Source organism: Oryzibacter oryziterrae, from assembly GCF_021864535.1.
Taxonomy (GTDB): domain Bacteria; phylum Pseudomonadota; class Alphaproteobacteria; order Rhizobiales; family Pleomorphomonadaceae; genus Pleomorphomonas; species Pleomorphomonas oryziterrae.
In genome coordinates, this window is sequence record NZ_JAKJIC010000029.1 from 1 (window position 1) to 42293 (window position 42293).

At 62.9% G+C, this 42293-nt stretch carries 41 protein-coding genes, 3 pseudogenes and 1 CRISPR repeat array; of the genes and pseudogenes, 18 read left to right on the forward strand and 26 right to left on the reverse strand.

What is annotated here, in order from left to right; all coding sequences use genetic code 11:
• Nucleotides 1-75 precede the first annotated feature (75 nt).
• From L2I41_RS19975 to L2I41_RS19995, 5 genes are all read left to right on the forward strand, one after another.
• The gene (locus L2I41_RS19975; protein WP_237155375.1) at nt 76-1014 is read left to right on the forward strand and encodes an ABC transporter substrate-binding protein; all 939 of its coding nucleotides are present in this window, start codon (nt 76-78) and stop codon (nt 1012-1014) included.
• A gap of 77 nt (nt 1015-1091) precedes the next feature.
• Nucleotides 1092-2024, forward strand: coding sequence for an ABC transporter substrate-binding protein (locus L2I41_RS19980; RefSeq protein ID WP_237155376.1), 933 nt, complete (start codon nt 1092-1094; stop codon nt 2022-2024).
• A gap of 138 nt (nt 2025-2162) precedes the next feature.
• Nucleotides 2163-3182, forward strand: coding sequence for an LLM class flavin-dependent oxidoreductase (locus L2I41_RS19985; protein ID WP_237155377.1), 1020 nt, complete (start codon nt 2163-2165; stop codon nt 3180-3182).
• 39 nt (nt 3183-3221) lie between these two features.
• A complete protein-coding gene (locus L2I41_RS19990; protein WP_255720361.1) occupies nt 3222-4064 on the forward strand; it encodes an NADPH-dependent oxidoreductase in 843 nt (280 codons plus the stop codon).
• 7 nt (nt 4065-4071) lie between these two features.
• Nucleotides 4072-4419: a DUF3088 domain-containing protein gene (locus tag L2I41_RS19995; protein ID WP_237155379.1), complete on the forward strand. Its 348-nt coding sequence runs from the start codon at nt 4072-4074 to the stop codon at nt 4417-4419.
• 37 nt (nt 4420-4456) lie between these two features.
• Here the strand turns inward: L2I41_RS19995 and L2I41_RS20000 are convergent, their stop codons facing one another.
• Genes L2I41_RS20000 through L2I41_RS20015 form a run of 4 tightly spaced genes read right to left on the reverse strand, consistent with a single transcriptional unit; the run spans nt 4457 to nt 7638 of the window.
• The gene (locus L2I41_RS20000; RefSeq protein ID WP_237155381.1) at nt 4457-5812 is read right to left on the reverse strand and encodes an ABC transporter ATP-binding protein; all 1356 of its coding nucleotides are present in this window, start codon (nt 5810-5812) and stop codon (nt 4457-4459) included.
• The gene (locus L2I41_RS20005) at nt 5785-6543 is read right to left on the reverse strand and encodes an energy-coupling factor transporter transmembrane component T (RefSeq protein ID WP_237155382.1); all 759 of its coding nucleotides are present in this window, start codon (nt 6541-6543) and stop codon (nt 5785-5787) included. The genes L2I41_RS20000 and L2I41_RS20005 overlap by 28 nt, the downstream gene beginning before the upstream one ends.
• 9 nt (nt 6544-6552) lie before the next feature.
• Nucleotides 6553-7149, reverse strand: coding sequence for an ECF transporter S component (locus tag L2I41_RS20010; protein WP_237155383.1), 597 nt, complete (start codon nt 7147-7149; stop codon nt 6553-6555).
• Nucleotides 7150-7188: 39 nt separating this feature from the next.
• Entirely contained in the window at nt 7189-7638 is a 450-nt protein-coding gene (locus tag L2I41_RS20015) for a PPC domain-containing DNA-binding protein (RefSeq protein WP_237155384.1), read from the reverse strand.
• A gap of 416 nt (nt 7639-8054) precedes the next feature.
• On the opposite strand from L2I41_RS20015, the gene L2I41_RS20020 reads away from it, so the two are divergent.
• From L2I41_RS20020 to L2I41_RS20045, 6 genes are all read left to right on the forward strand, one after another.
• A complete protein-coding gene (locus L2I41_RS20020; protein WP_237155385.1) occupies nt 8055-9167 on the forward strand; it encodes an ABC transporter ATP-binding protein in 1113 nt (370 codons plus the stop codon).
• Between the two features lie 33 nt (nt 9168-9200).
• Nucleotides 9201-10313: a polyamine ABC transporter substrate-binding protein gene (locus tag L2I41_RS20025; protein ID WP_237155386.1), complete on the forward strand. Its 1113-nt coding sequence runs from the start codon at nt 9201-9203 to the stop codon at nt 10311-10313.
• A gap of 74 nt (nt 10314-10387) precedes the next feature.
• Complete coding sequence (locus tag L2I41_RS20030) at nt 10388-11245, forward strand: ABC transporter permease (RefSeq protein WP_237155387.1); 858 nt, start codon at nt 10388-10390, stop codon at nt 11243-11245.
• Nucleotides 11242-12099 (forward strand): ABC transporter permease, encoded by an 858-nt coding sequence (locus L2I41_RS20035; RefSeq protein WP_237155388.1) that lies wholly within the window; start codon nt 11242-11244, stop codon nt 12097-12099. Before L2I41_RS20030 ends, L2I41_RS20035 begins: the two co-directional genes overlap by 4 nt.
• 1 nt (nt 12100) lies before the next feature.
• On the forward strand, nt 12101-13207 hold the full coding sequence (locus tag L2I41_RS20040) for a pyridoxal-phosphate-dependent aminotransferase family protein (protein ID WP_237155389.1): 1107 nt from the start codon (nt 12101-12103) through the stop codon (nt 13205-13207).
• A 23-nt stretch (nt 13208-13230) separates the two neighbouring features.
• On the forward strand, nt 13231-14412 hold the full coding sequence (locus tag L2I41_RS20045; RefSeq protein WP_237155390.1) for a M24 family metallopeptidase: 1182 nt from the start codon (nt 13231-13233) through the stop codon (nt 14410-14412).
• A gap of 289 nt (nt 14413-14701) precedes the next feature.
• On the opposite strand, the gene L2I41_RS20055 is transcribed toward L2I41_RS20045, so the two are convergent.
• The 10 genes from L2I41_RS20055 to L2I41_RS20100 form a co-directional block, all read right to left on the reverse strand.
• Nucleotides 14702-14914, reverse strand: coding sequence for a HypC/HybG/HupF family hydrogenase formation chaperone (locus L2I41_RS20055; protein ID WP_237155391.1), 213 nt, complete (start codon nt 14912-14914; stop codon nt 14702-14704).
• Between the two features lie 46 nt (nt 14915-14960).
• Nucleotides 14961-16859: a nickel-dependent hydrogenase large subunit gene (locus L2I41_RS20060; protein ID WP_237155392.1), complete on the reverse strand. Its 1899-nt coding sequence runs from the start codon at nt 16857-16859 to the stop codon at nt 14961-14963.
• 68 nt (nt 16860-16927) lie between these two features.
• Entirely contained in the window at nt 16928-17968 is a 1041-nt protein-coding gene (locus tag L2I41_RS20065) for a hydrogenase small subunit (protein ID WP_237155393.1), read from the reverse strand.
• Nucleotides 17969-17983: 15 nt separating this feature from the next.
• Entirely contained in the window at nt 17984-18382 is a 399-nt protein-coding gene (locus tag L2I41_RS20070) for a hydrogenase expression/formation C-terminal domain-containing protein (RefSeq protein ID WP_237155394.1), read from the reverse strand.
• Entirely contained in the window at nt 18375-18899 is a 525-nt protein-coding gene (locus tag L2I41_RS20075; RefSeq protein WP_237155396.1) for a hydrogenase maturation protease, read from the reverse strand. The genes L2I41_RS20070 and L2I41_RS20075 overlap by 8 nt, the downstream gene beginning before the upstream one ends.
• Before the next feature lie 736 nt (nt 18900-19635).
• The gene (locus tag L2I41_RS20080; RefSeq protein ID WP_237155397.1) at nt 19636-20832 is read right to left on the reverse strand and encodes an ABC transporter permease; all 1197 of its coding nucleotides are present in this window, start codon (nt 20830-20832) and stop codon (nt 19636-19638) included.
• Nucleotides 20833-20837: 5 nt separating this feature from the next.
• Complete coding sequence (locus tag L2I41_RS20085) at nt 20838-21980, reverse strand: ABC transporter permease (RefSeq protein ID WP_237155398.1); 1143 nt, start codon at nt 21978-21980, stop codon at nt 20838-20840.
• Complete coding sequence (locus tag L2I41_RS20090) at nt 21980-22681, reverse strand: ABC transporter ATP-binding protein (RefSeq protein WP_237155399.1); 702 nt, start codon at nt 22679-22681, stop codon at nt 21980-21982. Before L2I41_RS20090 ends, L2I41_RS20085 begins: the two co-directional genes overlap by 1 nt.
• Nucleotides 22678-23796: an efflux RND transporter periplasmic adaptor subunit gene (locus tag L2I41_RS20095; protein ID WP_237155400.1), complete on the reverse strand. Its 1119-nt coding sequence runs from the start codon at nt 23794-23796 to the stop codon at nt 22678-22680. The genes L2I41_RS20090 and L2I41_RS20095 overlap by 4 nt, the downstream gene beginning before the upstream one ends.
• A gap of 46 nt (nt 23797-23842) precedes the next feature.
• Nucleotides 23843-24889 carry a helix-turn-helix domain-containing protein gene (locus tag L2I41_RS20100; protein WP_237155401.1) on the reverse strand — a complete coding sequence of 349 codons (1047 nt, stop codon included), beginning with the start codon at nt 24887-24889 and terminating at the stop codon, nt 23843-23845.
• 292 nt (nt 24890-25181) lie between these two features.
• Between L2I41_RS20100 and L2I41_RS20105 the strand changes: the two genes are divergently transcribed.
• From L2I41_RS20105 to L2I41_RS20125, 5 genes are read left to right on the forward strand one after another with little or no spacing between them, the layout of a single operon-like run.
• A complete protein-coding gene (locus tag L2I41_RS20105; RefSeq protein ID WP_237155402.1) occupies nt 25182-25469 on the forward strand; it encodes a hypothetical protein in 288 nt (95 codons plus the stop codon).
• Nucleotides 25470-25472: 3 nt separating this feature from the next.
• On the forward strand, nt 25473-26450 hold the full coding sequence (locus L2I41_RS20110) for a sugar ABC transporter substrate-binding protein (protein ID WP_237155403.1): 978 nt from the start codon (nt 25473-25475) through the stop codon (nt 26448-26450).
• A complete protein-coding gene (locus L2I41_RS20115; RefSeq protein ID WP_237155404.1) occupies nt 26451-27980 on the forward strand; it encodes a sugar ABC transporter ATP-binding protein in 1530 nt (509 codons plus the stop codon).
• Nucleotides 27967-28941: an ABC transporter permease gene (locus L2I41_RS20120; RefSeq protein WP_237155405.1), complete on the forward strand. Its 975-nt coding sequence runs from the start codon at nt 27967-27969 to the stop codon at nt 28939-28941. The genes L2I41_RS20115 and L2I41_RS20120 overlap by 14 nt, the downstream gene beginning before the upstream one ends.
• Entirely contained in the window at nt 28938-29861 is a 924-nt protein-coding gene (locus L2I41_RS20125; protein ID WP_237155406.1) for an ABC transporter permease, read from the forward strand. Before L2I41_RS20120 ends, L2I41_RS20125 begins: the two co-directional genes overlap by 4 nt.
• Before the next feature lie 56 nt (nt 29862-29917).
• On the opposite strand, the pseudogene L2I41_RS21655 reads toward L2I41_RS20125, so the two are convergent.
• A pseudogene (locus L2I41_RS21655) lies at nt 29918-30079 on the reverse strand (thiamine pyrophosphate-dependent enzyme); the annotation flags it as partial.
• Here L2I41_RS21655 and L2I41_RS20130 point away from each other — a divergent pair.
• The gene (locus L2I41_RS20130) at nt 30075-30380 is read left to right on the forward strand and encodes an SDR family oxidoreductase (protein WP_255720363.1); all 306 of its coding nucleotides are present in this window, start codon (nt 30075-30077) and stop codon (nt 30378-30380) included. The pseudogene L2I41_RS21655 and the gene L2I41_RS20130 overlap by 5 nt on opposite strands.
• A 31-nt stretch (nt 30381-30411) precedes the next feature.
• Here L2I41_RS20130 and L2I41_RS20135 read toward each other — a convergent pair whose 3' ends face one another.
• From L2I41_RS20135 to L2I41_RS21660, 9 genes are all read right to left on the reverse strand, one after another.
• The gene (locus L2I41_RS20135) at nt 30412-31452 is read right to left on the reverse strand and encodes an ABC transporter permease (RefSeq protein ID WP_237155409.1); all 1041 of its coding nucleotides are present in this window, start codon (nt 31450-31452) and stop codon (nt 30412-30414) included.
• Nucleotides 31449-32948: a sugar ABC transporter ATP-binding protein gene (locus L2I41_RS20140; RefSeq protein WP_237155411.1), complete on the reverse strand. Its 1500-nt coding sequence runs from the start codon at nt 32946-32948 to the stop codon at nt 31449-31451. Before L2I41_RS20140 ends, L2I41_RS20135 begins: the two co-directional genes overlap by 4 nt.
• An 87-nt stretch (nt 32949-33035) precedes the next feature.
• Nucleotides 33036-34085 carry a substrate-binding domain-containing protein gene (locus L2I41_RS20145; RefSeq protein ID WP_237155413.1) on the reverse strand — a complete coding sequence of 350 codons (1050 nt, stop codon included), beginning with the start codon at nt 34083-34085 and terminating at the stop codon, nt 33036-33038.
• A 294-nt stretch (nt 34086-34379) separates the two neighbouring features.
• Nucleotides 34380-34613 carry an ATP-binding cassette domain-containing protein gene (locus tag L2I41_RS20150; protein WP_237155415.1) on the reverse strand — a complete coding sequence of 78 codons (234 nt, stop codon included), beginning with the start codon at nt 34611-34613 and terminating at the stop codon, nt 34380-34382.
• A 90-nt stretch (nt 34614-34703) separates the two neighbouring features.
• Nucleotides 34704-35534: an ABC transporter permease subunit gene (locus tag L2I41_RS20155; protein ID WP_237155416.1), complete on the reverse strand. Its 831-nt coding sequence runs from the start codon at nt 35532-35534 to the stop codon at nt 34704-34706.
• Nucleotides 35531-36322 carry a taurine ABC transporter ATP-binding protein gene (locus tag L2I41_RS20160; RefSeq protein WP_237155417.1) on the reverse strand — a complete coding sequence of 264 codons (792 nt, stop codon included), beginning with the start codon at nt 36320-36322 and terminating at the stop codon, nt 35531-35533. Before L2I41_RS20160 ends, L2I41_RS20155 begins: the two co-directional genes overlap by 4 nt.
• 73 nt (nt 36323-36395) lie before the next feature.
• The gene (tauA, locus tag L2I41_RS20165; protein ID WP_237155418.1) at nt 36396-37400 is read right to left on the reverse strand and encodes a taurine ABC transporter substrate-binding protein; all 1005 of its coding nucleotides are present in this window, start codon (nt 37398-37400) and stop codon (nt 36396-36398) included.
• A 613-nt stretch (nt 37401-38013) separates the two neighbouring features.
• A complete protein-coding gene (locus L2I41_RS20170; RefSeq protein WP_237155420.1) occupies nt 38014-38970 on the reverse strand; it encodes a hypothetical protein in 957 nt (318 codons plus the stop codon).
• Nucleotides 38971-39435: 465 nt separating this feature from the next.
• Nucleotides 39436-39720: an Imm27 family immunity protein gene (locus L2I41_RS21660; RefSeq protein WP_390634540.1), complete on the reverse strand. Its 285-nt coding sequence runs from the start codon at nt 39718-39720 to the stop codon at nt 39436-39438.
• Between the two features lie 64 nt (nt 39721-39784).
• Between L2I41_RS21660 and L2I41_RS20175 the strand changes: the two are divergent.
• Nucleotides 39785-40567: pseudogene (locus L2I41_RS20175) on the forward strand (IS5 family transposase).
• Here the strand turns inward: L2I41_RS20175 and L2I41_RS20180 are convergent.
• Nucleotides 40564-40764, reverse strand: coding sequence for a methyl-accepting chemotaxis protein (locus L2I41_RS20180; RefSeq protein ID WP_313791155.1), 201 nt, complete (start codon nt 40762-40764; stop codon nt 40564-40566). The pseudogene L2I41_RS20175 and the gene L2I41_RS20180 sit on opposite strands and share 4 nt — an antisense overlap.
• A 3-nt stretch (nt 40765-40767) precedes the next feature.
• Nucleotides 40768-42125: a CRISPR direct-repeat array (repeat unit 32 nt; unit sequence GTTTCGATCCACGCCCCTGCGTGAGGGGCGAC).
• Between the two features lie 46 nt (nt 42126-42171).
• Nucleotides 42172-42291: pseudogene (locus L2I41_RS21685) on the reverse strand (orotate phosphoribosyltransferase); the annotation flags it as partial.
• Nucleotides 42292-42293 lie beyond the last annotated feature (2 nt).

Consider the following 42293-nt stretch of genomic DNA (forward strand, 5'->3'; position numbering starts at 1 on the left):
CGGCAGAGCTTCAGCTCTGACCAGGGCATTGCACTCATAAACACAACTTAAAGATGCAAAATCAAGGATGAAAGCATGACAAAGTTGAGCACAATTCTGAAGAGCCTGGCAAAAATCGCTGCGGTATCGTCCATTCTTGCTCCAGTTGCGGCCTTTGCCCTGACGCCGGACCTTTCCCCGGAGCAGAAGGACCGGGTTCGCGCTGACAAGGTTCCCGAAGCCGTCGCAGCGATCCCGAAGGACTACAAGTTCGTGCAGGACGGCGTCCTGACCGTCGCGACCGTGCCCTGGCAGTTGCCCCTGGTCGACTATGCCTCGGACACCAAGACGCCGATCGGCAATGAGACCGACATCGCGCAGATCATCGCCGACAGCCTCGGCCTCAAGCTCGACCTGCACCCGATTGCTTGGCCCGACTGGCCGCTCGGCCTCACCTCCGGCAAGTTCGACGCCGTGATCTCCAACGTGACCGTCACCGAAGAGCGCAAGGAGAAGTTCGACTTCTCCACCTATCGGCAGGATGTGCTCGGCTTCTACGTCAAGAAGGACAGCCCGATCAAGTCGATCACCGAGCCCAAGGATGTCGCCGGCCTCAAGGTCATCGTCGGTTCCGGCACCAATCAGGAACAGATCCTGCTCAACTGGGTCAAGCAGAACAAGGATGCCGGCCTCGCCGACACCGAGATCCAGTATTACGACGATCAGGCCGTCCGCCATCTCGCCATCGAGTCCGGCCGGGCCGATGCCGATCTGGAGCCGAACTCCGCCGAGGCCTTCCTGGCTGAACAGAATGGCAAGACCAGACTCGTCGGCCTCGTCAACGGTGGTTGGCCGCTGACCGCCGAGATCGCCGTTGCCACCAAGAAGGGCAGCGGCCTCGCCGACGCGATCACCGCCGCGCTCAACGCGCAGATCAAGAATGGCAACTACGGCAAGGTTTTGGCCCGTTGGGGCCTGACGTCCGAGGGGATCGAAAGCTCGCGCACCAATCCTCCGGGGCTGCCCAAGTCCTGATTTCGATGAGGTGGGAGCGGCTCTCCGCCGCTCCTGCCGCTTGCGTTCACAACATGCTAGCCCAAGGAAAATCGGCCATGCGCTCCCGTCGTTCGTTCTCGTTGCTGATCGCCAGTTCGATACTGGGCACAGTCTTGCTATCACCCGCTCTCGCCGACGATTTCGATTTTGCGCCTGAGCAGGCCGCACGGCCTCACGTCAGTGTCGACCAGAAGGCCATCGATGCCATCTCCAAGGACTTCAAGTTCGCCCAGGACGGGGTGTTCACCGTCGCCGTCGCCCCGTTTGCCCCGCCGATCGCAACCTACGCAACGGATGCAGCCACCGTTGTCGGTGCCGATCCCGACATTGCCAGCCTGATTGCCGAAAGCCTTGGTCGCAAGCTCGTCTTGCAGCCGGTCGCCTGGCCGGACTGGCCGCTGGGACTGACCTCGGGCAAGTATGACGCTGTCATTTCCAATGTCGGCGTCACCGAAGCGCGCAAGGAAAAGTTCGACTTCTCCACCTACCGACTCGGCCTGCATGGCTTCTACGTGCGCAACGACAGCCAGATCGCGGCGATCAAGGAGCCTAAGGACGCCGCGGGATTGAAGATCATCACGGGTTCCGGCACCAATCAGGAAAAGATCCTGCTGGAGTGGAACAAGCGCAATACGGCCGCGGGCCTCGCGCCCATCGAGCTGAAGTATTACGATGATCAGGCGGCCAACGTCCTTGCCTTGCTGTCCGGTCGAGCCGATGCGATCTTCAATCCCAACGGTCCGCTCGCCTATGAGGCAGCCAAACACGGTCAGATCCATTCCGTTGGCACCGTCAATGCCGGCTGGCCCCTGAAATCCGATGTCGGCATCACCACCCGCAAGGGCAGCGGCCTTGCTCCCGCGTTGACCATTGCTCTCAACGATCTGATTGCCAGCGGCAAATATGCCGAGGTTCTGAAGCGCTGGAACCTCACCGAAGAAGCCTTGCCGCAGGCCGAAACCAACCCGCCCGGCCTGCCGAAGCTCTGATACCAAGCGGCATTGAAAATGACTCTTGGTATTCCGTTTTCGACTTTCTCATGCCTTTGATGCAGATGAGAAATTCGAAATCTCTTCAATGAGCCGATGCGTCAGCATCTTGGCGAGTTGGTATGAGAGGCCGTCATCATGACGATTGACCACATTGCCTTCTTGACACCCGGCAACTATCCGGCGACCACTCCGCGCGAAGGATTGGAAAAGGCGCTCCGCCTGATCGAAGCCGGCGAGCGGATCGGGTTCGACAGCGCCTGGGTTCGTTCGCGCCATCTCGAACGCGGCATTTCCTCGGCCGCCACCCTCCTGGCGGCGGCCAGCCAACGGACCAAGCGTATCGGCCTCGGCACCGCCGTGATCCAGCTTGGCTATGAAAACCCCTTCCGCCTGGCCGAGGATCTTGCCACCGTCGACGTCCTGTCCGATGGCCGGCTTCTGCCCGGTGTCAGTGCGGGACCACCGCTGCACGGCCATTTCCTTGGCGACCTGTTCTATGACGCCGATCCGAGCACCATCGATTTCAGCTACACGCGCGTGCTAAAGCTGCGTGAGAACATCCGTAGCAATCTCCTTGGCAATGCAGATGATTTCGTCTTCTCACCTGCCGGAAATCAGCGTCCGAGATTGCACCCGGTTGCCCCTGGACTTGACCAGCGCCTGTGGTATGGCGGCGGCTCCCTGCGCTCTGCCGAATGGGCCGGCAAGAATGGCTTCCACATCCTGATCGGCAATCTCAATCAGGGCGAGACGACGGACGTCTTCTTCGAGGCCCAGCGCAGCCACTTCGACCTGTTCCAGGCCAGTTGGACCGCAGCCTACCCAGCCCGCGTAGCGCTCGGACGCGTCCTGCTGCCGACCGACAGCGCCAGTCGGACATCGCGTGAAAAATACGCAGCCTTCGCGGCAGCGCGTCACGAACGGACGCTTTCGCCGCAGGGCGATCGGCGAACCTTGTTCACGCCGGATCTCGTCGGCACCTCAGACCAGATCCTCGAAGCGCTTCGCCGCGATCCTATCCTGCCTCTTGTCAGCGAGTTCCGCCTGGAATTGCCCTATGACTTCGAGGAGGAAGACTATGTCCAGGTCCTCACCGACTTCGCCGGCAAGATCGCGCCGGAACTGGGCTGGCGGAACACAGCCCTTGCAGCATGATGCCCACGCTCAGCAGTCACATCCGGACAAGATCATTGCATGACTAGACAGACAGACTCACATCGCGCCGCTGTTCAGGCGGCCTTTTCAGCGCGCTACCGTTCAGACGCCGCACCGGCAGCCAATCAATGGTCCGGCGTTCTCGATCTTCAGTTCGCCCATCGAACCATTCGCGACTTTACCGACCAGCCCTTGGCTGCCGGCACACTCGAACTGCTGGTCGGGGCGGCCCAATCAGCCGCGAGTTCCTCCAATCTCCAGCTGTGGAGTGTCGTCGCAGTCGAAGATCCCGCCCGGCGGGCCAGATTTGCCGAGCTTGCCGGCAACCAGCAGCACATCGCCGTGGCACCGTTGCTGCTGATCTTTCTGGCCGACCTTTCGCGTGCGGAGCGGGTCGCCGAGCGTCTCGAACGCCCGCGCGAAGGTCTGTCCTATCTCGATACGTTCCTGGTCGGGGCCCTTGACGCGGCGCTCGCAGCCCAGAACGCCGTGCTGGCCGCGGAATCGCTCGGCCTTGGAACCGTGTATATCGGAGCGTTGCGCAATCGCATTGTCGAGGTTGCCGCCGAACTTGGTCTGCCTCGCCACGTGGCGCCGGTCTTTGGACTGGTGATTGGTCATCCCGACCCTGCCAATACGGCCGGCGTCAAGCCTCGCTTGCCGCAAAGCATCGTGCTGCACCGGGAAACCTATGGCCCCGAGTCTGAAGCGGCCGAAGTCGCCGCCTATGACGTGCGGTTTCATGGATTCCAGGCTGATCAAAACCTGCCGCGTCAGAACTGGAGCGAAGTGCTCGCCGCTCGCATAGGTTCAGCCAATGCCCTGAACGGCCGTCAATATCTAGGTGCCGCCCTCGCCGACTTCGGCTTTACCAACAAATAGGACTGTCATGAGCCGCGACCTTCTCATTCTCATCGCCCCCGGATTTCCGGATGCAAAGCTGTCCTCGGACCGGCTTTACTATTGCCCCCATTGCAACGTCATCGAAGGCCTGCTTGCCACCTTCCCCGAGCTGCGGGACAAAGTGGACGTGCTCCGCGTCCCCTTCCCTCGCCCGCGTCCCACCGTGATCGAGCGGATCGGTGAGGACAATCAAGGCCTCCCCGTTCTCATCTTCGGCGATGCGGCGACAGCTCCCGACGACGCCAAGGCGTATGGCGAGACCCGTTTCATCAACGATCCAAAGCGGATCCCCCAGCTTCTGGCCGAGCGTCACGGCATTCCCTTTTCGCACTAGGCCCGATCCTGAAGGTCGGCTTCCCTCCGCCGCACCGTCAGGACAAACTGAGCGTGCGCGTGGCGTAGAGGGCGGTAAAGTCCGGGTCGTGACAAATGAAGATCACGGCAGCGCCACGGCCTTGCTCCTGTCTGATCAGGGTCGCCAGTCGCGCCTTGTTCGCACGGTCCAGGCCGCGTTGGGCTTCGTCGAGCAGCAGGAGCGAGGGCGCACGGACCAGGGCCGAGGCCACAGCAACAAAGCGCCTGCTGGCCGCATCCAGGTCGAGAGGATGCCGTTGCGCCACCTCGACAAGCCCAACTCGCTCCAGAACCGCGTCGACTCGCAGATTGCGCTGCTGCGCGGATAGTCCGAGCTGTTCCACGCCGAAGGCCACTTCCTGTCGCACCGTCGGGGCAAACAGCTGGTTCTCGGGTTCCTGGAACACGGTCCCGACCTCAACGGCAATCTGGTCGATGCGCCGCCCGCGCGTGTCGTTGCCGGCGAGGATCACGCGCCCCGACTTCGGAACGAGAATGCCGTTGATCAGTCGGAACAAGGTGCTCTTGCCGGCCCCGTTGCGTCCGGTCAGGGCCACGGCCTCACCGGGAAAGAAGCGGGCGTCGAAGCCATCGAACAACGGCGTGCTTCCGGGATAGGCGAAGGAAAGCCCCTGAACGGCCAGGATGGCCTTGTCACCCGTGGCGTCGCCCGGGCCGGAGATCGCCGGCAGCAGTGGCTGCGACGGCTCAAAAGGCTGCAAAACACCACCCGACAGCGAAAGCATCCGGCAGCCGAGCCTAAGGGCCAGATCTGGCTCGACATCCAGAAGCAGGACCGCCGTATCCCGCGGCAACGCCTCGATGGCGCGCGCCAGTAGGCCGCGCGCCGCGACATCCAGGTTGCCAGCCGGCTCGTCGAGCACCAGCACTTGCGGGCGAAGCGCCAGAGCCGCGGCGATGGACAGCCGCTGTTGCTCGCCACCGGACAGGGTGAAGGGATCGCGATCAGCAAGGGCCGACAGGCCGAGCCGATCAGTGAGATCGGCCACCCGCTCAGTCATCTCGGCGCGAGGAAGCAACAAGTTCTCCGGCCCGAAGGCGATCTCCTCCTTAACGCTGAAGGCACGGCCGGACAGCTGGTGCATGGGCACCTGACCGACATATTGCACCGTCCCGGGGCGGACCGATGGGGAGAGGACAGCAGGATCATCGCCGCCGATCGTGACGGTTCCGCTACGATGCGCTCCTTGCCCATGCCAACCGGCAATCACTTGCCCGAGACTGGATTTGCCCGAACCATTGGACCCGATGATCGCCACGCGCTCGCCCGGTGCGAGGGTCAACCTGACGCCCCGCAGGACCTCGACCGCTCCCCAGCGGAGGGTCAGATCTTCGACTGCAACCAGATCCATGAAACAACACCAAGCTGAACAAACGAGAGGGATACCAACGCCAGGCGCACCCAATGCTGCCAGGCTGCGTCGGGCACCGGCAGCAGGGTTGTCCGCCGGGGAAAGGCCCTGAAACCGCGCTGGGCGAGAACGTGACTGCGCTGGTCCGCCTCGATGAGCGCCGTCGTGATCAGGGGCGAAATCAGCAGGAAGACGCCCCGCAGTCGCTTCAATGGAGAGCCCCCGAGCCGCCAGCCTCGCGTTTGCTGCGCATGACGGATTGCTTGAACGCGAGCCTTGAAACTTTCGAGGATCAGCAACGGGCTGGCAATCAGATAGGCCAAGGCCGGCGGCCATCCGGCCGCGTCGAGCGCGCGCAGCAGGCTTGCCGGCGGTGTGGACAGGAGCGTCGCCAGCGACAGAACCACCACCGACGTCACCCGCCCCGACAGGGACAGGCCGCGTTCAAAGCCGATCCGGCTGAAGTTCAGCGGGCCATAGAGCGGTTCGGCGTCCGGATGGCGCAGGAAGATGGTCTGCACCAGCAGAACCGCGGCGGAGAAGGGCAGCGTCACCTCAAGAACACGGCGCAGGAGGCGGGGGCCAAGCTGCGGACTGATACCCCAGACAACCGCCAGAACCAGACCGGCAAATCCCCAGCTGGCGAGGGGTGGCAAAAGCAACACGAAACTCGCCGCCCAGACAAGGGCGGCGAGCTTGGTTCGCGGATTGAGTTCAAGCGTCACGCTCATGCGGAAAGGTCAGCCGCGCGTATACTTGAGATGCGAGAAGCCGTGGGTCAGTCGTTCAGGCAAGCGCTTGACGATCAGCCAGACGATAACCGCGGTGATTACCTTGTCGGCCACGTTGGAGCCGAACACGGTGAGGGCCACCGAACTGAACAGGGTCTGCCCGAGCTGCGAGAAGTAGGCGACCGCAAAGTCGGAGCCTGCCCCGGTCACACCGCCGAAGAGATAGACCTGGATCGGCACCGCCACGACCGTCAGGACGGCGGCGATGATCACGCCGGAAATCACCACCTGCCAGATCTGGCGGAACAGCCCGAAACGCGCCAGCAGACCCGTCGCCACGCCGATCACCAGCGCCACCGGCGCGAAGGCTGCGGCGACCGGATTGGTGATGAGACCCCAGATCAGGTTGGTCAGCAATCCGGCGGCACCGCCGGCGATCGGTCCGGCCAGCAAGCCGACAAGGATCGTGCCGAAAGAGTCGAGAAAGACCGGCAGGTGCAAGGCATCGTTGATCTGGCCGCCGACGATGTTGATGACGATCGCAACCGCGATCAGCGTCAGGACACGGGTGTTGAACTGTTCACGTACGGCTACGGCTTCGGTCATGGCTTTCTCCTGTGTTTGCAAAGATTTGAGGCTGACAAGTCAGTCCGCCCGGCGCGGTTCGACCACCAGTTCGTCATAGCCCGACAGGCTGCAGGGCTTGCGCGTGAAGGTGTAGTCTTCGAGTTCCACCAGCACGATCTCGGCCGTGGTGTAGACCGCCGAGCCGAGCCCGAAATGCGCCCCCACGGTGACGCCATGGCGATCGGACAGCGAGATGTGAAGATGCTCGCCCTGTTCGTCGATGGTGCCTACCAGCGATACGATCTCGAAATGCCCCTGCCGGGTTTCCCAAACACCCGTGTTGGCCAGGCGCAACGGCGCCGTGTTCAAGCTGCCAACGGCCGTGACAATGGACACGGCCTTCAGGCCACGGGCGGCAACAAAACTCCGTAACCCGGCCAGAAGGTCTTCACCCGGTTTGCAACGAACTGCGTAGAAACGACCGCGGCTGGGCGGAAGGGCATCAGAACTGGTCACTGGCTGCTCCATGGCTGAGGAGCCGAATGATAGTCAGGACACATATAAAATATAGAATTTATATACAATTTAGTTTGATGCTCGCAGAAAAGTCATACTGTTGCGACTGTCTGGCCATTCAGAGGCGCTTCGCCACGGACGAAGCCTTCCGCTTACCCGCATCTGCTTACAAGGCTGGCGGACCGGCCTTGGGCATAGATCAGGCGTGCAATGGATTATTTTTCCTGTTGTGGCGCTCGGACGAAATAAAAGTATCTTCCTAAAGATCGCACCGGATGCGATCGTCGCATCTGTTTTTGAAGTTGACGCCAAGAGCAAAATGACAGCCTGGATGCTCCTTCAAAATTGTCAGAGACTTACACACCCTCTCCTTAGGTGAATAAGTTACTTTGTGCAGCATTCAAGGCAACTTCAACGTGCCAACATCTTTGAAACAACAGAAGACAGAACCCGCCATCTCGCTTCGCGGGATATCGAAATCCTACGACGGGCGTGCCGTTCTCCACGATCTCTGGCTTGACGTCGAGCCTGGCGAGTTTCTGGCCATCGTCGGCCCGAGCGGTAGTGGCAAGACAACCGTCATGCGCCTGATCGGTGGCTTCGAAGCACCAGAGCGCGGGCGCGTCTTCATCGCTGGCGAGGATGTCACCGCCCTGCCGGCCGAGCGGCGCAAGGTCAATACCGTCTTCCAGTCCTACGCGTTGTTTCCGCATCTGAGCGTGCTGGAGAATGTCGCCTATGGGCCACGCATGCAGGGCGCGTCGCGCCGTCAGCGGCAGGACAAGGCCCGGCAATTTCTGGACCTGGTCCGATTGCCCGATGCCGCCTTGCGGCGTCCGCAGGAACTGTCGGGCGGCATGCAGCAGCGTGTGGCACTCGCCCGCGCGCTGGCCAACGACCCTACTGTGCTGCTGCTCGACGAGCCACTCGGGGCGCTGGACCGCAAGCTGCGCGATGAGATGCAACGCGAGTTGCGCCGGGTGCAGGCCGAACTTGGCGCCACCTTCATCTATGTCACCCACGATCAGGACGAAGCCTTCGGCATGGCCGATCGGCTGGCGGTGATGCGGGCCGGCCGCCTTGAGCAGGTCGGAACGCCGGGCGAGGTCTACGACGCCCCCGCCAATGCCTGGGTCGCGCTGTTTCTGGGCAGCGCCAATACCTTTCGGGCCCGCCTGGAGCGGCGCGCCACTCCCAACCTGCTTGCCGCTGACTTCGGGCCGATCACGGCTGGCTATGTGGCGGATGAACTCGGGGCCGGCGATCTGGCCCTGGTTGCCGTGCGCCCCGAAGCCACCACCTTCGAGCCTGTCGACCCGCAGGCTGCCCCAGCACCAAACCGGATCGCGGCACGCCTCGTCGATGTCGTCACCATCGGCCCGTCGATCCGGCAGCGCGCCGTCACCTCCGGCGGCCAAGCCTTTGAATCCGTCACGCACCGCGACGGCGAGGCCTCCTTCGTGCCGGCGCTCGGTGATGCCGTGCACGTACGTTTCTCGCCGCAGGCCGTTCGAGCCTACCGGGACGAACCCACTCACTGAACTTGCATCGCTTAATCTGAAAGGACCTTGTCGATGACTGATAAAGCCGACTTCACCGCCTCCCGGCTCAACCGCCGGTCGGTTCTTGGTCTTCTGGGCGCGGCGCCGGCCGCTGCGGCACTGGCCGGCACCTTTGGGAACTCCACGCCCGCGAAGGCTGCAACAACCGGTCAGCTCAACATCTATAGTTGGCCGGACTATTTCTCCGCCGACACCCTGGCAGCCTATGCCAAGAAGACCGGCGTGACGCCGGTTATCACCACCTATGATTCCAACGAGACGCTGTTTGCCAAGCTGAACAGCCCGGCTGGGGCCGGCTTCGACATCGTCATCCCCTCGTCGAGCTGGATCGCGCAGTTGGCGGGCAAAGGCCTTCTGGCCGAACTCGATCATTCGCGCCTCAACCTCGCCTCTCTCGATCAAGACCTGCTCGACCGCGACTATGATCCCGGCAACAAATACTCGATCCCGAAGGATTGGGGTCTGCTCGGCGTGGTCTACGATCCCGAAGCAGTGGGCGGCGAAATCAAGACCTGGGAGGATTTCTTCAAGGCCGGCGAGCTGCCCAATGTGTCGGGCAAGGTGCGACTGTCGGATTCCGGCTGGGAGACCATCGGTCCTGCGCTCTGGCTTGAGGGCAAGAACTGGAACACCGCAACGTCCGATGAGATCAAGGCCGCCGCCGAACGGGTCAAGGCCTTTGCCAAGCACGTGAAGTCCTTCTCCAGCCTCGATCCGAACACCGTCGCCAACGGTTCGATCGTGCTAGCCGAGACCAACCAGGGCACCGCCCGGGCCGCCATCGGCCTCAATCCCAAGCTCAAGTGGGCCGTGCCAGGGCCCTTCAGCGAGTTGTGGGTGGACAATTACGCTATCGCCAAGAATGCGGCGAATGTCGATCAGGCCTATGACTTCCTGTCCTTCGTCCTGCAGCCCGACATCCAGCTTCTCGAAACCAAATACATCGGTTTCCCGGCTGCCGTCGCCGGTCTGCGCGAGAAGGTTGGCGTGGATACGCCCAACGCCGACCTGATCTTCGGCGGCAAGGATCTGGACTTCAAGAAGCTGACCTCCTTCGTCGTCAATCCGGACACGATCGACGCCTATCTTCAGGCCCAGAATGAAATCCAGGCGGCGGCTGGCTGACGGTGAGCGACAGACTGCAGGACCTGACAAGCACAAACACGGCCTCCGGCGACAACCTGTCTGCCGGAGGCCGAGTGCCGTCCATTGTGACTCACCGTCTGACCGACCATGTGTTGGCGGCCGTTCCGACCATTTGGCTGGCGCTGTTCTTCCTCGCGCCGCTCGGTGTCACTGTCGCCTTTTCCTTCGGGCGTTCCACCTTTGGCGGCGTGGTGTTCGACCTCACTCTGGACAATTACCGCAACGCGCTTTCCGGATTCTATGGCGCCACCTTCGTGCGCACGCTGCTGTTTGCCGCCAGTGCGTCGGCCCTGTGCATCGCGGTGGCCTATCCGGTGGCCTATTTTCTCGCCCGGCGAACCCGGCGGCGGCGAGGGCTGGCGGCAGGACTCATCCTCGTGCCCTATTTCTCCAGCTTCCTGATCCGCGTCATGGCCCTTCACATGCTGCTGTCGCGCGATGGTCTTGTGGAGCATGTGCTCAACACGCTGTGGCTCCACAGTGGCCCCCTCGACATCCTCGACAGCCAGACCGCCGTGTTCATCGGCATCGTCTATGCCTATCTGCCCATCACCATCGTACCGCTCTATGTGGTGCTCGATCGCATCCCGCAGCCGCTTCTGGAAGCGAGCCGCGACCTCGGCGCCTCCCGCTTCAAGACCTTCGTCTTCGTCACCCTGCCGCTCAGCCGTCCCGGTATCGCCACCTCGGTGCTGCTGACCGCCGTGCCCATGCTGGGGGAGATGGTGATCCCCAGGTTGCTCGGCGGCAGCAAAGGCGTTCTGCTCGGGCAAGTGCTGTCCGCACAATATCTGCAGTCGCAGAACTATCCGCTGGGCTCCGCCATGGCGGTGCTGATCCTGATCACCATCGCCCTGATCGTGACTGCCCTGGCGCGTGTGACCAAGGGATTTTCGGAGGTCGGCCCATGAGCGCCGCTGCTGCCTTCCACCGCAGTCTCGGCAAGCGCCTCGTTGACGCCGGTCTGAGCCTGTGGTTCGTCGCCGCCCTCGTCTTTCTCTACGCGCCGATCTTCGCGGCTATCGTCTACGCCTTCAACTTAGGTGTGGTGAACAAGCAGACGGCGGTGATCACGGGCTGGACGCTGCAATGGTTTCCGGCGGCCTGGAACGATCTGTCGCTGCGCCGCGCCGTTCAGGCGAGCCTCGTCGTCTCCTTCTGGTCGGCCCTAATCTCCGTGGCAATCGGTTCGGCGCTTGGCTATGCCATGGTCCGCCATCCCCAGCGGGCCGTGCGCCGCTTCCTGTCGGCTCTCACCTATACCCTGCTGATCGTGCCAGAAACCGTGATCGGCGTGTCGCTGCTGATGACCTATGCGGTCAGTGGCGTTCCGCTCGGCATGGCCAGCCTGATCGCCGGCATCACCCCCATGGCCATCGCGGTGGTGGCGCTGATCGTGCGGGCGCGGGTTCTGACGCTGGATCGCCGCATCGAGGAGGCCGCGGCAGATCTTGGCAGCACGAGGCTGAAGACGATCCGCTTCATCATCCTGCCGCAGATCCTGCCGGCCGTGATGGCCGGCGCCGTGATGGCCTATACCTTCTCCTTCGACAATCTGGTGGTGTCGGCCTTCCTCACGACCCCTCAGGTCAACACGCTTCCAGTCTTTCTGTATGGCAGCCTGCAATATGGGCCGTCGCCCGCCGTCTATGCCGCCGCGGCCACGGTCTTTCTGTTCACGTTGCTGATGCTGGCCCTGGCCGCGCAGATCCACCGCTGGGCCCGGCGTTCCACCCTTCCCCGCTCCGACGAACCACAGAGGTAACATGGCGCCGCTGCCCCCCTCCGCGCTGCTCGACCTTCCGCTCTTTCCCGCCGCGCGCTATGCCGAAATCGCCGATCGGATCGGCCGGCTGCTGGCAACCACCGCCGACGTGCTGCCGATCCAGGCCGAGGCGGTTCTGGCGCTGGAAGCGATCGCTGCCAGTGTCGCGCGTCCCGGGCTCAAGGCGGTCAATGTCGTCACCAGCCCCTATGGGCTCGGCTTCGGCGCCTGGCTTCGGCGCGGCGGGGTCGAGGTGACGGACGTGGTCGCCGATGCAGGACAGCCAGTCACGATCGACGCGGTCCGTCAGGCCCTCGCGGCCACGCCCGACGCCGATCTGCTGGCGCTGGTCCATGGCGAGGCGGCCAATGGCGCGCTCAACCCGCTGGAGGAAATCGTGGGACTTGCCAAGGCGCGCGACCTGCTGGTCATCGTCGACGCGGTGGCCTCCGTCGGGGCGCATCCGCTGCCGATCGACGAGTTGGGACTCGACATCGTCGCGCTCGGTCCACAGAAGGCGCTGGCGGGTCCGACAGGCCTTTCAGCGGTGACGGTCAGTGCCCGCGCCTGGCGCCACATCGCGCAAACGCCCCAGCCAGCCCCATCGATCCTGTCCTTGGCCGATCTCAAGCAAAACTGGCTCGACAAGGGCCGGGGTGCCCTGCCCGGCACGCCGCCTCCTCTCGAGTTCTGGGCGCTCGATGCTGCCCTGGCTCGGGTCGAGGCCGAGGGATTCGCGTCCCTGATCGCCCGGCATCAGCAGGCGACGGCGGCGACACGCTCCGCCGTGCGGGCTCTGGGGGCTACGTTGTGGATCACCAACGACCGGTCGGCCTCGGCGCTGGTCACCTCGGTCACGGTTCCGCCTGCGATCGACGCGGAGGCGCTGATCGCCGCCGCCGCGGAATTCGGCGTCACGCTCGGGCGCGGCTTCGGCTCGATCGAGGGCCATCTGGTCCGTCTCGACCATAGCGGCCAGCGGGCGACCTTGCCGACCGTGCTGGCCAATGTCGTCGGCCTGGGCGTAGCCTTGCAACGGCTTGGGCAGACGGTGAATATCGGCGCTGCCGCCGAGGCGGTGGTCCGCGCTTACGCCGCGTCCGCGTAACCTCTCCTTTGGCAAAGGCACGGATGATGTTCTCACTTGACGCCGCCCAGGCCTTCATGGCGCGCGAAGGCATCGACGCCTGGTTGCTCCATGATTATCGCGGCAGCAACCCGTTCTTCTGGGCGGTTCTTGGCGAGTCCAAGGCGCCGACGCGGCGCGCCTTTCTGGTTCTGCCGCGATCAGGGCGCCCGCTGCTGCTCATTCACACCATCGACCAGATGTTCTTCATCGATGTAGACCACGACAAGCGAATCTATCGCAGCTGGGTGGAGATGGAGGCCAGTCTGCGCGACGTGCTTGGACCCGCCGCACGCGTTGCCGTGGACTATTCGCCCGGTGGAGCGGTGCCGGCCGCTTCCTTCATCGACGGCGGCACCTTGGATTGGCTGCGCGCCAGCGGCTATGACCTCGTCACCTCGGCTGATCTGTTTCAGGTTTCGGCCACGGCCTGGGATGACCATGCCATCGCCTCGCATCACCAGGCCTGTCGCCATGTGGCCCAGATCAAGGACGACGCCTTCGATCTGGTCCGGCAGTCGATCGCGCGCGGGGAGACAATCACCGAATATGAGGTCCAGCAGTTCATCACCGGCGAGTTCTCCCGCCTCGGGCTCGAGACCGAAGGACAGCCTGTCGTTCAGGTGAACGGCCATTCGGGCACGCCGCATTACGAGCCGCGCCCCAACGACACCGCGTCCATCGGACCGGGCGACTGGCTGCTGATCGATTTCTGGGCGCGCCTGCCCGGTGAACGCAATGTCTATTCCGATATCGCCTGGGGCGCCTATGCCGGACAGACGATCCCGCCCCGCTTGCAGTCGGTGTTCGGCATCGTGCGCGCCGCCCGTGACGCCGCTCTGCAGGCCCTCCTCGCCGCCTGGGCGGCGGGAGACGTGCTGGAGGGCTGGCAAGTGGACGACGTCGCACGCGGCGTCATCGCAGCGGCGGGTTACGCCGATCGCTTCCACCACCGCACCGGCCACAGCATGGGCCCCGGCAAGCGCCTGCACGCCCTCGGCGTCAACCTCGACAATCTCGAAACGCACGACACCCGCCGCATTCTGCCGCGCACGGGCTTCTCGATCGAACCGGCGATCTACCTGCCCGAGTTTGGCGTTCGGCTGGAAATCAACGTCTACCTCGATCCCCGCCTTGGCCCCTCCGTCACCACCCCGATCCAGACCGAGATCGTCCGACTGGCCTGACCGGGGATGAATCCCGCATCTCCGAAGTGCCAAGGATGCACCTCCTTCCGGCTGCGTCGGGATGACGATGGCAGGCAACATGGCGAGTGTGATCACAAGCACCTTCGAGGCCTCGCCTGTGCCGAACCAGATGATTGCCAGTGGCAGATGGGCCAGTGCCGCGGCGCGCGAGATTGAGGACGTCGGAAGGATCTGCCAAGCAGCGAACAGCCCAGCGTATCGTAGCCCCATTGGAGCGGTTTTCGAGCTACGGGTCGGTCAGCCAGGGCGACGTCCATATCAGTTCGCCCTACCCCGACATTTGATCGAACAAGGCCCACAGCTCTTCGGCCTCGGTTGCCGTGGTCTTGCGCAGGGCGCGACCGAGATGCACCAGCACCCAGTCGCCGACCTCCACGGCCTCGACGAGTGCCAGATCGATTTCGCGCCGGGCGCCGCGAGCCGACCCAATCGCTTGGGTCGGGCCGATTTCCGAGATCATCATGGGTATCGCGATGCACATGGACCTGCTCGCCTCCGGCGCCTCTCCCGGGATAGAAATAGTGACGTCAGACCAGTCGTCCGAGATGGCTGACATCCACCGTCACCAGGGGCTGCCCTTCCGGATCCAGAACATGGACGGCGCAGCCGATGCAGGGATCGAAGCTGTGGATGGTCCGCAGCACCTCCAGCGGCTTGTCGAGAGCCGCCAGCTTGTGCCCGACCAGCGATTGCTCGTAAGGCCCCGGAGCGCCTGCCCCGTCGCGCGGTCCGGCATTCCATTGGCTGGCAACGACGCATTGGTAATGGTCGATCATGCCGGTGGTTCGGTTGATCTTGATCCAATGGCCGAGCGCCCCGCGCGGTGCCTCCGTGAAGCCGAAGCCCACCTTGTCGGGCAAGGTCGAGGGACTTGCGAGGACCGTGAAGGCCTTGGGGTTGAAGTATTTGCCGGAGCGATTGGCATAGAAGAGCGGGTACCAGCCGGCATAGGCCGGGATGCTCCAGTTGCTGATGGCGGCGCGTCCCGCCATCTGGTCAGCGATGATCTTGGTTTCGAGCATGCGCGAGAAGATGCGCCCGAGCGTCGAGTTCAGTTTCGCGAAAGGCAGGGCGAGCCCGCCGTTGGCGGCCGTGCCGCACCAGTAGGTGTCGACATACTTGCGCACCAGGCGATCGGTAGCCAGCGTGTTGCGGGCATACATGGTCAGGATATGGGCGAGAGGCCCGACCTCCATGGGCTTGCCGTCATAACGCGGCGACTTGATCCAGGAGTAGCGGTCCGCTTCGTCCAGCATGTAGTCGGGCTGGTCGGGTTGCGGGCCGGTGTATTGCAGCGTCGTCGTGCTCACCGAGGGATGCAGCGCAGCCGTCGATCCGCCATACCAGGCATGGGCGACGTTCTCGGTCACCTTGGCCTGGTCGAATGGCATCAAGCGCTTGAGATCATTGGCCCAGATCACGCCCTGCGGAAACAGGTAGCCCGCCGGATAGTCGATGGCGCCGTCGACCATTTCCGTCCGGACCAGTGCGGGATCGGGAAACTCGCCGTAGGACAGGAAGTTTCCCGCCGTCGCGCCGAAATCGGCCCAGTTCTTGTAGCCGCGCGCCACCAGCAGCACATCCGGCAGATAGACCTGATCGACAAAGCTCTTCATCCGGTCGAGCGCCGCCTTGACTGCCGCGAGGCCGGCAGTGTTGAGCGAGGTTCCGCCATTGTCCTCGCTGACGGCACCGGTATTTGCCGAAAGCGTGCACGGCATACCACCCACCACCAGGCTGGGATGAGGATCCTTGCCGCCAAAGACCGTGTGCAACTTGACGATCTCACGGGCCCAGCCGAGGGCCTCGAGATAGTGGCTCGTGAGCAGCAGGTTCTGTTCCGGCGTCAGCTTGTAGGCCACGTGGCCCCAGTAGCCATTGGCGAACAACCCCAGTTGCCCCCGATTGACAAGGCCGGTCTTGAGCTTGTTGATCTGCGCCTGAAAATAGGCTGCATCCGGCAGCAAGCCGTTGTTGGGCTTGTAGTTGGGATTGTTCTTCTTGGCGAGCGTCGCCGTGGCGGTCGGATCGGCGCTCAGTGCGCTCACGATGTCGACCCAGTCGAGCGCGTGCAGATGGTAGAAGTGCATGACGTGATCATGCACGAACTGACCACCGATCATCATGTTGCGGATATAGTCGGCATTCTTGGGCACCTTGACGTTGATCGCGTTCTCCACCGCCCTGACGGAGGTCAGTCCGTGAACCACCGTGCAGACACCGCAGATGCGCTGCGTGAACGACCAGGCGTCGCGCGGATCGCGTCCCTGCAGGATGCGCTCAATGCCGCGCACCATGGTGCTGGAGCTCAGCGCCGGCTTGGAAATTGTCCCGCCGCCGTGCCCATCCGGATCGGCATAAGCCTGGATGCGCAGGTGGCCTTCGATGCGGGTGACCGGGTCGATGATGATGTTGGCGATAGTCATCGCAGAAATCCCTTGGATCTGGCGCCACGGGGTGCCCGTGCTGGCAGCCGAAAGTGAAGACAGGAAGATCAGTCGTCGTAGGACCCGGCGAGCGGGACGTAGAAGCCCTTCTTTCCGCCCTTGTTGACGCGATCCCAGAAGTTCGGCTCAGTGCAGCCCATGCAGGGATGTCCCGATTGGATCGGAAAGCTAAGCCCCTGATTCCACTTGATGGATGAGCATGCCGCCTTGGTCACGGGACCTTTGCAGCCCATGTCGAACAGGCACCCGCCCTTGCGGGAGGCCGCATCGTCGAATGCCTTGACGCGCGGGCCGTCCTCGAAGCTCTCCTCACGATAGCAGTGAGAATGAACGGTGCGTCCGTAGAAGGTCTTCGGGCGCAAGAGCGTATCGAGCGCGGGCATTCCCGAGGCCAGATAGAGCAGGATCGTGCCGGTGATCACTTCCGGAATGGGCGGGCAGCCGGAGACGTTGATCAGCGGCTTGGCGATGCCAAGCGACGCCATCATGTCCTTGATGGATACTGCGCCCGTGGGATTGGGATCTGCCTTGGGCAAGCCCCCGAAACTCGCACAGGTGCCGACGGCAACGATGAGGCCGGCGTTCGCAGCGGCGCTGCGGAAACGCTCTGCTCCGCTGCGGCCGCCACTGACGAAATAGCCGCTGTTGGCTGATGCGGGGATCGAGCCATCCACCACGAGGACGTAGCCCGATTTGGCGGTGCTACTGGCCAGCTGATGCTCGGCCTGCGCACCCGCCGCCGCCATCAGCGTCTCCTGATAGTCGATGGAGACCACGTTGAGCAGCAGGTTCTCGATGGTGCCGCCGCCTTTGAACGCGAAGGAATTCACCATGGATTCGAGGCAGCCCGTGCACTCCTGAAACGACATGTAGACCACGGACGGTTTGGTCGGCGACGTGGCCGCCATGGCCAGTTGCGGCAGCATGGAGGGCGGCAGGGCCAGAAGCGACGCCATGCGGGTCAGCGAGGCCATGAACTGGCGCCGGCTGACGCCCATGTCTCCAAGGCGACGAACGATCGTCGCATCGAGCTCCGGTGAAGGCGTGACTTCGGTCGCGTCTTCGCGCGACAAATCGCTCCGCTGCATGGTTCTACTCCTCGTTCAGGATGCTTCGACTTCGGCGTTTTGGTTGCACAGGGGACCAAGCCGCACTGCGCTGTCGCGGATCTCTTCGGGGTGGGCCGCGAAAATGGCTGGGAACGGGCAGATCTCGATCTGTTCCGTCACGGTGTCGCCGGCACCGTTGTGGTGGGTGATCCACCAGACCCCGGAGAAGGCGGTCTCGGCGGCGCGAACCGTTTCAGCAACACCGTCGCTGGTCGCGATGGAGGCGCTGACTTCTCCTGATCCAAGCCGGCTCTTGAGCAACTGATAGGCTTTCGCCTCAAGTCCCGGCACCTGCCGCAGGTCGATTGTCGAGGGCGAGCCGCCCTTCCCAAGCTGATCGAGGGCAGCCTCAACCTGCAACAGAACGTGTCTGACGACCTTTTCCTCACGCATCGGCGACCTCCAGGATTTCGTTCATCACCAGGCGCACCGCGTGCGCCAGAGCCGCTTCGACGGGAGGTGACAGAGACAAGCCCCAACCAACCTCCTGGGGTTCGATGCAGACGAGCGAACAGCGCCGCGGGCTGTTTCCGCCGAGCCTCAACATCAGCAGGAGGTCGACAAGACCGACTTCGTGAACGGAGGTCGACGTCGAGTTCAGAAGGAAACCGTCGACGTCCTCATCGCGAAACACGCGCGCTTCGCCGACCGCAGATCCCATCCGCGCCGCATCGACCAGGATGAGATGGTCGCAGCCGGCGAGCCGGTCCAGCAGGAGAAATCCAAGCGTTCCCCCATCGATCAGGTCGACGGTGTCCCGCACCTGCCCGTCCAGCGCGTCGATGACCCGACGGCCGATCCCGTCGTCGCTCATGAGGATGTTGCCAAGGCCGATCACCGCGGTCCGACCCGGCGCAGTCTCCGCAGCAATGCCCGCAGATGTTCGTCTCGTCTCCGCTCGGCTGGTCATGTCGGTGGCCCTTGCATGAGGCCAACGGAACCGGACGCCGCGAACACCCTCAAATGAGCCGTTCGCATCCCCCTGCGGCACCGCTGCCTATGTCACGGCAAACGACAGACCCTGGACTTAATTCCCGAGCGAGCCCCAAAAACACAGTATATACGTAGTCTGACCTATATAAATAACGACACTCCCGATGTTTTGAAATAATACATATGCATCGACCGCACACATAAAGTTGAATAGTTCAAGTCAAGACATAAAATAGAGCGCAGTTGAACGTGCAATATTTCGGAACAAAGTACATAACAACATTCAATAATATGACTATTCATATAAACAATTTTTCTGCAATGAACTAACGTCATGCTCAATCCAATCTCAAGATCGCTTTGACGCTCATAACGCCCTCCTCGGCCTTGGGTGCTGACATTGCTGGAACTTTCCGGGGCTGGAACACGTCCCGACGTGGGCAATGACGGGCCTCCCAACGGCGAAACTGCCGCCTTATAGCCTGAGCGCCGTTGTCAGCTTGCCCTCTGGCTGGCAGCAGACAGAGGCATGGGTTCCGCGTCGCCGCTCGGGACTGAGCGGCGGGCGGGTTCCTGACAGTGCAAGCACGTCACTTGAAGCGGGCTGAACACGGTTGTCATGTCGAGATGCACCGCCCCGCCGGTGGCACGGCGGGCTCTCCACCAGCCTTGAAGGTCTGCTCGTCCGCCGCTTCCAGCTTTTCTCCCCGTCTCTACCCTCTCGCGCGGAGCGCGAGCGTCAGTGGCACACGGGCAGCGCTGAGGGCCGGGAGGATGCCGCCGACCGCGCCGATGGCGAGGCCGAGCAGACCGGCGGTCGTGAGGACATCTGGTGTCACGGCAAGCTGGAAGGCGAGGCGCGTGTTGTTGGCACCGATGGTGCTGGCTTGCCAGCCGTTGAAAGCCAGCCACGAGGCGAAAAGCCCGAGGATCACGCCCAGGCTTGCCAGCATCACCGCTTCTGTCCAGGTGCCCACCACAGCGGCGAGACGACTGAAACCGAGTGCGCGTACCGTCGCGATCTCGACGGCCCGGTCGGACACCGAACTCATCATGGTGTTGAGCGCGCCGGCCGTCGCGCCCACGGCCATCAGCAGGGCCAGCGGCCAGCCGAACAGGCGGATGAGGCTGGCGGTGCGGCCCGCTTGACCAGCGTAAAGATCGGCTTCCGCAATGGCCTTGAGCGGCGTTCCGGAGATGGTGCCGAGGCGCTCCTGCAGGAGCGTGAGCGATTGGGGCGAGGTCAACCGCAGCCGCAGGCTCTGAACCTGACCCTGTCGGTCGAAGGCAGCGCGGACGGCGTCGAGGTCCGACCAGATCTCGGACTCAAAGGCGCTGCCATGGGCGGAGAAGCGGCCCGCGACCGTCCAATCCACGGAACCGAGCCGGAGCGTGTCACCGGCCTTCAGCTTCAGGTCATTGGCGAGGCGATCGCCGACAACGACTTCGCGCGTGCCGGGCGTGAACACCCGCCCCTGCGACAGCACGATGCCGTCACGCAGGCCAAGGCCGGACGCGTCCATGCCACGCAAGGCCAATGTGCGCGCAACACCGTCGGTCCCCGACACTTCGACGGGAGCCACGATCTCGCGGGAGGACAGGATGTTGCCCGCAGCGTCACGGACGACGCCCATGTCACCGGTCATGGCGCCAAGCGTCCGGATCACGCTGGCAGGAATGTCGGAGCCGGATTCCTGGTTGGTGCCGCCACCGAGCAGGACGGCAACCTGTTGCGAACCCGTCCCGGTGAGCGCTGCTTCAAAACCTCTGGCCATGGCGAGAAAGCCTGCGAGCACACAAACGACAAGCGCAACGGAGAGGACCATGGATGCCGAGATTGGCACCCGGCGAGGGAGGCTGGATAGATTGGTCCGGATCATCACGCGGACTTGCTTCAAGAGGCTGGACATGGAGATCACCTTGTTCTGAAGGCTGTAGCAACGGGCGTGCGCATCGCGTTGATCGCCGGCAGCAGACCGGTGGCGAGGCTCACGGCGAGCAGGATGGCGAGGCCCTTCCCCAGGACCGGCAGCGAAAAGACCAGCCCCAACTGCGATCCGACGAGGACGGTGGCGAGCTTGGCGAGGCCGAGCCCCATTGCTCCCCCGAGGGCAAAGACGAACAGCGTCTCGGCGAGAACAAGCGCCATGACGGCGCCGCGCGAGAAGCCCAGCGTTTTCAGCACACCGATCTCGAAGGTGCGCTCGCGCACGGCGAAGACCATGGTGTTGATCACGATCATCAGCAACGTGATGAAAGACGCACCGACGACCAGGTTCACGATCAGGCCGATATCGGCATACTGGCGCAGGAAAGCCTCGAGGAACTGCCGTTCCGACTGCGTACGCGTCGGCGTTGCCGAGTTGGCAAACAGCGCGTCGACCTTGGCGGCGAGAGTCGATGGACTGATGCCGCTGTGCGGACGGAGAGCAAAGCCGTCCACGCTGTCCTTGCCCCGCGCGCGGGCCGCGTTCACATAGTCGTAGCGGGCGATCATGAAATAGGTGTCGGTACTGGCGGATTGTCCCTCGAAGATGCCGGCGATTTCGAAGCGCCAGTCGCGGCTGCCGTCATCGCGCGGCAGATCGAAGGCTGTAACCGCCACCCGCTGGCCGACCGCCCAACCTTGCGCATCGGCCAGGGCACGACCGACCAGTACCCTGTCGCGCGCCGGTCTGATCGCATCGATGAGAGCCGGAGTCAGCCCAAGCTCCTGGCCACTGACCGGCAGCAGCCGTTCGATATCGGTCGCGCTGACGGCGACGACATTCTTCTCGGTGCCGACGAAACCGCGCAGCCGCGTATAGTAGCTGAGCGCCGCCACATCGGGCAGAGCGCCGATACGCGCCAGGAGCGACATGGGCAAAGGCTGGCCGCGTCCGCTAGCGCTGGTAACGCCCAGGATGTCGTCGCTGGCGCCAGCGGTGCCCTGGCTCCCGGCGAGGAAGCTTGCGGTCAGACCATAGATCAGGAAAGCCACCGCGATCGAGACAACCAGCAGCACCGTGCGCAGCGGCTTGCGCCATGCGTTCTTGCGGGAAAGATCGAAGAAGGTCATCAGGCGGCCCTCGTCTCTTCGATGAAATGCCCCTTGTCGAGGTGCAGCGTTCGCTTTGCATGGCCGGCGGCCTGCGGATCATGGGTCACCATGACGATGGTCTTGCCGAGTTCCCGATTGAGAAAGCCCAGCATGCTCAAGGCTTCATCCGCCGACTGGCGATCGAGATCGCCGGTCGGTTCATCGCAGAGCAGCAGGCCCGGATCGGTGACGATGGCGCGCGCGATGCCGACACGCTGTTGCTGTCCGCCGGACATCAACGCCGGATACTGCTTGCCTCGTCCGTTGAGCCCGACAAGTTCAAGCACCTTGTCCACGCGCAGCCGCCGCTCCCGGGCGCTCAAGGGTTTGAGCAGCAGCGGCAACTCGATGTTCTCTGCGGCAGTCAGCATGGGCAGCAGGTTATAGAACTGAAAGACGATGCCCATGTTGTGCGCCCTCCAGGCGGCACGCGCGCCCTCCCCCATCTGATCGAGGCGGCTTGCGCCGATGCGCAGCGTCCCGCTATCCGGACTATCGATGCCGGCCAGCATGTTGAGCAATGTGGACTTGCCGGACCCCGACGGCCCCATGATGGCGACGAAATCACCGGCGGCAATGCTGAGGTCGAGGCCTGAGAACACGGGAACGGTCTGCGTGCCGATGCGGAACGCCTTGCCAACGCCGCTCAGGTCAATATGGGCTAGTGCTGGTTCGGTCATCTGGTAGCTTCTCCTGTGGGATCAAGGGTTAGTCGGATGCGGGCCGCCATGTTCGGGCGGATGCCGGCCGGCGGGTGGCTCAGCGAAAGGCGCAAGGTGATGGTTCCCTTCTCGGCCGACACCACCGGTGCCAGGCTGGCGATGGAGACGGCGAAGGGTTGGTCGGGAAAGCCGTCGAGGACCGCCTGACCGTTCAGGCCAGGCCGCAGTGCGGCGATGGCGGTTTCAGCCACGTCGGCGTCGATGAACAGGTTTGCGGTGTCGGTAAGCGCGAGCAGGCTCTGGCTCTCGCGCACCGTGTCGGCCCGCGCCAGCACCATGTCGTCGAGATGAGCTTCTAGGTGGGTAACCGTTCCGGCAAAGGGCGCTCGAATGGTCAGTGCAGCCACCCGCTCCTCGGCGACGTGCAGGGCCAGATCGGCGCTTGCCAGCGCTTGTTCGGCTTGCTCCTGAGCATTGGCAGCCTTGGCCGTCGCGGTGCGCGCGTCGTCCATCGCCTGGCGGGAAACCGCGCCGCGCAGCCCGAGAACTTCCGTTCGTGTTTGCAGCCCCTGCGCCTGCGCCAGATCGATGCCACGGGCGGCAACGACCAGTTCGGCCTGCCTTCGGGCAACTTCGGCCGTCTCCAAGGCAAAGCGCGCGCCTGTATCCTCGAGGGTGACGAGAACCGCACCGGCTGCAACGCGATCGCCCGGCCGCACGGCAATGGCGGTGACCTTTCCCTCATACTTGGCGTAGATCGCCGTCGTGCGCGGGGCGACCACGAAGCCGGAACCGGTCACCTCACGGGCAGGCGATGCGGCGGCAATCGGCTCCAGCGGCGACGCCGTCCCGACTCTTGCCTGCACACCGGCGACCGTCTGCTCGGCGGGCGCCTCGGATGTCGGATGCGCGGCGAAGCCTGTCGACCACAGGGTGATGACCGTCTGCCAATCGATGGCGAGGCTGGCGGCGGATCCGGCGGCCAACGCCGCCAGACCAAGGAGCAGGAACAGCCGCCGCGTCAGGCGCCGAGTGGCCTGCGGAGCTTCGGGCAAGGGATGGATCGAGAGCGATTTCAGCGCTTCAAGGCGAGCCCGGCCCGGATTGTTGGTGATGTCGAAGTGCGTGTTCATGCCGCCCATTTTGGACGGCAACCGAAGAGCAGCGACCTCGAACCTGTTACAGGTCGTGCTCGATCACGATCTGGTCCATCGGCCTTTGCTTGCCCCGCCATTGCAGCGGCGACATTTCCGTGACCCGACGGAATTCGCGATTGAAGTTGGACTTGGTCTGAAAGCCGACTTCAAACATGATCTCGGTCACCGGCTTGTCCGTCGTCGCGAGCAAGGAGCACGCCTCGGCGATCCGGAATTCGTTGACATATTGCGACACATTCTTGCCCGTGGTCCGGTTGACCGCCGTCGAGATCTGCCGTGTCGGCATGCAGAGCTTGCGCGCCAGCCGATCCAGATCGAGCTCCACGTCACGGTAGACGTGCCGTGTTGCCATCAGCGCCTCGATGGCGGCGATGGTCTTCTTGTCGTCTGGCAGATCGGTGGCTTCCGGAGCTTCCGCCTGTTCTTCAGCCCGCCCTGGCGGACTGGCAGAAGCGGCGGCGATCGACAGAATGACCAGCCCGGCAAGATTGCCGATGGCAATGACGGGCCGGGCATGCTCGCCTTGCGTCCAGGCGAAGTCGAGAAAGACGAAGAGGTCGATGGCGGCAGAGAACAGCAGGGTGCAGGCCGCGAACAGGATGGCACGATAGGTGGGAGCAACCGCCTCGAAGGGGGCGAGGCGCAAAGCGTCGGCGCCCGGCCGCATCAACAGCAGAATGGCTATCGCATAGCCGACGAAGATCGCAATCAGGGCCAGATCGATCGCGCCACGAAAGGTCGTCAGCAGGAGCAGCGTGACGGCCAGTGCCGGACCGGCGTGAACCGCAAGCCGTCGCGGCGAGAGCCTGCTGTCGGTCTTGTACACCAGCGCGGCCACCCCTGTGTAAGCTAGGGGCGGAACGAGCGCGGCGCCGAGCGGCGCCACATACATGACCTCGGTGACGTCATACCCCCAGCGCAGCCCGGACAACACCGACTGCACAATGCTGACGAGGATGATCAGCCGGAAGGATCGATTGGCCGTTCTCCCCTCATCGCGCCGCACAACGCCGACGAACAGGAGAATCAGGAGCAGCGCGACGACAAACGGAAGCGGGACAAACAGCAACTGAAACTCCGAGAGAAGGCCATTTGCGAAGGGGCAAACCATTCAAGCATGCTCAAACGGCCCACGCGACCTCGAACATGTTCAAGGTCGCGTGGTTGACGATCGAGGCCAGAGTTCGCCAGCCCCCTTCCGGGCCAAAACGGCGACCCAATCCGATCAATGCTGACATGCCCCTCATGAACTGATCCATCCGGAACCGGGATTTTCCACCCATGATGCCGGGGCCGGGGCAAAGGCAGCGCCATGAGGGCTTCGACGTTCACGGCTGCACACGCTCCAAAGGAAGTCGACGATGACGACGCCCTTGCCGACTTGGACAGTCAGCGGCCTTGGTGAAAAGCCGGCCTTTTCTCCGTACGTCGCCCCTGCCGAAGAGACGTCAATTGCGGCAGGGGAACTATACGAAGCCGCAAACAATCTGCATGGATTGCCAATATGGATTGAAATATTTTTCAATGCTTATGGGGATGCGCGAAACAATTTGCTCCGACCGCGTGGAAAAATAATCTATAAAATCTATAAACTTTCTCCGCTCTCTGGTGGAATGGCAGCCATCAAAAGGCCTTTTGCCAGGGAGTAGATAATGGTCGGTTTGTCGCTTACGCGTGTCGCAATGCTTGGGGTTGCGTTCGCTCTCGTCGCCGGAAACTCAGCCTTTGCCGATGGCGACGTGCCTTCGCTGAAGGGCAAGACGATCGGCATCACCTCGATCGGCAACGAACACTACTGGAACATCAAGGCCTATCAGGGCGCCGTCGATGAAATCAAAAGGCTCGGCGGTGAAGTGATCGGCCTCGATGCCGGCTACGTCGACGCCAAGCAGATCGCCCAGATCCAGACGCTGATTGCCCAGAAGCCGGATGCCATCATCGAAGAACTTGGTACGGCCGCCGCGTTGCAGCCGTCTTTCAAGAAGATCGTGGACGCCGGCATTCCGCTGTTCACCCTGGACACCGGCACCAGCTACGCTGTCAACACGGTGACGTCGGACAACTGGAAGATCGGTGAGGAACTGGCTCTGAAGCTGGTCTCCGACATCGGTTACGAGGGCAATATCGTTGTCTTCAACGGCTTCTACAGCGTCACGCCTGTCGCCATCCGCTACGACCAGCTCCAGTCGGTCCTGAAGTACAATCCCAACGTGAAGATCATTCAGCCCGAGCTGAAGGAAGTCATCCCGAACACCGTTCAGGACGCGCAGACGCAGATCACCGAGATCCTGAACAAGTATCCCAAGGGTGAGATCAAGGCGATCTGGTCGGCTTGGGACGTGCCGCAGGTCGGCGCCACGCAGGCGCTGGTCGCCGCGGGCCGTACCGAGATCAAGACCTATGGTGTCGACGGCAGCCCGGACATCGTGTCGCTGATCAAGGAACCCGCACAGCCGGCCGCCGCCGTCGCCGCGCAGCAGCCCTATCTGATCGGCAAGGCCGCCGCCGACAATGTGGCGCGCTATCTCGCCGGCGACAAGAACATTCCGAAGATCACCTATGTTCCGCATCTGCTGGTGACCAAGGAAAATGCGGCTGAAGCTCAGGCGCAGCTTGGCCAGGACAAGTAAATGTCAAATGTCTCTGTTCTTGCCCTGAAAGGCATTTACAAGAGTTTTGGTGGCGTCGAGGCCCTTTCGGGGGCCTCGCTGTCGCTTGAACGGGGCTCCGTGCATGGCCTCGTCGGCCAGAATGGCGCGGGCAAGTCGACACTGGTCAAGGTGCTGGCCGGCATTCATCAGCCGGACGGCGGCACGATCGAGATCGGCGGTCATGACACCCCCCATCTGACCCCACACCGCGCCGAGAGCCTCGGCATCCATTTCATCCATCAGGATCGACTTCTGGCGCCGACACTGACCGTGGCCGAGAGCCTCTATCTCGGGGCAGAGCCGCGCTGGTTCGGACTGCCGATCATCGATCGCCAACGGTTGCGGCGCGATGCCCGCGATGTGCTTCAGCGCGTCTTCGAGATCGACATATCGCCGGACGCGTTGGTGCGTGACCTGTCAACCGCCGAGCAGAAGATCGTTCAGATCACCCGCGCCCTGCTGCAGAATCCGCGCATCCTGGTGCTCGACGAACCGACGACAGCGCTGGTCCGCAGCGAGGCCGAACACCTGTTTTCGGCGATTGATCGGCTGAAAGCCGAGGGGTTGTCGATCCTCTACATTTCCCATTACCTCAACGAAATCGAACGCCTTTGCGACAAGGTGACCGTGCTCCGGAACGGCAAGGACGTCGGCACGGTGTCGCCGCGCGAGGTACCGGCTGCCGGTATCGTGGCGATGATGATCGATCGCAAGGTGGACGCCCTGTTTCCAAAGCGGACGAGCGTTGCCGGCGACCCGGTGCTGGAAGTCCGCGGCCTGTCGCGCGACAAGGAGTTGTCCGACGTTTCGCTCACCCTCCGGAAGGGCGAGGTCGTCGGCATTACCGGGCTCGTCGGTTCGGGCACCAAGGCCTTTGCCCGCACGCTGTTCGGCCTGATGAGCCCGACCTCCGGCGAGATCTTGCTGCACGGCGAGCGGCTGAAGCCGGGTTCGACCGTCGCCGCCGTGGCGCGCGGCATCGGCCTGGTCCCCGAGGACCGGCGCAACCATGGCATTTCCCTCGACCTGACCGTGCGCGAGAACGCCACGTTGGCGAGCCTCTCGCGCTTCACCCGCAAGCTGGCGCTGCTGTTTGCCAAGGAGCGGGCTGCAGTTGGTGACTTCATCGACCGCCTCGGCATCAAGACACGTGGCCCCGAAGCGTTGCTGCGCAACCTGTCCGGTGGCAATCAGCAGAAGGTGGTGCTTTCCAAGTGGCTCATCCACGGGTCGGACGTGGTGATCCTCGACGAGCCGACTGTCGGCGTCGATGTTGGCGCCAAGGTCGACATCTACAGGGAGATCCGCGCGCTGGCCGATTCCGGGGCAGCCATTTTGGTGGTCTCGTCGGATCTCCTGGAGCTGACCGGCATATCCGACCGCGTGGCGGTGTTCTTCCGCGGACGGATCGTTGCCGAACGACAGGCGAGCAACCTCAATCAGGACGACCTCCTGCAACTGGTCACCACTGGTCAAACCGCAGAGAAAATTCGCAATGCCGCTGAATAGACAGTCGTTTTCAAGCGCGACGCTGGTGCGTCTCAGCGCTTATGGCGCCTTTGTGATCGTGATCCTGGTCTTTGCCGTCGAGGCGCGCGGCTTTCTGAGCTTCATCAACATCGCCAATGTGCTGCAGCAGTCGGCGATCGCCGGTCTGCTGGCCTTCGGTCTGACCCTTGTTGTGCTGGGCGGCGGCGGCAATGTTGTGACGGGCGGTATCGATCTGTCCGTCGCGGCGACCCTGGGCCTGGGAGCGGCGGTCTATGCCACACTGATCGCCCAAGGACAGAGCGATCTTGTGGCCGTTGGCGCGACTCTCGCCGTCGGCGTTCTGGTTGGCATCGCCAACGGCTTGGCCGTCGTGCGGCTGCACATCCTGCCGCTTCTGGCCACGCTGGCGGTCGGCAAGATCGTCAGCGGCCTCGAGTTCGTCCTGACGCAGAACTCGGTCGTCACCGCCACGTCGCCGGGCTTGACCTGGCTTGCCGAAATCGGTCCGCTGGATGTGCCGATCATGGCCTGGGCGCTGGTCATCGCCACAGTCGCTCTGTTGCTGCTCGTCCAGGTGTCGCCCTTTGGGCTTCGCCTGCACGCGGTCGGCGCCCATCCGGAGGCTGCCCGCGCCTATGGCTTGCCGGTCGGGCCGTTGCTGTTCCTGAGCTACGTGTTCAGCGGCCTTCTGAGTGCCGCCGCCGGCATCCTGCTGGCCGCCCTGCTATCGGGCTCATCGCCCGGCGCCAGCGAGATGCTGCTGCCCGTCGTTCTCGCCGTGCTCCTGGGGGTGGTGTTCTCGCGTCGCCTTGTGCCGACCATCGGCGGAACCTTCCTGGCGGTGCTCTTCATCAGCATCCTCGGCAATGGCTTCCAGCTGCTCAATATCTCCAGCTACTGGGTCAATGGGGTCGAGGGCGTGCTCATCCTGTTCGTTGTGGCATGGACCACCCTCAGCCAGCGCGAGGCGCATGCATGACCATAGTCTATCGTTTCGGCCTGGTGATCGCCCTTCTGGCGCTGGTGGTCGTGTTTTCGCTGTTCGCACCGGCCTTCCTGTCCGTGGCCAACTTCCAGAGCATCCTGTTCAATCACTTCGCCATCCTGTCGCTGGTGGCCGTCGGCATGACACTGGTGGTGGCCAGCGGCGGCATCGATCTGTCGATCGGTACGGCCGTGGACATGGCAAGCCTTGGCTACATCCTGCTGCTGGCCCAGGACGTTCCTCCGGCTGAGGCGATCGCTGCCGGGCTATTGTTGGCGTTGCTGGTCGGCGTCTTCAACGCCGGGCTGATCGCGACGTTGGAAATACCTCCGTTTCTTGCGACACTGGGCACGCTGTTCATCGGCCAAAGCATCCAGCAACTGGCAACAGACGGCGGCGTGCCGGTCTATCTGATCGCCGGGGCGCCCCGGCCAATCTTCGGCCTTGTCGACAGCGCGAGACTCTGGCTGGTGGCCGTCAGCCTGGTGGCGACCTTCGCGGTGATGACCTATTCCCCGTTCGGACGGAAGGTGCTGGCGTTCGGCATCGGACCGCAGGTCGCCCGCTACTCCGGGCTTTCGACCAAGACGCTGACCCTGAAGGTCTTTCTGCTGTCCTCACTGCTGGCGGGCGTCGCCGGCATCATCCTGTCGTCGTCGGTCAAGTCCTATGCGCCGCTGTCGGGTAACGCCTATCTGATGGATGCCATAGGGGCGACCTTCCTCGGCACAACGCTGAATGCAACGGGTCGGGCCAGCATCATCGGCACGCTGGTCGGCGTTTTGCTGCTGAGCGTGGTGAAGAACGGGCTGCTGCTGCTCGGCGTGTCGTTCTATTGGCAGCAGGTGGTGAGCGGAACGCTGATCTTCCTCGTTCTCGCCGTCAGCTTCAGCGGCAAATCGGCTGCGCATTGAAGGAAGGGCGGGGCTGTGTCTCGACGGCCTCGCCATCCTTTCTCGTATCGAAGCGGTGTTCGCGCCTCGATGCCGACAAGGCCACACGCTGTGGCGATCCCTGCATAGGACACGTTGCTGTCCAGCTCGGTGCCGACAAAGTTGTCGTCGTACCAAAGGGTCGAGTTGCGCTTCTCGGCACCCCACTGATAGTTCCTGAAAACCACTCCCATTATGCCGCATCGAAATGGGGCCTCATCGGCCTGGCCAAATCCCTGGCGAATCGAGGTGGCGCCCGACAATATTCGAGTGGTTACCCTGCACCCAACCGGCGTGGACACGCCTCTCAACGACGGCCTTGCGGCCTTGGAAGGCAGCACCGCGCTTGAGATCGCCGAGCGATCGGCCAGCAATCTCCTGAAGACGCCATGGGTCACGGTCGACGATGTGGTGGCCAGTGTCCTGTTCCTGGCCTCGGACGACGCGCGCTTCATCACCGGGTCGGGTCTCGTTCTCGATGCCGGACTGTTGACGCGGTAACCGGGCCTCGTTTCTGCCGGGAAACGGGACCTTACCGGCCCGGTCGGGTCAGGCCATATGTCAGGGAGAGAGCCCCGACCAGGACAACGCCCTTCACGAAGTCCTGCGTATAATAGGGGGTGTTCAGCATGGTCAGGCCGTTCAGCAGCACACCGACAAAGATGGCCCCGATCACGGCGCCCAGGACATTTGGCCGGCGCTTGTCGAGAACGGCGAAGCCGATGAGCGCTGCGGCGACGGCGTCCATCATCAACGAGCCGCCGGTCGACACGTCGCCACGCCCGACGCGAGCGGCGATGATCACGCCGCCGATGGAAGCCAGAGCGCCAGACAGAGCGTAGGCAGTGAGGCGCAGACGATTGGTCGGAGCGCCGGAAAGCCGTGCAGCCAGTTCATTGCCACCGGTTGCGAAAAGCAGCCGGCCGAAGCGGGTATGTTCGGTCAGCACATAGATCAGGACGGCAATCAGCGCCATCAACACGACCGGCAGAGGCAGGAAGCCGAAGAGCCCGCTGCGGCCAATCTCCAGGAAGCGAGGATCGAAAGCGCCGGCCGCCTTGCTGCCATCGGGCAGGATCAGTCCCGCAGAAATGGAGCGGCCTGCGGAGGGGATCAGTTGCAGGCCCGACAGCAGAAACATCGTGGCAAGGGTCGCCAGCAGATCGGGTACGCGAACCTTCACGATCAGAAAGCCGTTGAACAAGCCAACCGCAATGCCGAAACCCACCACAAAGGGCACCGTCAGCCAGACATTGAACTGCCAGACGATCATGGCATAGGCCGCCGCCATCACGGATGACGCCGCCGTTGCTCCGATCGACAGATCAAAGCCGCCGACGGCCAATGTCAGCGTTACCGCCGTGCCGAGAATGGCAACGACGGACACCGATTGCAGAATGCTCATCTGGTTGACCAGATTGCTGAAGGCCGGCTGCGCCAGGGAGAAGCCGAACAACATGGCGGCGAGCAGCACGATGATCCCGCCCTTTCGCAAGAAGGCGAACACGTGCCTGGCAGACAGACGATCTGCCTTGAACTGGGGAGTGGACGCGGCGGGAGATGGCGCTGTCATCGGATATTCGCTTCGTTGGGGGTGTAGGTTGCCAGTGCCGAGACGGCATCCGGCGCTTTCCAGGGGATCAGGCCGTGCCGGTCGATGGCGAAGATCCGATCGGCCACCTCGATGGCCTCTTCCGGGTCGGACGTTGCAATCAGGGTCGCGCCGTGGGTCGACGCGCGGATTGCGGCGATGATGTCGGCGCGGGCACCCACATCGACGCCCTGGAACGGCTCGTCCAGCAAAAGCAGCCGGAAATCGCCAGCCTGCCAGCGCGCGAGGACGGTCTTCTGCTGATTGCCACCCGACAAAGTCTCTATGCCGGCGTCCGGACCTGAGGTTCGTATGCCCAGGCGGCCAATGGCGCCCCTCGCCTCCTCGGCCTCGCGATCACCGAACAGCAGGCCGCCGGGAAACCATTTGGCCAGATGTGGCAGGCTGATCGTCCCGGCCACCGAGCTGCCGGGCCATCCTGCCGGCAAAAGGGAGGTGCGGTGGCGATCCTCGCCCGCGTAGGCCACTCCAGCCGCAATGGCCTCGGCCGGGTTCCGCGGATGGTAGGGCTTTCCGTCGACCTGCACCGCGCCAGCAACCGGGGAATTGATGCCGAACAGCGTCGCCAGCAAGCGGCTCTTGCCCGCCCCCAGCGCCCCTGTGACGGCGACGACTTCGCCGCGCTTGACGTCGAAATCGATGGCCGGCGCACCGGGCACAAGCTGCAACCCTTGCACGCTCAGCACAGCGTCGCCGTGAAAGTCGCGCTCGATCGCTTCGTGACTGGGTAGCGGGCGGCCGATCATCGCCGAAACCGCGGCCCTGAAGTCAATGGGGGTCGTGAACTCGTCGACCACGACCCCGCCGCGCATCACCACCGCACGGTCTGCGAGCGCGGCGAGATCCGCAATTCGGTGAGAAATATAGAGGATGGTCATGCCTCTGGCGCGCAGGCGCCGCAGCACGGCATAGAGGCGTTGCGCTTCCACCGACGAGAGACTCGCCGTCGGCTCATCAAGGATGAGCAGCGATGCCTTTGCCGCGACGGCCCTCGCAATCGCGACCAACTGACGGTCGGCGGCGCGAAGGTCGCCAAAATCGCTGTCGAGCGGCAGATCAAAATCGGCTGCGGCCAGAACCGCAGCGGCTTTCTGCCGGACCGACCGGCGTGTCAGGAAAAAGCTTGTGGAGCCTTCGGCATAGCGCGGCATCAACAGGGCGTCGGCAACGGTCAAGCCGGCACTGCCGATGCGATCGGTGGATTGGTGAACAGTCACGACGCCGGCGCGAACCGCGTCCGCCGGATTGGCTGGTTTGAACGCTTCGCCGCGGAAGGTGATGGTGCCGCCATCCGCTGCGAGGGCTCCGGCAAGGATGTTGACGAGCGTCGACTTGCCCGCTCCATTTGCGCCCATCAGCGCAACGATTTCCCCCGCCTGAAGCCGCAACGACGCCTTGTCGAGCGCCTTGGTGGCTCCGAAATGCTTGACGAGCTGTTCGACAGCCAGAAGCCCCATGACAAACTCCGCACCAGATCCCGGTAAAATTCATCGGGGTGCCGAGCAGCGCTCTGCCCGGCACCCCGAGATGTGGTTCGGCGGACCTTACTTTGCCGCCGGGATCCAGCTGGCGGTGGCCACATCGGAGGCGTTGAACGCCGGAATCTTTGCCGCCAGTTCCTCGACGGTGGTCACACCGGCGCTGCGCAGACCAGCCTGCGTCAGCAGGGTCGGCTGGACAACCAGATTGTGATCAACCGCTTCGCCGGCAACCAGCTTGGCGGCAGCGCGGATCGACACAGCGCCAACCACGGCGGGATTGGTGGCAACCGTTGCGACCCACGGGCTTCCGTCGGCGACGATTTCCTGGATGTCGGCGCTCGAAACGTCAGCCGAGTAGATCTTGAGCTTGGAGGAAATGCCAAGATCGCTGGCCGCCAGCTTCACGCCACGGGCAAACTCGTCATAAGGGGCGAAGACAACGCTGATGTCCGGGTTGGCGGTCAGAACAGCCTTGGCCTGATCGGCGGTGCTCACGGCGGTCGTCGCGTTGACAGCGCCGAACTGCGCCTTCTCGACGACGCCGGGATTGGACTTCTTGAACTCCTGCCACACCTCGTTGCGGCGGTCGAGCGGCGCGAAGCCGGCCACATAGGCATAGCCGGCGCTGAAGGTGGTGCCATTGTCCTTGGCGGCCTGTTCCAGCGCCAGACGCGCCAACTCGTGGTCCGACTGCTCGACCTGCGGAACGGCGGGATTGTTGATGTTGACGTCGAAGGCCACGACCTTGATGCCGGCGTCCAGCGCCTTCTGGACAACGTCCTGCAGGGCTTCCGGCTCACCATGGTCGATGATGATCGCCTTTACGCCGAGGTTGATGGCCTGTTCGATCTGGGAGCGCTGCTCGGCACTGTCCTGACGGCCGGGGAACACCTGCAGATCCACATCCAGGGCCTTGGCCTGCGCTTCGGCGCCTGCCTGATAGGCCGCGAAGAAGTCGCCGGCAGAGATGAAGCCGACGAGCGCAAATTTCACGCCGCCCTTGTCAAACGGCGCCGGGGCGCCGGCGAGCCCGCCAGCGCAGGAAACAGAAATGCCGCCAAGCGAGGCTAAAAGAGCCGCGGAAACCAAGGCGAGACGACGGCGAATGGCCATATCAAATTCCTCTTGACTGGGCCAACTTGCAGCCGGCCACGACCGAGAGGCTCCAAATGAAGTGAGCCTCTGACATCAGTATTATTAGTCTGTCGATTTTATAGACAAAAGGATTGCCGCGCCGACGATTGCCCTCGGGTTGACATTTTATCGCGGCCATACGCCTGATTTGAGAAGATTTTTGCGCCCAGGGATTTTACTTCCTCAACGCACCTGTGGCGAGGGGACCAGCATGTCTGCGCAGGGGCAAGCCAAGCTGGCCTGCTTTCCGGTTTCTCCGCCCGATGGCGCGGACTAGCTGCAGATCCTCGCCGTCTTCGGAACGAGAATGCCGTTGATCAGTCGGAACAAGGTGCTCTTGCCGGCTCCGTTGCGTCCGGTCAGGGCCACGGCCTCACCGGGAAAGAAGCGGGCGTCGAAGCCGTCGAACAACCGCGTGCTTCCGGGATAGGCGAAGGAAATCGCCTGGACGTCCAGGATGGACTCATCACCCGTTGTCGGCGGACCGGCCCGTGTCGTCGGGCGCAAGCACTGTCAACTGCCCGGCCTGACCATGGATCAGCCCCTGGACGAACCCTACTATTTGATTTGAAAGGCGATCCTGTCGGACGCAGCCTATCAGAGACGGTGAGACCAGGGTACGAACCGGCGCTCGATCCAGCGCACCACGCCTTCAAGGACAAAGGCGACAAAGGCGATGGTGGTGATGCCGACGATGACCACATCGGTCACCAGAAACTGCGCCGCCGACTGGATCATGAAGCCGAGCCCTCGGCTTGCGGCCACCAGTTCGGCCGCAACCAGCGTCGACCAGCCTGCGCCGAGCGCGATGCGGATTCCGGTCAGGATCGACGGAATGGCGCTCGGCAGCACCACATAGCGGAGTACCTGCGTGTGCGTGGCGCCCAGGGCCAGGGCCGCATGCTTGCGGTCGGTCGAGACGGCCCGAACCCCGGATGCGGTGGAGATGATGATGGCGGGCAGCATGGCCAGTGTGATCACCAGCACCTTCGAGGCTTCCCCGATGCCGAACCAGATGATGACCAGTGGCAGATAGGCCAGTGGTGGCAAGGGGCGCAGGAACTCGACGATCGGATCAAAGATGCCGCGCCCGATCTGGCTGGCGGCGATGGCAACGCCGATGGGCACGCCGACGACTATGGCGGCGACCAGTGCCGAGAAGACTCGCCCGAGGCTGGCGGAGAGATGTTGCCACAGCGTGGAATCCGCAAAGCCTTCGGTCGCGACGGCATAGGCCGATTTTGCCACGACGATCGGAGACGGCAGGAACACCGGAGTGACCCAGGCGAACCAGGCTGCCAGACTCCACAATGCCAGCAGAATAGCCAGCGTGAACAGACCTGCGATCAGGGCGGTGCTTTTGCGGCGTGGCCCTGCGTCGGCGCTGGATTCGACGGCAACTGGACGGTCTTCTGCGATCGCGCTCATGCTGCAATGTCCTGTTGCTCTTCGTCGATGAGGTCGCGCAAGTGCTCGCGCGCGGCAATGAACTGAGGATCGGATTTCACCGACCGAGCCGCCTCTCCCGCCAGGAAGCGTCGGCCGAAATCAAAGGAAAGGTCGGCGACCACACGGCCCGGATTGGCTGAAAGCACCACGACACGAGAGCCCAGGAACAGGGCTTCCTCGATGCCATGGGTGATCAGCAGCACCCCTGCCCCGCTCTTGCGCCAGACGTCGAGCAGAAGTTCCTGCATGCGCTCGCGCGTCATGGCGTCAAGCGCCCCGAGCGGTTCATCCATCAGCAGGAATCTGGGATCGGCCGCGAGCGCACGGGCAATGCCGACACGCTGCCGCATGCCACCCGACAATTGCCAGATCGCCTTGTTGCCTGCCCGGGCGAGACCGACGGCTTCAAGCAGCCCGTCAGCGCGTGCCGCGCGCTCGGCCTTGGAGATCCCCTGCAGCTTCAGGGCGAAGGCGACGTTCTCGCGTGCCGACAACCATGGAAACAGGGCATCATCCTGAAACACGACGGCGCGGTCGGCCCCCGGCCCCTTGACCGGCTGGCCATCGAGGCTCACACGCCCGCGCGTCGGCGCCACAAAGCCGGCGGCAATGTTCAGCAGACTGGTCTTGCCCGATCCGGAGCGCCCGACGATGGTCACGAAATCATCCGGACCGAGCTCGCGGGAAATGCCGTCCAGCACGAGATGACCAGCCTGGCCCCGCTGGTCATAGACGAGACTGACATGATCAAGGTGCAACGTGCTCATCCTGGCGACCTTTCCGGCAAAGGCTCCGTCGGCACGGACAGAGTCTGTGCCGACGGAGTGGTTGTGTTCGCGATTACTTGGCGGCCAGCGCCTGCGTCACCCAGCGGGTCGACACATAGGGGCCGTAGTCGGCCAGGACCGAGGGGATCTTGCCCTGTTCCTTGAGGAAGGCCGCCGTCGCCGTCACAGCCTTCACCGTGCCGCCGCCCAGCAGATCGGCACCGGCCTGCTCATCGAGCTTCGGGAAGTAATAGCCCTTCAGCAGTTCGGGAACCTCGTCCTGCTTGGCACCGGTGAGGCGGGCGATCTTCTCGGCTTCCGGCGACTTGGCGTCCCACTTGGCCGGATCGGAGCGATAGGAGGCATAGGCCTCGCCAGTCACCTTGACGAAGGCGGTGACCACGTCCGGATGCGCCTCGGCGAACTCCTTGCGGACAATCCAGGCGTCAAAGGTCGGCCCGCCCCAGGTCGCGACGTCAGAAGACGTGGCGACGACCTTGGCCGTCTTCTTGATTTCCGCCAGCACCGGGTCCCACACATAGGCGCCATCGATGTCGCCGCGCTCCCAGGCGGCGGCGATTTCCGGCGGGCGCAGATTGAGGATCTGCAGCTGCTTGGGATCGATGTTCCAATGCTTGAGAGCGGTGAGCAGGCTGTAATGGGCGGTCGAGACGAAGGGCGTCGCGATCTTCTTGCCGATCAGGTCTTCCGGCTTTTCGACGCCCTTGGCGGCCAGCGCTTCGGACGGCCCGATCAGGCCAACCACATAGATGGTCTCGATCGGCAGCTCGCGGCTGGCGGCCGCGGTCAGCGGCGACGAGCCGACGTAGCCGATGTCGACCGAGCCAGCGGCGACGGCGGCAATCACGTCCGCGCCACCGTCAAACTTCTGCCAGTTGATCTTGGCGCCCGTTGCCTTCTCGTAGGCGCCATCTGCCTGCGGCACGCGCGAGGGCTCGACAATCTGCTGCCAACCGATGTTCAGGGTAACGTCTTCGGCATGGGCGGCGGAAACCGCCCCCAGCACCGCAAACGCGGCGCTTGCCGCCAACACAGTCCTGCGAGTGAAGGAAGTCATGTCATAATCCTTTGAAATCAAGGCTATTCGAGGCCATTCCACGACAGGCTTCAGGGCAATGAACTGAAAAGCGGGGGCACGGCGAGCTCAGTCTGCAGCAGCCGTCGTGCCGGATTGGAAATGTCCCGCGATCGGATCACGAAGCTCATTCGTGGCGCTTTAGCTCTTTGGTCGCGGGGCAAGCTGCACTTCAAATTCCGCGGCGTCGGGCTTATCCCGTTCGCCCTCTAAATATCTGTTTGTCTATGGTTTTTGTATAGTATGCACATTCCAAAGCCTGGCAGGCAGGGGAAATGTCCTGCCTGACTGGAGCCTCTTTGGGGTAGATATTGCTCTGCGCGACAACTCATCCACCAGGTCGCCGGCAGACCAAATGTCGCCGCCCAGTCTGTTCCACGGCGGAAGGCAGCCACCTTCAAGGATCTTCCACACGGCTTCGGACCTTCTGTCGAAGTTCCGCCCTGACCGGTCCAGGCAAGCCCCCTCACCTCAATGCCGGCGAACCGGATTGAGGTGGCGTTCCGGCCACATCAGGGAATCACGACAGCCTCGATTTGGCTAGTTTTTTCGAGGTGTCCAACCACGCTCAAACTACCATGGACAGCCACGCCGACTAAGTGGCAACTGGACCATCATCATCTGCGAGATCTTCGATCGCCACCAAGATGGAAGCGCGACCGCCAGTGCCGTCCAGCAGACTTAGCAGGTCATCAACGATGGCGAGTTTTGCAGACCTTTGGCTATATCCGGCAGGCTTCGCCGCGAGCTGGCCCCGTATCGCTGACAAAGTAGCGTGGAGTCTTGCTGCATCAGGAGATGTTGCCCTCAGCAGCGCCAAAGGTCGGTGAGTCCGGCATCGTAGGAGACCAGCAACCAAATGAAGCGCATATTTGAGGTTGGTCCCGAAACTCTTGGCTTTCCTCAAAGCATCGAGCAGGTCAACTGTAATGCAGGCGATGCGGCCGGTCCGCTCCACGTCAAGGATGTCGGGAGTCGCCACCGGTCTGGCGAGAAGCGAGGCAAGCGCAGCCTGTACATTGCCGACCGACCAGTGAGTGGTCAGGAGGTCAACAACACGAGCAAGGCGATCTGGGGCCGTCACCACACGACCGAGCCCGTGTAGAATGATCGGAAAGGTCAGCCGTGAGCTGTGCCACCAGTCACCTACAAAGCTAACCAGATGCCAAGCTGTCCCATGGCGGTCAGCAAGTTGAGAGATGCGGCCACGCGGATCGGTCCTCTGAGTCGCGGCATAATAGGCGAGAAGCTCCTGCCGATATGACGACAAAGGCCAAGCAGCGCTGCTTTCGCCAACATCGTCTTCGGCCTCATCCGCTTCGACGCGAGAAACGGTCCCGAACACTGATCGCAGAACGCGACTGGATCCTTCGCTGAAGACTGGACTCGGGGTTTCCGGCTTGCCATCTTTTCCTGGCGTCAGGAAGCGCGTGAGGACCCAAAGGTTACCTGGTCCAATACGAACCTCTCCGTTACCGGACAGTTCATTCAGGCCTTGCAGAAGGTCCGCTGCCGACGCACGACTTCCACTGGACCGCAGACGCCAAAGCAATTGGTCTCCAGACGCTCCCGCGGGGTAGAGTTCTAACAACCTGCGAAGCGCAGATGCATACGTGACAGCTCAGCCTGCACTCAGAATAGACAACGCAGGTCGTGTGGTAGTCGCTACGGAGACCATTCCCAGGGGCTCCAATCTGGCTTTGAGTTAAGAAGAACCGACTTGTCGAGACGCATGCCTAATCTGCACGACGTTGTCCCTGGCGCTAATTGACGTCAAATCCAGTATCCCTGACAAATGCAACGCCCGCTGGGCTGTGGCAGCACTGAACCGACACCTAAACGTTTTGATCATCGCACCTGATCTGCCGGCACGCGCGACATGCCCCCACTCCAAAGCAACACCGATTTTCTCAAACAAAGTATGCAGTTTGGGGTAACAGTGTCAATTGCGGCACTACACCATCAAAAGTTGATCCAGTCAAATTTCTGCTTCAAAACTAGGTTCTCTTGACAGCAGTTAGCACCAGTCGCCAGGACCGGTGATGGACAGTTCTCGAAGTCGCCTTGGCCCACCTCCATGAACTTCTCCGTTCGGATAGGACAACTCCCAAAGCCTTCCCGTGAGGCGGTGTTGACAAAGCGTGCGCCAGCCGCCGTCTGTCATGGCAAGCTTTACGAGTTCATTTGCAAGCAGGGCATCGATTGCTGCACCGTCTCCCTCGTTGACCATACGGGCTTCTCGCAGGCCCCAAAGGTCTGACAGATCAGAGAACTTGGGAACAGCCGCGCTGGCGTCAGACATCGCTCATTGATTCCATTTTTTTGTCGACTGTGATTCAACGCCCACTCTTGCGGGGGGATCAATCTTGAATCGCGGCGACGTTACCGACGAAGAATGGACGATCATAGGACCGCTTCTTCCGGCCGAGCGGGGGTGAGGCTGTCGTCCGGCACGCGACAATCGGTAACTTCTCAACGAGATATTCCACGCGCTGCGGGTTGCCTGCCCTTGGCGTAACATGCACGAGCGCTACGGCAAATGAAATTCGATCTACGTGCGTTTCCGGCGCTGGGCCGAGCAAGAGACTCGGGACGCACATCTGGAAACTCTGGTCGATTTGGGTCTGACCGACGACAGGCAGCATATGATCGACTCGACCACCGTTCGGGGCCAAAACCAGGCTGCCAGCTCGAAAGGGGGGACTCATAGGCAAGGCTTTGGTCGAAGTCGCGGCGGCTTTACGAGGAAAATCAACGCCCTTTCAGACGGTCAAGGTGGCCCTCTCGGTTTGAAGTTGACCGGCGGGGAAGCTCTAGACTATTCGGCCGTCGACGACTTGATTGCACTGCCAGTAGCCAAGCCACGCCTGTTGTCGGCGGACAAGGGATACGATGGTGACGAGGTGCGGCAAGGGCTTTTGTTGAGGGGCATTCTGCCAATCATCCCGCCGTGTTCCAATCGGAAAGAGGCGATCAGTTGCGACTTCCGCCGCTACAAGGATCGCAACCGCGTCGAGCGCATGTTCAATCGGATCAAGCAGTTCCGCCGCATCGCCACCCGATACGACAAAATCGCCAAATCCTTCCTCGCATTCCTACGTCTGGCAGCCGTCAACCTCTGGATGCCAACCTTTGTCGACATGACCTAGTTGGTCAAAGTATCGACCTCCGTCGCAGTTACGGTAAAGCCGCACCCAGCTTCAGCTGCACGCACCGCTTCAATCGTGACGTTGAGGGCCAAAAGGTTAGTTTGGGCGGCAACAGCTTGGATGAGCTTGGGCACATCGCCAATCTTACTGCCTGCGCGAGCGGCAACAGGTGATGCACGTCCCAACCTACCACACAATGGGTTTCGATCCACGCCCATGCGTGAGGGGCGACCCGATGTGCTGTTCCTGCTCGAAATCACCGTGCAGTTTCGATCCACGCCCCTGCGTGAGGGGCGACACGCCGCCAAAGATGATCCCGACAGACGGGATATCGTTTCGATCCATGCCCCTGCGTGAGGGGCGACGGCGTGGTCATGGCTTGCCAACCTCCGTTTCATGCGTTTCGATCCACGCCCCTTCGTGAGGGGCGACCCAGCGTGCCGGTCACAAATCCGAGCCAGTCTCGGTTTCGATCCACGCCCCTGCGTGAGGGGCGACCGCCGTTGTCCTCGTTCCACCGGTCGATCGCTGCGTTTCGATCCACGCCCCTGCGTGAGGGGCGACCACCGCCTCCTCGAACAGCCGGGCGATCTCCGTGTTTCGATCCACGCCCCTGCGTGAGGGGCGACGGCCCGCGGCCTGCGTCGACGACACGCCGGAGAAGTTTCGATCCACGCCCCTGCGTGAGGGGCGACGGCCGCGTCCGTCATCGTCGATGCGAGTGCCGGGTTTCGATCCACGCCCCTGCGTGAGGGGCGACAGTATCGACGCCGCCATTTGAATACAGCATACGGCGTTTCGATCCACGCCCCTGCGTGAGGGGCGACTCCAGCGCGACAGCATCCTTGGCCTTCATCCGCCGGTTTCGATCCACGCCCCTGCGTGAGGGGCGACTTGTCCCAGAGCGATTGGACCGTGGCCGCTTTGGAGTTTCGATCCACGCCCCTGCGTGAGGGGCGACTGCATGCCGGCAAAGCGCGTTCTGCCGGCGGGATGTTTCGATCCACGCCCCTGCGTGAGGGGCGACGCGCGGAGTAGCGAGCCAGAGGCGCCGGGATGACGTTTCGATCCACGCCCCTGCGTGAGGGGCGACCTTGGCGATACCGAGATCTTCCTCGGCTACCAAAAGTTTCGATCCACGCCCCTGCGTGAGGGGCGACACTCCTGAAAGAGGCGCTTGAGCAGGTCGGCTTTGTTTCGATCCACGCCCCTGCGTGAGGGGCGACGTCAGATTGGCCGACGCGTTGTCTGCAGTGTTCTGGTTTCGATCCACGCCCCTGCGTGAGGGGCGACTGCCTCATCTCCCGACGCCGAGGAGCCATGAGACGTTTCGATCCACGCCCCTGCGTGAGGGGCGACGCATGCGCCGCGATATAGGCCGAGCACAGCGACGGTTTCGATCCACGCCCCTGCGTGAGGGGCGACCATCGATCGCGCGCAGATATTCACGCTCGGTGCGGTTTCGATCCACGCCCCTGCGTGAGGGGCGACATAAACGCGGGCCTAATAGGCAGTGGGTTAATCGTGTTTCGATCCACGCCCCTGCGTGAGGGGCGACATTACTCTCCAGTGGCGGTTTTCCAATTAGAAATGTTTCGATCGGCGGCAAAGCCCATCATCCGCTTGCGCAGGCGCGGGAAAGAGATGAGCTTGCGGCAATCCACATAGACCGGGCTGGCCCAGCCGTTGGTGAAGATGAAGGGCTTGTCGGGATTGAACTGGATCG

Excerpts from the sequence above, each read along its gene's own strand:
- L2I41_RS20140 (WP_237155411.1), bottom strand. The coding sequence starts at position 32,948 with ATGGGGCTTCTGGCTGTCGAACAGCTCGTCAAGCATTTCGGAGCCACC.
- L2I41_RS20125 (WP_237155406.1), top strand. The coding sequence starts at position 28,938 with ATGACCATAGTCTATCGTTTCGGCCTGGTGATCGCCCTTCTGGCGCTG.
- L2I41_RS20090 (WP_237155399.1), bottom strand. The coding sequence starts at position 22,681 with ATGACCGAACCAGCACTAGCCCATATTGACCTGAGCGGCGTTGGCAAG.
- L2I41_RS20105 (WP_237155402.1), top strand. The coding sequence starts at position 25,182 with ATGACGACGCCCTTGCCGACTTGGACAGTCAGCGGCCTTGGTGAAAAG.
- L2I41_RS19990 (WP_255720361.1), top strand. The coding sequence starts at position 3,222 with ATGACTAGACAGACAGACTCACATCGCGCCGCTGTTCAGGCGGCCTTT.
- L2I41_RS20095 (WP_237155400.1), bottom strand. The coding sequence starts at position 23,796 with ATGAACACGCACTTCGACATCACCAACAATCCGGGCCGGGCTCGCCTT.
- L2I41_RS20160 (WP_237155417.1), bottom strand. The coding sequence starts at position 36,322 with ATGAGCACGTTGCACCTTGATCATGTCAGTCTCGTCTATGACCAGCGG.
- L2I41_RS20000 (WP_237155381.1), bottom strand. The coding sequence starts at position 5,812 with ATGGATCTGGTTGCAGTCGAAGATCTGACCCTCCGCTGGGGAGCGGTC.
- L2I41_RS20070 (WP_237155394.1), bottom strand. The coding sequence starts at position 18,382 with ATGCGTGAGGAAAAGGTCGTCAGACACGTTCTGTTGCAGGTTGAGGCT.
- L2I41_RS20135 (WP_237155409.1), bottom strand. The coding sequence starts at position 31,452 with ATGACAGCGCCATCTCCCGCCGCGTCCACTCCCCAGTTCAAGGCAGAT.
- L2I41_RS20045 (WP_237155390.1), top strand. The coding sequence starts at position 13,231 with ATGATGTTCTCACTTGACGCCGCCCAGGCCTTCATGGCGCGCGAAGGC.
- L2I41_RS21660 (WP_390634540.1), bottom strand. The coding sequence starts at position 39,720 with ATGTCTGACGCCAGCGCGGCTGTTCCCAAGTTCTCTGATCTGTCAGAC.
- L2I41_RS20005 (WP_237155382.1), bottom strand. The coding sequence starts at position 6,543 with ATGAGCGTGACGCTTGAACTCAATCCGCGAACCAAGCTCGCCGCCCTT.
- L2I41_RS20035 (WP_237155388.1), top strand. The coding sequence starts at position 11,242 with ATGAGCGCCGCTGCTGCCTTCCACCGCAGTCTCGGCAAGCGCCTCGTT.
- L2I41_RS19980 (WP_237155376.1), top strand. The coding sequence starts at position 1,092 with ATGCGCTCCCGTCGTTCGTTCTCGTTGCTGATCGCCAGTTCGATACTG.
- L2I41_RS20110 (WP_237155403.1), top strand. The coding sequence starts at position 25,473 with ATGGTCGGTTTGTCGCTTACGCGTGTCGCAATGCTTGGGGTTGCGTTC.
- L2I41_RS20055 (WP_237155391.1), bottom strand. The coding sequence starts at position 14,914 with ATGTGCATCGCGATACCCATGATGATCTCGGAAATCGGCCCGACCCAA.
- L2I41_RS20075 (WP_237155396.1), bottom strand. The coding sequence starts at position 18,899 with ATGACCAGCCGAGCGGAGACGAGACGAACATCTGCGGGCATTGCTGCG.
- L2I41_RS20010 (WP_237155383.1), bottom strand. The coding sequence starts at position 7,149 with ATGACCGAAGCCGTAGCCGTACGTGAACAGTTCAACACCCGTGTCCTG.
- L2I41_RS20080 (WP_237155397.1), bottom strand. The coding sequence starts at position 20,832 with ATGTCCAGCCTCTTGAAGCAAGTCCGCGTGATGATCCGGACCAATCTA.
- L2I41_RS20155 (WP_237155416.1), bottom strand. The coding sequence starts at position 35,534 with ATGAGCGCGATCGCAGAAGACCGTCCAGTTGCCGTCGAATCCAGCGCC.
- L2I41_RS19985 (WP_237155377.1), top strand. The coding sequence starts at position 2,163 with ATGACGATTGACCACATTGCCTTCTTGACACCCGGCAACTATCCGGCG.
- L2I41_RS19975 (WP_237155375.1), top strand. The coding sequence starts at position 76 with ATGACAAAGTTGAGCACAATTCTGAAGAGCCTGGCAAAAATCGCTGCG.
- L2I41_RS20130 (WP_255720363.1), top strand. The coding sequence starts at position 30,075 with ATGCCGCATCGAAATGGGGCCTCATCGGCCTGGCCAAATCCCTGGCGA.
- L2I41_RS19995 (WP_237155379.1), top strand. The coding sequence starts at position 4,072 with ATGAGCCGCGACCTTCTCATTCTCATCGCCCCCGGATTTCCGGATGCA.
- L2I41_RS20115 (WP_237155404.1), top strand. The coding sequence starts at position 26,451 with ATGTCAAATGTCTCTGTTCTTGCCCTGAAAGGCATTTACAAGAGTTTT.
- L2I41_RS20015 (WP_237155384.1), bottom strand. The coding sequence starts at position 7,638 with ATGGAGCAGCCAGTGACCAGTTCTGATGCCCTTCCGCCCAGCCGCGGT.
- tauA (WP_237155418.1), bottom strand. The coding sequence starts at position 37,400 with ATGACTTCCTTCACTCGCAGGACTGTGTTGGCGGCAAGCGCCGCGTTT.
- L2I41_RS20040 (WP_237155389.1), top strand. The coding sequence starts at position 12,101 with ATGGCGCCGCTGCCCCCCTCCGCGCTGCTCGACCTTCCGCTCTTTCCC.
- L2I41_RS20060 (WP_237155392.1), bottom strand. The coding sequence starts at position 16,859 with ATGACTATCGCCAACATCATCATCGACCCGGTCACCCGCATCGAAGGC.
- L2I41_RS20025 (WP_237155386.1), top strand. The coding sequence starts at position 9,201 with ATGACTGATAAAGCCGACTTCACCGCCTCCCGGCTCAACCGCCGGTCG.
- L2I41_RS20085 (WP_237155398.1), bottom strand. The coding sequence starts at position 21,980 with ATGACCTTCTTCGATCTTTCCCGCAAGAACGCATGGCGCAAGCCGCTG.
- L2I41_RS20120 (WP_237155405.1), top strand. The coding sequence starts at position 27,967 with ATGCCGCTGAATAGACAGTCGTTTTCAAGCGCGACGCTGGTGCGTCTC.
- L2I41_RS20145 (WP_237155413.1), bottom strand. The coding sequence starts at position 34,085 with ATGGCCATTCGCCGTCGTCTCGCCTTGGTTTCCGCGGCTCTTTTAGCC.
- L2I41_RS20065 (WP_237155393.1), bottom strand. The coding sequence starts at position 17,968 with ATGCAGCGGAGCGATTTGTCGCGCGAAGACGCGACCGAAGTCACGCCT.